At 62.6% G+C, this 57,303-nt stretch carries 50 protein-coding genes (2 of these 50 cut by a window edge); 16 read left to right on the top strand and 34 right to left on the bottom strand.

The window, feature by feature from the left end; genetic code table 11:
• Both A0O30_RS22725 and A0O30_RS22720 read right to left on the bottom strand, forming a co-directional pair.
• Positions 1-670, bottom strand: the start of a protein-coding gene (locus A0O30_RS22725) for an AAA family ATPase (RefSeq protein ID WP_105948118.1). The gene continues 1,241 nt to the left of window position 1, outside the view; 670 of the gene's 1,911 nt are visible here — the first part of the coding sequence; the start codon lies at positions 668-670; its stop codon lies beyond the left edge, outside the window.
• 59 nt (positions 671-729) lie between these two features.
• The gene (locus tag A0O30_RS22720) at positions 730-1,629 is read right to left on the bottom strand and encodes a helix-turn-helix domain-containing protein (RefSeq protein WP_105948117.1); all 900 of its coding nucleotides are present in this window, start codon (positions 1,627-1,629) and stop codon (positions 730-732) included.
• Positions 1,630-1,812: 183 nt separating this feature from the next.
• Here A0O30_RS22720 and A0O30_RS22715 point away from each other — a divergent pair, with 183 nt between their 5' ends.
• The 3 genes from A0O30_RS22715 (at position 1,813) to A0O30_RS22705 (ending at position 5,635) form a co-directional block, all read left to right on the top strand.
• The gene (locus A0O30_RS22715) at positions 1,813-3,171 is read left to right on the top strand and encodes a glutamine synthetase family protein (RefSeq protein WP_016715275.1); all 1,359 of its coding nucleotides are present in this window, start codon (positions 1,813-1,815) and stop codon (positions 3,169-3,171) included.
• Positions 3,172-3,237: 66 nt separating this feature from the next.
• Entirely contained in the window at positions 3,238-4,326 is a 1,089-nt protein-coding gene (locus tag A0O30_RS22710) for a polyamine ABC transporter substrate-binding protein (protein ID WP_105948116.1), read from the top strand.
• A 13-nt stretch (positions 4,327-4,339) separates the two neighbouring features.
• Entirely contained in the window at positions 4,340-5,635 is a 1,296-nt protein-coding gene (locus tag A0O30_RS22705) for an FAD-binding oxidoreductase (protein ID WP_105948115.1), read from the top strand.
• A gap of 141 nt (positions 5,636-5,776) precedes the next feature.
• Here the strand turns inward: A0O30_RS22705 and A0O30_RS22700 are convergent, their stop codons facing one another.
• Both A0O30_RS22700 and A0O30_RS22695 read right to left on the bottom strand, forming a co-directional pair.
• Positions 5,777-6,082: a DNA-binding transcriptional regulator gene (locus A0O30_RS22700; protein ID WP_105948114.1), complete on the bottom strand. Its 306-nt coding sequence runs from the start codon at positions 6,080-6,082 to the stop codon at positions 5,777-5,779.
• Positions 6,063-6,446, bottom strand: a complete 384-nt coding sequence (locus A0O30_RS22695; protein WP_105948113.1) for a type II toxin-antitoxin system RelE/ParE family toxin — start codon at positions 6,444-6,446, stop codon at positions 6,063-6,065. The genes A0O30_RS22700 and A0O30_RS22695 overlap by 20 nt, the downstream gene beginning before the upstream one ends.
• A gap of 213 nt (positions 6,447-6,659) precedes the next feature.
• On the opposite strand from A0O30_RS22695, the gene A0O30_RS22690 reads away from it, so the two are divergent.
• Positions 6,660-7,337, top strand: coding sequence for a DUF3313 domain-containing protein (locus A0O30_RS22690; RefSeq protein ID WP_105948112.1), 678 nt, complete (start codon positions 6,660-6,662; stop codon positions 7,335-7,337).
• 40 nt (positions 7,338-7,377) lie between these two features.
• Here the strand turns inward: A0O30_RS22690 and A0O30_RS22685 are convergent, their stop codons facing one another.
• Complete coding sequence (locus A0O30_RS22685; protein WP_105948111.1) at positions 7,378-8,754, bottom strand: L-serine ammonia-lyase; 1,377 nt, start codon at positions 8,752-8,754, stop codon at positions 7,378-7,380.
• A gap of 146 nt (positions 8,755-8,900) precedes the next feature.
• Here A0O30_RS22685 and A0O30_RS22680 point away from each other — a divergent pair, with 146 nt between their 5' ends.
• Positions 8,901-9,842 (top strand): LysR substrate-binding domain-containing protein, encoded by a 942-nt coding sequence (locus A0O30_RS22680; protein ID WP_105948110.1) that lies wholly within the window; start codon positions 8,901-8,903, stop codon positions 9,840-9,842.
• 142 nt (positions 9,843-9,984) lie between these two features.
• On the opposite strand, the gene A0O30_RS22675 is transcribed toward A0O30_RS22680, so the two are convergent.
• The 11 genes from A0O30_RS22675 to A0O30_RS22620 all read right to left on the bottom strand — a co-directional run bounded on the left by A0O30_RS22675 (position 9,985) and on the right by A0O30_RS22620 (position 22,038).
• Positions 9,985-11,406, bottom strand: coding sequence for an undecaprenyl-phosphate glucose phosphotransferase (locus A0O30_RS22675; RefSeq protein WP_105948109.1), 1,422 nt, complete (start codon positions 11,404-11,406; stop codon positions 9,985-9,987).
• 156 nt (positions 11,407-11,562) lie between these two features.
• Positions 11,563-12,321 (bottom strand): WecB/TagA/CpsF family glycosyltransferase, encoded by a 759-nt coding sequence (locus A0O30_RS22670; RefSeq protein ID WP_371920901.1) that lies wholly within the window; start codon positions 12,319-12,321, stop codon positions 11,563-11,565.
• Entirely contained in the window at positions 12,321-13,508 is a 1,188-nt protein-coding gene (locus A0O30_RS22665; RefSeq protein ID WP_105948108.1) for a glycosyltransferase family 2 protein, read from the bottom strand. Before A0O30_RS22665 ends, A0O30_RS22670 begins: the two co-directional genes overlap by 1 nt.
• Entirely contained in the window at positions 13,505-14,707 is a 1,203-nt protein-coding gene (locus A0O30_RS22660) for a glycosyltransferase (RefSeq protein ID WP_105948107.1), read from the bottom strand. The genes A0O30_RS22665 and A0O30_RS22660 overlap by 4 nt, the downstream gene beginning before the upstream one ends.
• Positions 14,708-14,756: 49 nt before the next feature.
• Positions 14,757-15,761: a VirK/YbjX family protein gene (locus A0O30_RS22655; RefSeq protein ID WP_105948106.1), complete on the bottom strand. Its 1,005-nt coding sequence runs from the start codon at positions 15,759-15,761 to the stop codon at positions 14,757-14,759.
• A gap of 9 nt (positions 15,762-15,770) precedes the next feature.
• The gene (locus A0O30_RS22650) at positions 15,771-16,748 is read right to left on the bottom strand and encodes a glycosyltransferase family 2 protein (protein ID WP_105948105.1); all 978 of its coding nucleotides are present in this window, start codon (positions 16,746-16,748) and stop codon (positions 15,771-15,773) included.
• A 5-nt stretch (positions 16,749-16,753) separates the two neighbouring features.
• Complete coding sequence (locus A0O30_RS22645) at positions 16,754-17,278, bottom strand: serine O-acetyltransferase (protein ID WP_105948104.1); 525 nt, start codon at positions 17,276-17,278, stop codon at positions 16,754-16,756.
• A gap of 8 nt (positions 17,279-17,286) precedes the next feature.
• Complete coding sequence (locus A0O30_RS22640; RefSeq protein WP_105948103.1) at positions 17,287-18,243, bottom strand: glycosyltransferase family 2 protein; 957 nt, start codon at positions 18,241-18,243, stop codon at positions 17,287-17,289.
• Positions 18,236-18,853: an acyltransferase gene (locus A0O30_RS22635; RefSeq protein ID WP_016715289.1), complete on the bottom strand. Its 618-nt coding sequence runs from the start codon at positions 18,851-18,853 to the stop codon at positions 18,236-18,238. The genes A0O30_RS22640 and A0O30_RS22635 overlap by 8 nt, the downstream gene beginning before the upstream one ends.
• Before the next feature lie 105 nt (positions 18,854-18,958).
• Positions 18,959-20,425 carry an FAD-dependent oxidoreductase gene (locus tag A0O30_RS22630; protein ID WP_105948102.1) on the bottom strand — a complete coding sequence of 489 codons (1,467 nt, stop codon included), beginning with the start codon at positions 20,423-20,425 and terminating at the stop codon, positions 18,959-18,961.
• A gap of 236 nt (positions 20,426-20,661) precedes the next feature.
• Entirely contained in the window at positions 20,662-22,038 is a 1,377-nt protein-coding gene (locus tag A0O30_RS22620) for an oligosaccharide flippase family protein (RefSeq protein WP_105948100.1), read from the bottom strand.
• A gap of 95 nt (positions 22,039-22,133) precedes the next feature.
• Between A0O30_RS22620 and A0O30_RS22615 the strand changes: the two genes are divergently transcribed.
• The 3 genes from A0O30_RS22615 to galE all read left to right on the top strand — a co-directional run bounded on the left by A0O30_RS22615 (position 22,134) and on the right by galE (position 27,347).
• Positions 22,134-23,660, top strand: coding sequence for an O-antigen ligase (locus A0O30_RS22615; protein WP_105948099.1), 1,527 nt, complete (start codon positions 22,134-22,136; stop codon positions 23,658-23,660).
• Between the two features lie 5 nt (positions 23,661-23,665).
• Positions 23,666-26,266: a cellulase family glycosylhydrolase gene (locus A0O30_RS22610; protein ID WP_105948207.1), complete on the top strand. Its 2,601-nt coding sequence runs from the start codon at positions 23,666-23,668 to the stop codon at positions 26,264-26,266.
• Between the two features lie 106 nt (positions 26,267-26,372).
• Positions 26,373-27,347, top strand: coding sequence for a UDP-glucose 4-epimerase GalE (gene galE, locus A0O30_RS22605; RefSeq protein ID WP_105948098.1), 975 nt, complete (start codon positions 26,373-26,375; stop codon positions 27,345-27,347).
• A gap of 144 nt (positions 27,348-27,491) precedes the next feature.
• On the opposite strand, the gene A0O30_RS22600 is transcribed toward galE, so the two are convergent.
• The 9 genes from A0O30_RS22600 to A0O30_RS22565 all read right to left on the bottom strand — a co-directional run bounded on the left by A0O30_RS22600 (position 27,492) and on the right by A0O30_RS22565 (position 35,901).
• Positions 27,492-28,298 (bottom strand): CpsD/CapB family tyrosine-protein kinase, encoded by an 807-nt coding sequence (locus A0O30_RS22600; RefSeq protein WP_016715296.1) that lies wholly within the window; start codon positions 28,296-28,298, stop codon positions 27,492-27,494.
• An 11-nt stretch (positions 28,299-28,309) separates the two neighbouring features.
• The gene (locus A0O30_RS22595; RefSeq protein WP_105948097.1) at positions 28,310-29,872 is read right to left on the bottom strand and encodes a Wzz/FepE/Etk N-terminal domain-containing protein; all 1,563 of its coding nucleotides are present in this window, start codon (positions 29,870-29,872) and stop codon (positions 28,310-28,312) included.
• 19 nt (positions 29,873-29,891) lie between these two features.
• Positions 29,892-31,007: a hypothetical protein gene (locus A0O30_RS22590; RefSeq protein WP_105948096.1), complete on the bottom strand. Its 1,116-nt coding sequence runs from the start codon at positions 31,005-31,007 to the stop codon at positions 29,892-29,894.
• A 24-nt stretch (positions 31,008-31,031) separates the two neighbouring features.
• Positions 31,032-31,589 carry a polysaccharide biosynthesis/export family protein gene (locus A0O30_RS22585; RefSeq protein ID WP_105948095.1) on the bottom strand — a complete coding sequence of 186 codons (558 nt, stop codon included), beginning with the start codon at positions 31,587-31,589 and terminating at the stop codon, positions 31,032-31,034.
• Positions 31,590-31,853: 264 nt separating this feature from the next.
• A complete protein-coding gene (eppA, locus tag A0O30_RS27900) occupies positions 31,854-32,030 on the bottom strand; it encodes an EPS-associated small membrane protein EppA (protein WP_016487266.1) in 177 nt (58 codons plus the stop codon).
• A gap of 250 nt (positions 32,031-32,280) precedes the next feature.
• Complete coding sequence (locus A0O30_RS22580; protein WP_105948094.1) at positions 32,281-32,823, bottom strand: helix-turn-helix domain-containing protein; 543 nt, start codon at positions 32,821-32,823, stop codon at positions 32,281-32,283.
• 76 nt (positions 32,824-32,899) lie between these two features.
• Positions 32,900-34,318 carry a short-chain fatty acid transporter gene (locus A0O30_RS22575; protein ID WP_016715302.1) on the bottom strand — a complete coding sequence of 473 codons (1,419 nt, stop codon included), beginning with the start codon at positions 34,316-34,318 and terminating at the stop codon, positions 32,900-32,902.
• A 192-nt stretch (positions 34,319-34,510) separates the two neighbouring features.
• Positions 34,511-35,167 (bottom strand): CoA transferase subunit B, encoded by a 657-nt coding sequence (locus A0O30_RS22570; RefSeq protein ID WP_012272371.1) that lies wholly within the window; start codon positions 35,165-35,167, stop codon positions 34,511-34,513.
• Between the two features lie 35 nt (positions 35,168-35,202).
• A complete protein-coding gene (locus A0O30_RS22565) occupies positions 35,203-35,901 on the bottom strand; it encodes a CoA transferase subunit A (protein ID WP_105948093.1) in 699 nt (232 codons plus the stop codon).
• A 139-nt stretch (positions 35,902-36,040) separates the two neighbouring features.
• On the opposite strand from A0O30_RS22565, the gene A0O30_RS22560 reads away from it, so the two are divergent.
• Both A0O30_RS22560 and A0O30_RS22555 read left to right on the top strand, forming a co-directional pair.
• On the top strand, positions 36,041-36,946 hold the full coding sequence (locus tag A0O30_RS22560) for a LysR family transcriptional regulator (RefSeq protein ID WP_019099075.1): 906 nt from the start codon (positions 36,041-36,043) through the stop codon (positions 36,944-36,946).
• Positions 36,934-37,755: an aldo/keto reductase gene (locus tag A0O30_RS22555; RefSeq protein ID WP_105948092.1), complete on the top strand. Its 822-nt coding sequence runs from the start codon at positions 36,934-36,936 to the stop codon at positions 37,753-37,755. The genes A0O30_RS22560 and A0O30_RS22555 overlap by 13 nt, the downstream gene beginning before the upstream one ends.
• Positions 37,756-37,800: 45 nt before the next feature.
• Here A0O30_RS22555 and A0O30_RS22550 read toward each other — a convergent pair whose 3' ends face one another.
• The 4 genes from A0O30_RS22550 to lexA are packed head-to-tail and all read right to left on the bottom strand — an operon-like array spanning position 37,801 to position 43,540.
• Entirely contained in the window at positions 37,801-40,881 is a 3,081-nt protein-coding gene (locus tag A0O30_RS22550; RefSeq protein ID WP_105948091.1) for an error-prone DNA polymerase, read from the bottom strand.
• A complete protein-coding gene (locus A0O30_RS22545; RefSeq protein ID WP_105948090.1) occupies positions 40,878-42,296 on the bottom strand; it encodes a DNA polymerase Y family protein in 1,419 nt (472 codons plus the stop codon). Before A0O30_RS22545 ends, A0O30_RS22550 begins: the two co-directional genes overlap by 4 nt.
• Positions 42,297-42,302: 6 nt before the next feature.
• The gene (gene imuA / locus A0O30_RS22540) at positions 42,303-42,923 is read right to left on the bottom strand and encodes a translesion DNA synthesis-associated protein ImuA (RefSeq protein WP_105948089.1); all 621 of its coding nucleotides are present in this window, start codon (positions 42,921-42,923) and stop codon (positions 42,303-42,305) included.
• Complete coding sequence (gene lexA, locus A0O30_RS22535; protein ID WP_105948088.1) at positions 42,923-43,540, bottom strand: transcriptional repressor LexA; 618 nt, start codon at positions 43,538-43,540, stop codon at positions 42,923-42,925. Before lexA ends, imuA begins: the two co-directional genes overlap by 1 nt.
• A gap of 91 nt (positions 43,541-43,631) precedes the next feature.
• Between lexA and A0O30_RS22530 the strand changes: the two genes are divergently transcribed.
• Together A0O30_RS22530 and A0O30_RS22525 are read left to right on the top strand one after the other, a co-directional pair.
• Positions 43,632-44,288 carry an HAD family phosphatase gene (locus A0O30_RS22530; protein ID WP_105948087.1) on the top strand — a complete coding sequence of 219 codons (657 nt, stop codon included), beginning with the start codon at positions 43,632-43,634 and terminating at the stop codon, positions 44,286-44,288.
• A gap of 16 nt (positions 44,289-44,304) precedes the next feature.
• Positions 44,305-45,216, top strand: coding sequence for a LysR substrate-binding domain-containing protein (locus tag A0O30_RS22525; RefSeq protein WP_105948086.1), 912 nt, complete (start codon positions 44,305-44,307; stop codon positions 45,214-45,216).
• Between the two features lie 50 nt (positions 45,217-45,266).
• Here the strand turns inward: A0O30_RS22525 and A0O30_RS22520 are convergent, their stop codons facing one another.
• The 5 genes from A0O30_RS22520 to A0O30_RS22500 form a co-directional block, all read right to left on the bottom strand.
• Positions 45,267-46,040, bottom strand: a complete 774-nt coding sequence (locus A0O30_RS22520) for an IclR family transcriptional regulator (RefSeq protein WP_105948085.1) — start codon at positions 46,038-46,040, stop codon at positions 45,267-45,269.
• Positions 46,041-46,105: 65 nt separating this feature from the next.
• Complete coding sequence (locus A0O30_RS22515) at positions 46,106-47,563, bottom strand: amidase (RefSeq protein WP_105948084.1); 1,458 nt, start codon at positions 47,561-47,563, stop codon at positions 46,106-46,108.
• Positions 47,560-48,870 carry a citrate-proton symporter gene (locus A0O30_RS22510; protein WP_060499324.1) on the bottom strand — a complete coding sequence of 437 codons (1,311 nt, stop codon included), beginning with the start codon at positions 48,868-48,870 and terminating at the stop codon, positions 47,560-47,562. The genes A0O30_RS22515 and A0O30_RS22510 overlap by 4 nt, the downstream gene beginning before the upstream one ends.
• 82 nt (positions 48,871-48,952) lie before the next feature.
• Positions 48,953-50,128: a M20 aminoacylase family protein gene (locus tag A0O30_RS22505; RefSeq protein ID WP_105948083.1), complete on the bottom strand. Its 1,176-nt coding sequence runs from the start codon at positions 50,126-50,128 to the stop codon at positions 48,953-48,955.
• Positions 50,129-50,253: 125 nt separating this feature from the next.
• Complete coding sequence (locus A0O30_RS22500; protein WP_105948082.1) at positions 50,254-51,120, bottom strand: RHS repeat-associated core domain-containing protein; 867 nt, start codon at positions 51,118-51,120, stop codon at positions 50,254-50,256.
• A 146-nt stretch (positions 51,121-51,266) separates the two neighbouring features.
• Between A0O30_RS22500 and A0O30_RS22495 the strand changes: the two genes are divergently transcribed.
• The 4 genes from A0O30_RS22495 to A0O30_RS22480 form a co-directional block, all read left to right on the top strand.
• Positions 51,267-53,783 (top strand): excinuclease ABC subunit UvrA, encoded by a 2,517-nt coding sequence (locus tag A0O30_RS22495; protein WP_105948081.1) that lies wholly within the window; start codon positions 51,267-51,269, stop codon positions 53,781-53,783.
• 85 nt (positions 53,784-53,868) lie between these two features.
• The gene (locus A0O30_RS22490) at positions 53,869-54,375 is read left to right on the top strand and encodes a sigma-70 family RNA polymerase sigma factor (RefSeq protein WP_105948080.1); all 507 of its coding nucleotides are present in this window, start codon (positions 53,869-53,871) and stop codon (positions 54,373-54,375) included.
• Positions 54,375-55,340: a FecR domain-containing protein gene (locus A0O30_RS22485; protein WP_105948079.1), complete on the top strand. Its 966-nt coding sequence runs from the start codon at positions 54,375-54,377 to the stop codon at positions 55,338-55,340. Before A0O30_RS22490 ends, A0O30_RS22485 begins: the two co-directional genes overlap by 1 nt.
• 101 nt (positions 55,341-55,441) lie before the next feature.
• Positions 55,442-57,303 carry the 5' portion of a TonB-dependent receptor gene (locus tag A0O30_RS22480; protein WP_105948078.1) on the top strand. Its footprint extends 556 nt past the window's final position, so only the first 1,862 of its 2,418 coding nucleotides appear in the window; it begins with the start codon at positions 55,442-55,444; the stop codon falls past the right edge of the window.

Genomic DNA, 57,303 nt, shown 5'->3' with positions numbered 1-57,303 from the left:
GGCCGAAGGTCATCGCGGTGTAGGCGGCAGCGTCCTTCACCCGCGCCTGCAGGGCGCGCAACTGGCCCTCGGTCAGTGCCAGCAGCAACGTGCGCTGTGGCTCCAGCAGCCGGGCGAACTGGTGAATCAGGAAGGTCTTGCCGGTGCCGGCGAAGCCCTGCACGGCCACCGACTCGTCTATGCCACTGAGAAACTCGCGCAGCAGGCGGTTTTGCTGATCGCTGAGCATCAGGTCACTGGCCAGGGACGGCAAGTACACCGGGTGCAGCGGTGTGGCCCGCTGGCGGTAGGTGTCGGCGAACTGGAAGCTCCACTGGCCTTCGGCATCCAGCAGCTCGTCTACGGTGTACTCCACCTCGGCCGACAACAGGGCAATGCCGTTTTCACCCAGCATGCCAAGGCCCATGGCAAAGGCTTCGCGATCGAAGTGCTGCGCCACCTGGCCCTGGAAACGCCCGGGCGCAGCGCTTTCGACTTCGTTGGCGATGCGCACGATTTCGGCGAAACGGCGCTCTTGTGCGTCGGCCGATGCGGTGCCGGGCTGGCGTGGGAGGTTTTGCACGAACAGCACTGCGGCGGCGTCGAGCACGCTGGCAGTGGTGAAAAATTCGGTGTTGAGTTCGCTGGCGAGGCGGTCGGCCTGGTCGCTGGGCAAAGGCAGGTAAAACATCGGTACCTCGGGTGGAAACAGGGCGGCACGATAGCAACTTTCAGTAGGGAATGCTGGGTTTAACCCCTGCCCCGCTTCAACGTCTCGCTGGGAAACTCCTTGAACAACTGTTTGTAACTCTCTGAAAACCTTCCCAAATGCCAGAATGACCAGCGCATCGCTACTTCGGCGACCGTCACGCCACCACCGCGCAACAAGTCGCGCCGCGCACCGTTCAGCCTGCGCAACCGCAGCCACTGCGCCGGTGGCATGCCGGTAAATGCCTTGAACGCCTGCTGCAACTGGCGCAGGGAAACCCCGGCAACCCCTGCCAACTCCACCAGGTTCAGCGTCTCTTCCGGGCAGTCGGCTGCCCATTCGCTGACCCGGCGCATGATCGCCCGCTCTTCGTCACGGCGCCCCAGCGCCACACCCTGCAAGCGTTGGCAGGCATTGTCGAGTATGAACAGGCAGTCCTCCAGCAATTGCTCCGCGAGGGCCTGCCCTTGCAGCGGGCAATCCGCCTCGCCAAGGCGCGTCAGCGTGGCGCTCAGCCAGCTACCGAACAAGGCATTCTGCCCGCTGCCCAACGGCACCATGAACAAACCTTCGAGGCGCTGTGGGTCCAGCCCGTGCCGGGCCAGAAAGGCCTGGTCGAACACCACCGCCACTTCCTGGTAGTTCTCCGGCGTGATCCAGATATTGCGGCTTTGCTCGTTCAGCAGGTACAGGCTGTTCTCGCTGCGGTCGAAGCAGAACGCCAACGAACCGCTCGGCGCGCGGAAAAACTGTTCCACCCGGGTATTCAGCCGCTCTTCGTACACCTCCACACCATCGAGCCCCAGGCAACGCAGCTCACCACTGAAATGCCCGGGTGACATCTGCCGATACTGTTGCTGCCAGCCAGGGGTGGCGCGCACTTGCTCGGTAACGTCGGTGGTATGAAAAGCCTGGACCTGCAACGCATTGGCGGTTGTCACGCATTGTCCTGTATGCACTCTTTTGGTGCATTCGTTACTGAAGAAAGTGGATAGATTGCCCCGGGGGGCTGCGACCAAGATAGTCTCCAGCGCGTCACCTGGGAAGCGTGATGCCCCGGAAACCCTGCGACGGCTTTCTCGGGCTTACACGTTCCCACACTAAAACCCAACCAAGAGGTCTGTATGAACGCCCCCTTCGATCAGCTGTACACCTGGCTGAAAGAACACCGCATCACCGAAGTCGAATGCGTGATCAGCGACTTGACCGGCATTGCCCGTGGCAAGATCGCGCCCACCGCCAAGTTCCTCCACGAACGTGGCATGCGCCTGCCAGAAAGCGTGCTGCTGCAGACGGTCACCGGCGACTACGTTGACGATGACATCTACTACAACCTGCTCGACGCCGCCGACATCGACATGGTCTGCCGCCCCGACCCGAGCGCTGTGTACCAGATCCCGTGGGCGATCGAGCCGACTGCGATCGTGATCCACGACACCTTCGACAAACAAGGCAACCCCATTGAGCTGTCGCCGCGCAACGTGCTGAAGAAGGTGCTCAAGCTGTACGCCGACAAAGGCTGGCAGCCGATCGTCGCACCGGAAATGGAGTTTTACCTGACCAAGCGCTGCGAAGACCCGGACTTGCCGCTGCAGGTACCGCTGGGGCGCTCTGGCCGTGCCGAAAGCGGCCGTCAGTCGTTCTCGATCGATGCCGCCAACGAATTCGACCCGCTGTTCGAAGACGTCTACGACTGGTGCGAGATCCAGGGCCTGGACCTGGATACGCTGATTCACGAAGACGGCCCGGCGCAGATGGAGATCAACTTCCGCCACGGAGACGCGCTGGACCTGGCCGACCAGATCACCGTGTTCAAGCGCACCATGCGTGAGGCAGCCCTCAAGCACAACGTCGCCGCTACCTTCATGGCCAAGCCGATCACCGACGAGCCGGGCAGCGCCATGCACCTGCACCAAAGCGTGGTGGACATCGCCACCGGCAAGCCGATTTTCGCCAATGAAGACGGCAGCATGAGCCCGCTGTTCCTGCACCACATCGGCGGCTTGCAGAAGTACATCCCCAAGCTGCTGCCGATGTTCGCGCCCAACGTCAACTCGTTCCGCCGCTTCCTGCCGGACACCTCGGCACCGGTCAACGTCGAGTGGGGCGAAGAAAACCGCACCGCGGGCTTGCGTGTACCCACGTCCAGCCCCGAGGCGATGCGCGTGGAAAACCGCCTGCCGGGTGCGGATGCCAACCCGTACCTGGCGATTGCCGCCAGCCTGCTGTGCGGCTACCTGGGCATGGTCGAGCAAATCGACCCCAGCGCGCCGGTACAAGGCCGTGCCTACGAACGGCGCAACCTGCGCTTGCCGATCACCATCGAGGATGCGCTGCAGCACATGGAAGACTGCGAAACCGTGCAGCAGTACCTGGGCAAGCAGTTCGTCCAGGGCTACGTGGCGGTCAAGCGGGCCGAGCACGAGAACTACAAGCGCGTGATCAGCTCGTGGGAGCGCGAGTTCCTGATGCTCAGCGTCTGACCCACCTTGGGGGGCTTGAAGCCCCCCTGCACCGAATTCGAAGAACAAGACCTACGAGGTGTCCCCATGCGTCATCTGCAAGCCCTGATACCCGCTGCATTCACCCTGCTGTTCGCCACCACCACCCACGCCACCCCTTCGGTCAGCGTGTACAACTGGACCGACTACATTGGTGACACCACCCTGGCCGATTTTCAGGCCAGCAGCGGGATCAAGGTGGTGTATGACGTGTTCGACTCCAACGAAACCCTCGAAGGCAAACTGCTGGCCGGGCGCACCGGTTATGACGTGGTGGTGCCGTCGAACCACTTCCTCGCCCGCCAGGCCCAGGCCGGTGCTTTCCTGCCGCTGGACCGCAGCAAGCTGCCGAACTGGCAGCACCTGGACCCAAAGCTGCTCAAGCAGCTTGAACAGAACGACCCCGGTAACCAGTACGCCGTGCCGTACCTGTGGGGTACCAATGGCATCGGCTACAACGTCGACAAGGTCAAGGCGGCACTGGGCGTGGACCATATCGACTCGTGGGCGGTGCTGTTCGAGCCGGAAAACCTGAAAAAGCTCAAACAGTGCGGCGTGGCCTTCATGGACTCGCCCGATGAACTGTTCCCGGCTGTCCTCAATTACCTGGGCATGGACCCGCGCAGCGAAAAGCCGGCCGACTACGCCAAGGCCGAAGCCCGCCTGCTGGAGCTGCGCCCCTACATCACCTACTTCCATTCATCCAAATACGTCTCCGACCTGGCCAATGGCGATGTCTGCGTGGCCTTCGGCTACTCCGGCGACGTGTTCCAGGCCGCCAACCGTGCCGTGGAAGCGAAGAACGGCGTGAAAGTGGCCTACAGCATTCCCAAGGAAGGCAGCAACCTGTGGTTCGACCTGCTGGCCATCCCCAAGGACGCCAGCAACCCCGAGCAGGCCCTGGCATTCATCAACTACCTGCTCGACCCCAAAGTGATCGCCAAGGTCAGCGCAACCGTCGGCTATGCCAATGCCAACCCGGACGCCAAGGCCTACATGGATGCATCGCTGGTCAACAACCCAGAGATCTACCCACCCCAGGACGTGCTGGACAAACTGTACATCTCCAGCACCCCGAGCCCGAAGATCATGCGCGTCATGACCCGCTCCTGGAGCAAGATCAAGTCCAACCGCTGAGTCGAGAACGCCCATGTCTTTCAATACTCAACACGCCGCTTCGTACTACGCCGCCACGGCGCGCGATGCGGCACCCTACCCCAGCCTGGACGGCGAACTGACGGCTGACGTGTGCGTGGTCGGCGGCGGGCTGACCGGGGTCAATACCGCCCTGGAGCTGGCCGAGCGTGGCCTTTCGGTGGTGCTGCTGGAAGGCCGGCGCATCGGCTGGGGCGCCAGTGGGCGCAATGGCGGCCAGCTGATTCGCGGTATTGGCCACGATGTCAGCGGTTTCGCCCGGCATGTGGGCCAGGACGGCGTGCGTTACCTGAAGCAGGCCGGCATCGATTCGGTGGCGCTGGTGGCCGAGCGTATCGCCCGCTACGGTATTGCCTGCGACCTGCGTTGGGGTTTCTGCGAACTGGCCAATACACCGGCCCAGTTCGCTGCCTTCAAGGATGAACAGGACGACCTCGCTGCGCTGGGTTATCGCCATGCAACACGCCTGGTCGGTGCCGGGCAGTTGAACGAGATTGTCGCCAGCGACCAGTACGCCGGCGGTTTGGTCGACATGGGCTCGGGCCACTTGCACCCGCTCGACCTGGTGCAGGGCGAGGCCCGTGCCGCGCACGGCCTGGGTGTGCGCATTTTCGAGCAGAGCCCGGTATTGCGCATCGAACACGGGCCTTGCGTGACCCTGCACACGGCTCGCGGCAAGGTGCGGGCCAGTAGCCTGGTACTCGGCTGCAACGCCCACCTCGACGAGCTGGAGCCACGCCTGGGCGGCAAGGTGCTGCCAGCCGGCAGTTACGTGGTGGCCACCGAACCATTGCCCGAAGCACTGGCCAGCAGCCTGATTCCGCAGAACATGGCGCTGTGCGACCAGAAGGTCGGCCTGGACTACTACCGCCTCACCGCCGACCGCCGCCTGCTGTTTGGCGGCGCCTGCCACTATTCCGGGCGCGACCCCAAGGACATCGCGGCCTATATGCGGCCCAAGGTGCTGAAGGTGTTCCCCCAGCTGGCCAATGTGCGCATCGATTTTCAGTGGGGCGGCATGATCGGCATCACCGCCAACCGCTTCCCCCAGGTTGGGCGCCTGAGCCAGCACTCGAACGTGTACTACGCCCAAGGTTACTCCGGGCATGGGCTGAACGTGACGCACTGGACGGCGAAGCTGCTGGCCGAAAGTATCGCCCTCGGCCATAGCCATGGCCTGGATGTGTTCAGCGCCGTGCCACACCTGACCTTCCCAGGGGGCAAGGCCTTGCGCTCGCCGCTGCTGGCACTGGGCATGCTGTGGTACCGGTTGCGCGAAGCGTTGGGTTAATCAACAGACGAGATGCTGCTTGGGCAGGCGCCTCCTGGATCAGCAGGCGCCGGCACTGGTCAGTGAAATATAAAGTGAAGCCTAAATTATTAGACTTAAGCGACTGTATTTATTGATTTTTATTAAAATCGCATAGTCAGCTTAAAGAATAACCTGTAGCCCTTTGTTCTTTATGATATTAAGCAGCTTCAAAGCTGGTCCCGATGGACGCGTTTCCCCTTGCTCCCATTTACGTACCGTTGATGCACTCGTATGAAGGTGCATAGCGAAGACCGGTTGGCTGAAGTTGAGTGCCTCGCGCAACCGGCGTATATCCACCGCACTGAAATCCAGCACTGGCGCGGGACACAGCGCTTCGTAATCCCGAAGGGTAACCTTGCCAATCGCTCCCGCCTCATGAAGGGCAATGAGGTCCTCACGTAATGACTCAACCAGTTCGCTGCTCACAGCAGACCTCCACTAATACGCCCGCCTGCAACGCCCGACAGAGCGCCAGCGGTGATAAATCAAGAAAAACCTTGCCCGCGAATCTCAACGCTTTCTGCTCTTCCAGCGTGATGTTTGCCTGGTCGCTTTTGGCGAAGCCATGCAGAAAAACACATCGATTGCCAATTCTGGCCGATAGCAAGGTTCGATAGCCGCCACGCTTGCCCGCCCCTTGCGCTGCCACACGCTTTTTGAACAATTCGCCACCCAGCCTTGCATCGACCAGGCCTTTTCGCATCTCTTCTACTGCCTGGCACAGCGTTTCATCCGTGAGCCTGTGGGCCGCCTGCCAGCGCGCGAAGTCCTTGCGCTTGAAAATCTCCATGAGTTACCTCTTACCATACCCGTAGCGGGCATAGTTTCCAAGAGTGATAACAAGTTTAAAGCCAGCCACTTCCGATGGCTTTGTAGGAATTTGCAACGTCGTCAGACCCAACTGCCGTACTGCTTATCGCAACTGATTGAACTCCCTGGCTGGCCAACTGTCTCGCACCTGCTAGCGTTGTTCTGGCCGACCTCTCATGGATGCACCTCCATCATGAAATCACTGCCTCGCATTACCCTGTTGTGCGCCGCGCTGCTTGCCGTGGCCGCCTGCTCCAGCAAAAGCGTGGACCCCAAGGATTATTCCGGCTTCCTCAAGGATTACAGCCGCCTGCAGGAAGCCAAGAGCCCTTCGGGTGACCCGGTGATGCGCTGGATCGACCCCAACGTTAACGTCAACCAGTACAGTCAGGTGTTCATCGAGCCCAGCCAGTTCTACCCCAAGCCACAGCCAACGGCGGTGATTTCGCAGCAGACGCTGCAAGAAATCACGCGTTACTTCAATGAAGCCTTGCGCCGTGAAATGGGCAGCGTGATGCCGCTGGCCAAGGGGCCAGGCCCGGGAGTGATCGTGGTGCGCCCTGCCATTACAGCGGTGTCGACCAGCAACGAAGGCCTGAAGCCTTACGAAGTCATCCCTATCGCACTGATTTCGGCGGGAGTGAACACTGCCATGGGTGGCCGTGATCAGGAAGTGGATGTCGGCGTGGAGGCAGCGTTCCTTGATGGTGCCAGCCAGAAGGTGCTGGCCCAGGTGGTGCGCAAAGGCACGGGGCAGGAACTGGAGAACGATACCCAGAAGCTGACCTTGAATGACGTAAAGCCAGTGCTGGATGGTTGGGCGAAGGACATGCGTGCCAGCTTCCTGGCAGCGAAGCAGAAGGCTCGTTAAGTTTAGGGCCGCTTTGCGGCCCTAAACCTGATCTAGCCTGTTAGCACTCTACGAATGCAACCGCCAAACCGCCGCGCGAGGTTTCCTTGTAGTTGGCGTGCATGTCCGCCCCGGTATCACGCATGGTGCGGATTACCCGGTCAAGTGAGATGAAATGCTCGCCATCTCCACGCAACGCCATCTGTACGGCATTGATCGCCTTTACCGCAGCAATCGCATTGCGCTCGATGCACGGTACCTGCACCAGGCCACCGACCGGGTCGCAGGTCAGCCCGAGGTTGTGCTCCAGCGCAATCTCGGCGGCGTTCTCAAGTTGTGGCGGTGTTGCACCCAGCACTTGCGCCAGGCCGGCAGCGGCCATCGAACACGCTGAGCCCACCTCGCCCTGGCAACCGACTTCGGCCCCTGAAATCGACGCGTTTTTCTTGCACAAAATACCGACCGCTGCGGCGCCGAGCAGGAAGTCCACCACATCCGCGTCGTTGGCACTGGGGTTGAACTTCATATAGTAGTGCAGCACCGCCGGGATAATACCGGCCGCACCGTTGGTTGGTGCAGTGACCATACGCCCACCGGCAGCATTCTCTTCATTGACCGCCAGGGCGAACAGGTTCACCCACTCCATGGCGCTGAGGGTCGAGCCAATCACGTTGGGCTTGCCCAGTTCCTGCAAGCTGCGGTGCAGCCGCGCGGCGCGGCGTTTGACGTGCAGCCCACCCGGCAGGATGCCTTCGTTGCGCAGGCCGTTCTGAACGCACTCCTGCATGGCCACCCAGATACGCAGCAAACCTTCACGCACTTCGGCTTCCGGGCGCCAGGCGCGTTCGTTGGCCATCATCAGTTGCGCAACGCTCAAACCGTGGGTTTTGCACAAGGCCAGCAGCTGGGCCGCACTGTCGAACTCGTACGGCAGGATCACTGCGTTGCTTTCGGCGGCAGGGGCATCGATTTCGGCCTGCTCGACGATAAACCCACCGCCCACTGAATAGTAGGTCTGGCACAGCAGGCTGCCCTGCCCGTCCAGCGCCTCCAGGCTCATGGCATTGGGGTGATAAGGCAGGTTTTCGTCGAGCAGCAACATGTCACGGCCATACTCGAAGGCCAGCGGGTGGCTGCCATCCAATATCAGGCAATGCTCCTGCAGCACCTGGCTGATACGCGAATCGATGGTGGCCGGGTCGATCCGGTCTGGCCATTGGCCCATCAGGCCCAGCAGGCAGGCGCGATCGGTGGCATGGCCAACCCCGGTAGCCGACAGCGAGCCATACAACCGCACTTCAACGCGCGTTACCCGCGTCAGCACCCCCTGCTCACGCAGGGCCTGGGCGAACGTCGCGGCTGCCCGCATCGGGCCGACGGTGTGAGAGCTGGACGGCCCGATGCCGATTTTGAAAAGGTCGAAAACACTGATAGCCATGCTAATGCCTGACCGTACCCTGAGATGAATCCACGGCACGGTTATCTGAAGAAATTGAGCGGTATTGCGATTTTGCGCGATACTGACGCGCTCATTCACGAATGACCAACGAATCTTTCTAAGCAAGGCTTTAGTGGTACTAAACGATGCGGCGACAACTCAATGGTCAGGTGTTTGTCTGGCTGCATGTATTCGCCTGCGCAGCCCGGCACCTGTCCTTCACCCGCTGCGCCGAAGAGCTGCACATTACCCCAGGCGCTGTCAGCCAGCAGATGCGCCAGCTGGAAGAACGCCTGGGTTACCGGCTGTTCCTGCGTCGGGCACGCGGTGTGGAGCTGAGTGCCGAAGGGCAACGCCTGGCCCAGACGGTGGCAGAAGCCTACGGCAGCATCGAGGCCGAATTGTTGCGCCTGGATGCCGGTGAAATCCGCGGCACCTTGCGCGTGCGCTCGATCCCGTCTTTTTTGGCCAAATGGCTCACCCCGCGCCTGCCGCGTTTTCAGCAGCGTTACCCGGACATCGAGCTGCGCCTGGTGGCCGAGGACAGTGCCCAGGCATTGACCCCAGGCGATTTCGACCTGGCTATCGACCTGAACGATGGCAGCTACCCTGGCATGCTCTCGACACCGCTGCTGGACGAGCAGATCTTTCCGGTGTGCTCACCTACCCTGCTACGCGGGCGCCCGCCGCTGCATGGGCCGGCGGACCTCGCGCACTACCCGCTGCTGCACGACATCACGGCATGGCGTGGCAGTTCGGAGTATGCGGAGTGGGAGTTCTACCTGGAGGGTATTGGCGCCGCCGGCCTGGATGTGCGGCGTGGGCACACCTTCAACCGCAACCACCTGACCATCGAAGCGGCCATCGCCGGCATCGGCGTAGCGATCGCCCGCCGCACACTGTTGAATGACGAACTGGAGCGCGGCGCGTTGATCGTGCCGTTTGGCGTGCCGATCGCCAACCACAAACGCTACGTGGTGCATTACCCGCCAGGCGGGTTGAACCAGCCTGGGGCCCGGGCGGTGCATGACTGGCTGGTGGCGGAAGCGCGGGGGTTCCGGGAATTGCACCCGCTGAACAAGGAATAGCACACCTTTCGTGCTGACACTGTACGTGTAGGAGCGGCTTCAGCCGCGAACACCGGCGGAGCCGGTGCCATACACCGTGTCGAATTCTTCGCGGGTAAACCCGCTCCCACAGGATACGCGGCGTGCTTACGAGATTTGCTATTTAGTAAGCCTGCTTGCCGGTAAAGGCATTAAGGGTGCGCACCAGAATCACGAAGTCCAGCCACAGCGACCAGTTGTTGATGTACTCGATGTCCGAGTCCACCCGCTGGATCATCTGCTCGATATCCTTGGTCTCTCCCCTGAAACCACGTACCTGGGCCAGGCCGGTCATGCCGGGCTTGATGTTGTGGCGGGCAAAGTAATCAACGATGTCCTGGGAATACAAAGTGTCATGCTGCAGCGCATGCGGTCGCGGCCCGACCAGCGACATTTCCCCGGTCAGCACATTGAACAGCTGTGGCAATTCATCCAGGCTGGTGCGACGAATGAAGGCGCCAATCCGGGTAAGCCGCGGGTCATTCTTCTGTGCCTGCTTGACCACACCACCTTCGGGCTGGTGGACATGCATGCTCCTGAATTTCCAGATCCGGAACGATTCCCCGGTCCAGCCCGTGCGTTCCTGGCGGAAGAACACCGGCCCGGGGCTGGTGAGTTTGATGGCCAGCGCAACCGTCAGCAATACAGGCGAAGCGCACAGTAGAATGACTGCAGCCAGCACCCTGTCCTCAAGGTTTTTCAGGAAAAGGCTCATGCCCGTCAGTGGCGTTTCCGACAAGGTCAGCACAGGAATCCCGGCAATTTCACGCACACTGTGGTTGATAAGGCGCAACGAAAAGATATCCGGCACCCAGTTCACCGCGATGCACTTGTCGAGCAGCTTGAAGTACACATCGTTGATGACCTCGGAGCCACCGAGCGGCGTAACCAGGTAAACGGTGCGTATACCATGCTGGGCGACGATTTCATCCAGGTCTGCAATGTGCCCCAGCACAGGCAGGCGCTGCTTGCCCTCGCCGTTGTCACGCCCCTGCCCGTCGCCCTTGCCGAGCAGTACGCACCCCAATACCCGTTCACCAAACCAGGGGTTGTTGCTGATTTTCTGATAAAGAAAATTCGCCAGGTCGCCGTCGCCGATAATCAGTGCGTTATCCAGGCGCGCATGGGCGGTAAACCGCTTTTGCAGTTCACGTACGGCAAAGTGCAGGAACAACTGCGCGATGTAGCCAATGATGAACAACTGCACCACCAACAACCGCGAGTACGTTTCACTCTGCTTGGTCAGGAAGGCCATGACCACGAGAAAACAGAACGTTGCCGACCAGGCCTTGAACAGGCGGAAGGCTTTGATCGAAAGCCCGACATTGGTGCGGTAGATCGCATAATGGTCGTAAATGACGGCCAGTGCGCCAATCAGCAACAGCAGCATGATTACATAATCGGAGGTAATGTAACCAAACTGGTCGTAGATGAGATACCAGGCAATACCGGTGACTGCAATGCCATCGAGCCCTGCCTGAATGGCGTTACTTACGCTGCTTCTTCTTTGGAGTAAGGAACGACTGCTTCTGGGTTCGAAAACCATTTCAGACCTCATCTGTGTGAGCGTAGCCAGTGCCTTCCATCAAGCATCAAGTCTTGAAAACAGCGTGTACAACGCCAGATAAGCAAGATCGTGCAGCCCCCAAGCCACTGCTCTCACTGTAGCAGCCACCCGCCATCAGCGCGGATTTTGGCCGAATCACACAGTGCCCCTGGCCGAATCGGCGGCCTTGCGGTAAAGCAGCGTGCGCAGCAGGAACAGCGGGTTGCCCACCACATAGCGCATGAACAGGCGTTTTGGCTCGCGCAACAGCCGGTACGCCCACTCTCCCCCCAGCCGCCTTAGCCAAGGCGGTGCCCGGCTGACCTTGCCGCCGAGAAAGTCCAGGATTGCCCCACCACACACGATCAGGCACGGCCCGCCAACGGCTGCCAGCCTGGCCGCCACTGCCTCCTGCTTGGGCATGCCCATGCCCAGCACGATCAACTCGGGCTGCTGCTCACGGGCCAGCCGCAGGTAGGTTTCGAGGCTGGCGAAGCCGTCATGAACCGACACGGGTACTACACCAAACTCGGCTTCACACCGCTGCACGGCCTGGTTCAGGTAGGGTTGTCGGGTGCCCCAGAATGCGACCTTGCGCCCACGGTATGCGGCCATGAGCCTGGGAATGAAGTCAGTCCCGTTCATGTTAAGCCCGGGTGCCAGGCCCAGGCGCCGATACAGGATGGCCATGCCAGAGCCGTCGCGCAGCAACACGTCGGCTGCCGACAGTGCCTGGCAGTAGGCGCCGTCACGGACCACCAGGTTCATCGCATGGGCATTGACGAAGCCCAGCACGGTTGCGGCTTGCGGGGCAGCCAGCCTGTCGAGCAGGCGCTGTGCCGCGCCGCTGTCGGGCACCACCTCTAGCGCGTCGATTATGCGTTGCCAGCGATTCTGCCATTGCCACAGTGCCATCAGTCATCATCCCGTTTTGAGCGCACCCACTCGACCTGGCGCTTGATCAGGAACCCCAGGTACAAAGGGATTTTCTTTGCCGCGTAGAACGGTGCGTAAAGCAAGACAGAAAACGGGATCAGCTCACGGCAGAAGCGCGCCCAAGCCAGCAAAACCGCAAGGCTGAGCATGCCCAACGCTATCAGGGCGATCCACGCTGGCGCGGCAACATCGAACAGCAAGTACGCAAGCCAAGCCACCAGATTGAGCCCCAGCAAGGTCAGCACCAACAACGCCAAAGGCGGTACCAGCAAGTCGAGGGTCATCGCCAGCAAGCTGCCATTGCCTTGGGTCACGGCGGCCAACGCACGCTTGGGTGCATCGGCCAGCATCAAGCCCAGGTGGCCATGCTCCCAGCGGGTGCGCTGGCTGTTCAGGCCTTGCTGGCTGGCAGGAAACTGGCTGGTGACCAATGCCTCAGGGCAGAACACGGGAGGCTTGCCCTGCTGACACAGGTCCAGGCCCAGTTTCACGTCCTCTACCAGGTGCCCATTGGCAAGGTTGATCAAGGTCAGGTCGTGCCAACCGAATGCCATGCCCGCACCCATCAGTTGGCAGGGCAAGCCCAGCCTCGCCCACCCGCGCGGGCGCACCAGGTTTTTTACCCGCCAGGCAAACTCGGCGACCTGCACTTTCAGCCCGGCACCCACGGGCGCACGCATCAGGTACAGCGCCTGTACCGGGCGCTGGGTCTGGTGATAGCGACGCGCCAGGCAGTCAATCGCCCCCTCACCCACCTGGCAATCGGCATCCACCACAATCACCACCTCGGGAGGCTGCTCAGCCAGGTGACGCACGCCGAAGTCCAGCGCATAGCCTTTGCCACGCAACACCGAGTCGAAGCGTTCCACAACCTCGGCGCCGGCGTCGCGGGCCAGCTGCGCGGTGTCATCGGTGCAGTTGTCTGCCACCACCAGCAAGCGGTCACCCTCAAGCAATTGCGGGGCTATGCTCGCCAGCGTTGCGCGAATGATCGCAGCCTCATCGTGGGCAGGTACCAGCACCGCCACCCGGGGGCGCAGACTATGGCCCAGGTACTGCGAGCGTGGTGGCAGACATGCCAGCAGCATCTGTACAAAAAAAATCGACACAGGCGCAAGGACGATGACCGTCAGCAGGCCCAGTAACCAACTCAATACACTTATCATGCGGATGCCTTGAAGTAAGCGGCCAGCCGGGCCGCTTCGGTGTCGATATCATGCCGCTGCAGCACACGCTGGTAGGCGGCCTCGCCCATGCGCTGCAGCACGTCGGCCGGTTGGCACAGGCAATCCGCCATGGCTTCAGCCAGCTCGTCGACGGCGCCAGCGGGGAACAGCCAGCCGTTCTCACCCGGGCGCACCAGCTCGGGGATGCCCGCCACATAGGTGGTCAGCACGGGCCGGCGCAAGGCCATGGCCTCCATGATCACCACCGGCAGGCCTTCGGCGAAGCTGGGCAATACCAGCGCGCGGGCGGCAAGGATTTCTTCGCGCACCTGCGCACTGCTGATCCAGCCAGTGATGCGTACGCGCTGCTGCAAGCCATGCCGGGCAATCAGGGCCTCGATCTGCTGGCGCATTTCACCGTCACCCGCCAACACCAGTTCGAAGTCAATCGACTGCGCAGCAAGCTGACGCGCCGCCTCAAGCAACAGCAGCTGGCCTTTCTGCTCGCACAGGCGCCCCACGCAAACAAGCCGTGGTACCGACGGTACATCGACCGGCGCCACCTCATGGAAACCCCGCTCCAAGCCGCAATGCACCACCTTTACCTTGGGCCAATGCTCGTGCGCCACCCAGCGGAACAGCTGGCTGCGCCCGTAAGAACTGACCGCTGCGACAAAGGCGGCTCGCCGCACCTTTTCACCCATGTGCAGGAACTGCGGTTTGTCGAACTCTTCCGGCCCATGCACGGTAAAACTGTAAGTCGGCCCGCCCAGCTGGTTGGTCAGCATGACCACCTCGGTGGAGTTGGTGCCGAAATGGGCATGCACGTGTTTCGCCTCACTGGCCTGCAGCCACTGCAGCACCTGGCAAGCTTCGGCCAGGTAGACCAGGTGGTAGGGCCAGGCGCGGTCGGCGCGCAGGCCAAGGCGCATGGCCAGCCACAGGGCCTGGAAAAACCGCCCGGGCTGTGCTCGCAGCACCTGTAACGTGGGCCTGAGCAAGCCCTTTACACCAGCCCGCAGCACATAACGGGTCTTGTCGCGCTCGGCCGTATCCTCGGCATCCTGCAACTCGGCGTCCCATCCCCGCAGGGCGATGCGTTGCACCTCTACACCCTGACGCTCCAGCGCCAGGATCTCGCGGCGGATGAAACTGTGGCTGACCTTCGGGTACTGATTGATGAAGTAAGCAATGCGCATACGAATCCAGATCCCAACCCGCTTGATGACCGGCCTCCCCTGGCAACCTTCACTTCAGGCTGTCGACTACGGGTGGTCTGTCTACTGCCGATGCACTCACAGCAAATGCATCCCCCTGTTTTCCTTGTAGTCCAAGGTTGTGACCGCTGCCCGGCAATGCGGCCTGCAGGCGAATAAAAACATCGTCGAGCAGCGCCTGGCGGCGGCGGTACATCGCACGCTTTTTGGCCGGGATGTCCTGCTCGGCCCGTTGTGCCGGTGCCAGGGGGACAGTGAAGAAGTCGTCGCGGTTCGACGCCGTAGCGCCATTTTCCTGCCAGATGACGTCGTAATTGGCCGCCAGATCCTGGGCCTTGTCGCTGCCAAAGTACGGGTGGCGATGGTGCCGGCAGGCATCGCTGACGGCATACAGGTGCGCAACGCCCAGCATGCGGGCCAGGCACTTCAACGCTTCGAGCAGCAGGCTGCGCGGGCGCAGCCCCTCGAAGTCCTTGGTCAGGTCACGGTAGATGGCCAGCGAGGTTTCACTGTCGATGCCCTTGTGAATGCCCTGGACGGCACCGATGAACATCGACAGCCCCCCCTGATCGCGGCACAGGGTAAACGCCAACGACGCCACGCGCAGGTCGCCCTGGAACAGGTTCAGTACCAGTTCACCTTCGCGCTTGAACCAGATCGGCCGGTCCAGCACCAGGCGGCAGCCCGGCGAATAACTGGCCAGTTCGCACAGCGTCAGGCTTTCGTCCCGCCCCAGTAGCAACAGCGCCGGAAACTGCCCGGCCAGCACTTCAAAGTGCGAAGCCACCACCTCCAGGCGCTGCGGGGCCTCCCAGCATTTGCTGAGGTAAGGCCACTGCACCACGCCGATGCAATCCACACCCAGCCGCTGCAGCCCCTGCTGGCCCAGCGCCGCCGTCATGCGCTGCATGAAGGCATTCAGCTCAGGCCATTGCCTGACAATCTCTCGGGTCAACTTGTACTTGTTGTTCAATGCCCGCAACGAGTAGCCCGGTTGCAGGGTAAACACGCTTTTCACGAGGGCGCCGAGCATCATGGGTCTCTCTCACTTGTACTCGATCAAAGCCGATTTGCCGGCCGCGAAGCGGTGGCGCATGAATTTCAGCTGGCCGAGCATTTCCGGGAACTTGCCCAGCACCAGGAACACCGCCTGCAGCCAGTTCTCGCGCGCCGATTTGCCACCACGACGGGCCAGGCGCACAGCCTGCAGCGGATAAATCAATAGCAAAAGCAGGCTCCAGCCACCCAACAGCAGGCAAGCCAGCACTATCACCACAGGAATGCCCAAGCCCCACAACCAGGCCCGGCGTGACTCGCGTAACCAGTGCTGCTCTGGCGGCTGCCCATGCAGGTAGGCCCCTTCGGCATAGGCATGGCCGGCACGCAGGCTGCGCCGCCACCATTGGCTGAAACGGGTCATGGCCGCGTCGTGCAAGGTCATCTCGGCGTCCAGGCGCCAGACTTTCCAGCCATGGCCTCGCAAGCGCACGCACAGCTCGGGCTCCTCGCCAGCGATCAGGTCAGCGCGGAAGCCGCCAGCGGCAGCGAAGGCATCTGCGCGCATCAACGCATCGCCGCCACAGGCCTTGGCTTCACCGATGGGGGTGTCCCATTCCAGATCGCACAACAGGTTGTACACCGATCGTTCCGGGAAGCGCTCACGGCGGCGGCCGCACACCACTGCCACCTCGGGGTGCTGATCGAGAAATGCCTGCGCCGTGGCCAGCCAGCGGGCATCCACCTCGCAGTCACCATCGACGAACTGCACCAGTTGCATCGACGGCAACAGCCGCTGCAAGGCGCTAAAGCCTTCGTTGCGGGCGCGCGCGGCAGTGAACGGAACACGCATATCCAACGCCAGTACCTCCACCCCCAGGCTGCGGGCCAACTGCGGCGAACCGTCGGTGGAGCCCGAGTCGACGTACACGACCTTGCCCACGCCTTGCATCAGCGAACGCAGGCATCGCTCCAGGCGTGTGCCTTCGTTGCGGCCGATGACCACCACACCGATTACCGTTGCCATAAGCCTCACTCAACGGGCGCCGTGCCAGCCGGCTGCCTGGTCTTGATGGTGGCCGGCACCCCTACCGCCAACGAGTTGTCCGGCACATCCACCAGAACCACGGCATTGGCGCCGATGATCACGTTGTTGCCTACGCGAATACTGCCCAGCACCTTGGCGCCGGTGCCGATATCGACGTTGTTGCCGAACACCGGCGCAATCGGCTCGTCGACATTCTTCAAGCCCACCACCACGCCGTTGCGGATGCGGCAGTCATCGCCAAAGCGGGCATAGCCGCTGACAACGATGCCACCAAAATGGTCGATGACGAAGTTGCGGCCAATCACCACTTCGCACGGCAGTTCGATGCCGGTGATGATTTGCACGAATTTGAACAGCACCTTGTAGATCAACGAGCACAGCTTGCGCAGCAGCGCCGGGCGCACGGTATAGCGCCAGCGGCCAAAGCGATACACCAGCAGTACCCAGAACCCCTGGGCGCCCCAGTCACCGCCGTGGGCCCGCAGGTCAGCACGAATATTCTCGAACATGGCTCCACCTACCTTGTCGCCTGGCTGGCGTACCGGGTCTTGAACAACAATGACCAGGTTGCCTGGCAATGACGCCAGCAGGCCTGTATCGCGCCCCAGCCGCGTCGTTTCAACAGCGCCTTGAGTGCCAGCACCAGGTCACCCAGGGTGACCAGCAGCATGTGCAGGGCCAGCCCCGCCACCCCGTGGTGCTTGCGGAAGTACAGCAACTCGCTTTCGATCTGGTACGCCGAGATCTGTCGGCTTGCCGCCTCCAGTTCGGCCACCGATTTGGAGCTTTCACCGCCGATGTGCACCACGGTTGTATGCGGATAGAACACCACTTTCCAGCCCGCCTCCTTCACCCGCTTGCAGTGGTCCACCTCTTCGTAATAAAGGAAGTAGCGAGGGTCGAACAGGCCTACCTTGTCCAGCACTTCGCGGCGTACCAGGTAGAAGCAGCCGGGCAACCAGTCACACTCGCGAACCGATGCGTGGTCCCAGTTCATTTCGTCGACCATTTTCAGCCCCGGGAAAAACCGCCCCAACCCGGTACGCCCGACAAAAACATTGAGCGGCGTTGGGAAGTAGCGGCAACTGGGCTGCAGGTCACCGTCTCGGCCCTCAAGGCGCACCCCCAGCACGCCGCACTCCGGGTGGGCCTCCATGTAGTCGAGGGTTTTCTGCAAGGAGTCGGCGGCGACAAAGGCATCGGTATTGAGCAGCAACGCGTACTTGCCCTTCAGGTGGGCCAGCAGCTGGTTGTTGGCCCGGCCGAACCCCACATTCTGCTTGTTGCTCAGCAGCAGTGCTTCGGGACACACCTGGGCCATGCGCTGCACCGAGTCATCGCGTGATGCATTGTCCACCACCAGGTAGCTGGCCAGCCGCTCGCTGTCAGCCCGGCGCAGGGCGTCAAACATCGGCTGCAGCAGCCCGGCGGTATTGAAGTTGACCACCATGACATCCACAGGTTTGCTAGCCATTTTTGCTGTCCCCGAAGAAATACTGACGCCTTTGCGCCATCAATAGCGGCTCCACTTCCGGGTCGTAGGCGCCATTGCGCTGCTTGACCAGGTCGATCCACGGGTAGGCTTCGCAACGCGCTTCGACCCGTTTGATCAGCTGTTCGGTGGTACAGATGAATTCAGCCGGGTTGCCACCGTAGACAGTGCCTGGCGGTACATCCTTGGTCACTACCGCGCCGGCAGCCACGATCGATTCCGGCCCGATGGTCACACGGGGCATGATGATCGCACCGTGGCCGATGAAGCAGTTGTCCTTGATATCGATGAACCCGACTGAATCCAGGTGCTTGCCGAAGCGATGCTCGATCAGCAATACCACTCCGTCATGACCGATCAGCGTGCAGTCGGAAAGGCCCACACTGTTGCCAATGCGTACCAGCGATGGGTCGAGGAACTTGCAGCCTGTATTGACAAAGAAGTTGGTGCCGACCGAGTGAAAGTTGCCCCAGCGGGTGAGGTAGGCGCCCCATTCAAGCCCTGAAGGCCTGCAGAACCGCCTGTAGAACGTGCCGCCCCGCCCGGTTGCATGGGCATAATGCGCCACTGCCTTGCGTATCCATCCCTTCATACTGCCTGGCCTCGCAATCAAATCCGTCTGGAATGTCCCTGAGGCGTTCCGGTCTCGTTCTTCTGGTTGCTGACCGCAGCGCTCTCAACCCATGTACAACTAGTGTCACGCCACGGCGCCTCTGGCCGCCGTCATCTTGGCATTGAGGTGGTCGGCCAGCCGCACGGCAAACTGCAGCAGCGGCATGGTCGGGTTGGAGGCGCCGCCCTTGGCGAAAATACTGCTGCCGGCGATGTACAGGTTTTCGGTACCAAACACCTTGCAGTGGGTATCGACCACGCCGTACTGCGGCGAGGCGGCCATGCGCGTGGTGCCCATGTGATGGGCATGCGGGGCCATTTTCAGCGGGATCGACGTGTCGTAGACAAAGTCGTTGAGCTTGACGAAGCCCAGGTCCATGTCGGCGAACTGCTTGGCCAGTTCGGTGCCGATGCACTTGATGGTATGCCGGTCATCGGCGGTCAGCGCCCAGTTGACATTGACCTTGGCCACGCCCAGCGCATCCTTCTCGTTCAGCAGCGAAATGCGGCTGTGCAGGTTGGGGAACTGCTCGATCATGGTGCTGATGACACCGTCACCCGGGCAGCTGAACTTGGCGACGAAGGACACCTTGCTAGCGAAGCCCCAGTCACACGCAAGGTTTTCGAGAAAATGCTTGACCTCGGCAGTGCGCCCATAGGTTTGCACATCGGCCAGCAAGGCGGCGGTGACGTTGCCTTTGCCGGCCTTGTACTCATCGACGAAGGCATCGGTGGTGTAGTACTGGCGTGGCTCCGGGTCCTGCCCGGACTTGAGGATGAAGGTCCCCAGGTCGATGTTCAGGTGCTCCATGAAGCACCCGCCAACCAGCCCGTCCTTGTTCACCACGCCCGCGCCCACCAAGGTTTCACTGTTGAGCAACTGCCGGGCATTCTCGATGGCACCGGTGGCCAGAATGAAGTTGCTTGCCACCAGGCGCTGCCGATTGCGTTCGTAGTCGGACAGGATCACGGCGGCCAGGTGCCCGGATGCCTTGTCGAACTCCAGGTCCACGCAGTTGCAATTGATGAACACGTCCAGGCCTTTGGTCTGTTCGAGGGCCGTGGCGTATTTCTGCGCAAAGCGCGTGGGTGTGCTCAGCAGGAAACGATCGGGTTCGAAATCGCCACCGTTGAGGCCGGTATTCATCGCACGGAAATCCGACCCGGCCGGCAGGTCGACGATATCCATGGCCGCAGGCAGGTAGCCCTCGATCTCCGAATAGGCAATGGGCCAGCCAGGCAGGTCGCCTGGCGGGGGGATAGAAAAGTCGGAGGGCGTGAAAGGACGACAGCGGCCAGCCCAATGGTTGGAAGTGCCGCCCAGGTAACGCAGGCGGGTTTCCTCGGCGTACAGTTCAAGGCCCGTGGACGCGCAGGCATACAAGCCTTGCGAGTGCGGCGCATACTCACGCCCGCCGCCCTCGGCGAGCAACACGCTCCAGCCCGCGGCGGCCAGGCGCAGGCCCAGGGTAATACCTGCCGGGCCGGCGCCGATGATGCAAAAATCGTAATGATCGCGCAGCGCCTTCTGCTGCTGATAGTCCTTGATCATGCTGGCTCGTTCCGGAAGTAACGGGACGGCAATACCCAGCCGTTGATCACCACGAACCCCGGCTTTTCGACAGGTTTGCCAGCAACGGCTGCAGAAGCGCCGAATACGGCGCCACCGACGCCCAGCAAGACACAACTCTGGAGAAAGCCCCTACGCCCCAGCTGCGCACTACAAAAAGTAAGCTTCCCCATGATCCCGTGACCTGTACCCATTGAATTCAAACCCAGCACGCTGCATCACAGCCAGTTGAAAAAGGCCGTCAACAGCGCCCCGCACAGCGCCCCGACCAGTAGCATCGGCAGCACCACCAGCTCACGTTTGAGGCTGAAGATACCTAGCTTGCAATTCACGTACACAACCAGCACCAGCGTGGGCACGGTATGCAGGGCAACACCCCAGATGGCCCATTCCACACCGCCAATCGCCAACAGCAGCGGTAGCAGCCCCCACAGCGAGACCAGGCGGATGATGTTGTCCATGGCCTGATACTTGGTCAGGCCCAAGGCGATCCACACCTGATGAGCCAAGGTATAGCGCAATACGATGAACGACAGCGAAAGAATCGCCAGCATCGAGCCTGCCTCACTGTATCGCTCGTCGTACATCCAGCCGATCAGCAGGGGGCTGGCGGTCAGGAAGCCACCGCAGATGAACAGCACCAGCAGGTCGACCAGCAGGCGGAAGCGGTGATACAGCGCTTTCAGCCGCTCCTTGTCGTCGGCCCGGGCCGCTTCGCTGAAAGCAGGAAGCGCCACGGCGCCGACAATCTTCATCAGTGCGGTCTGCACCGCGCCCAGGATCAGCACGGCAATCGAATACACCCCCAGCTGCGCCGCCGACATGCTGGCACCAAACAGGATGCGGTCGCCGTACATGGCCAGCACGCCCACCATCGACGACAGCAGGATCCAGCGGCCAAACACGATCAGTTCGGTAAGCGCCGTACGGTCCCAGCGCAAGTGGTTGTTCGGCCCCTCCAACGCCGTATGCCCCAGCACAGTCCAGGCCACGGCAGACACCAGGCCGGCAATGACCAAGGCCCAGATGGAATGGGTCAGCAAGCCCAGCACCAGCATCACCACCAGGCCGGCCGCTTGGGACGCCAGGTCTACCAGTACCACACGCTTCTGTTGGAAAGTGCGTACCGCCACGTCTATCTTGGTGGACTGGAACCCCCAGATGACCGCCGACAGCCCGGTAACCGCCAGCACCATCGGCAACACGGGCGCGGCATAGGTGGAGTCTGCCGGCCACAGTTCTTCGAACTGCGCCACCCAGGCACACAAAGCCAGCAACAGGGTCAGGCCAAACAGTACGAAGCCGCGGATGATCTGCACGGTCCATGCGGTATTGAGAAAGTCCGGGTCGTCACCCCGTTGGCTCTGGATGATGTTCTGGCGCAGGCCGACATCGGACAGCAGGTGCAGCAGTACCGAAACGGTGGTGGCAATGACCATCACCCCGAACATTTCCGGCAGCAGCAAGCGGGCCATGATCAGGTTGCCGCCAAGGCGCATGACCTGTGACGCCACCTGCGACACCAGGTTCCAGGACCCGGCCCTCATGGCCCGCTGACGCAGGCTTGCGGTGGCTGACACATCAATCGACGGCATGACTTCAATCTCTGACTGATTGGCTAAAAGTCACTATAGTTTCAATTAGCCACGATGCTAGCCGTTGCCCACCGAGGGAAAGGTGTACATAGCCGATGCCTGAACATTTTCGTGCGTTGATCGTCATCCTGTTTTTGGCGAGCGTGGTCTTCCTGCTTGCGCGGCGCCCTGCCACCGACCTGATTCCGCTCGCGGACTTCAAGCGCCGGCGCAACTTGTGGTTCCTGCTGACGGTGCTGGCCTTCGTCTCGCACAGCTTCTGGCTGTATCTGGGCGCGGGCGCGGTCATCCTGCTGATTGCCGGGCGCCGCGAACACAACCCCATGGCACTGTTCTACATGCTGTTGTTCCTCATCCCGCCTGCGTCGGTGCAGGTGCCCGGATTCGGCGTGGTCAATTACCTGGTCGACCTGAACCACATCCGCCTGCTCACCCTGTGCGTGCTGCTGCCCGCCGCGCTGCAGCTAAGCCGCCAGGCAGGCACCCTGCGCTTTGGCCGCACCTGGGCCGACAAGCTGCTGGCGGCTGGCCTGGTGCTGATGAGCGTGCTGTACTTGCGCGAAACCACCCCCACCGACACCCTGCGCCAGGCGCTGTACTTGTATGTCGACGTCTTCCTGCCGTATTACGTGGCCAGCCGCGGCCTGCGCCAGATAAGCGACTTCAAGGACGCCATGCTGGCCTTCGTGCTCACGTCCTTCGTCATGGCACTGATCGCCGTGGCCGAATATGTACGCCACTGGCTGCTGTACAGCGCCCTGGTCGATGCCATGGGCGTGCCTTGGAGCATGTCGGGTTACCTCAGCCGCGGCGGCGCGCTGCGGGCCAGCGTCACCACCGGCCAGGCGATTGCCCTGGGCTATGTGATGAGCGTGGCCATCGGCCTGTTCCTGTTCGTCCAGGGCTATGTGCAACGCCCGCTGCACAAAGCCATGGGCGCCCTGCTACTGGCCGCCGGGCTGTTCGCACCGTTGTCACGCGGCCCGTGGATCGGCGTCGTGGTCATCGTGGTGGTGTTCATTGCCCTGGGCAAGGGTGCCGTCAAGCGCCTGGCGCTACTGGGCGCAGCCGGCATGCTGGCCCTGCCCTTGCTCACCATCGTGCCCGGCGGCGAAAAGGTGCTGGACCTGCTGCCCTTCATTGGCAACCTGGAAAAAGAGAACATCACCTACCGCGAGCGGCTGATGGACAACTCCTGGATCGTCATCCAGCGCAACCCGCTGTTCGGCTCGTTCGACTTCCGCAACACCCCGGAAATGCAGTCGATGATCCAGGGCGAAGGCATCATCGACATCGTCAACACCTACATCAACCTGGCGCTGCGGGTCGGGCTGGTGGGGCTTGGGCTGTTCGTGGCGTTCTTTGCCGTGGTGCTGCGCGGGATCCGCAGGGCCATGCTCAGCTTCGCTGACAAGGATGATGAACGACGACAGCTCGGCCGGGTGTTGCTGGCGACACTGATCGGCATTCTGGTGATCATCTTCACCGTCAGCAGCATCACCTTCATCCCGGTGGTGTACTGGTCCATCGCCGGGCTGGGTGTGGCCTACATCCAGATGGTTCGCCGGCTGCACGACAGCCAGGCCATGGAACTGGCCGAACCCGGCCTACAACCCAGGTAATGTTCATGAACGTGCCTTCCCTGCGTCCTTTCGTACGCCTGTCGGCCATTGCCGGCCTGACCTTGCTGCCATTGGCCGGCTGGGGCTCCGGTTGGCAGGTCAGTGTCGATGAGCAGAATGGGCTGCCCACCGTGACACACGGCGGTGGCCCGGTGATGCAGGCCAAGTTCGACTTCTGGGCCGCCAACTGGAGCTGGACCGGCTTCTATACCGACTTCAAGGTCAATGGCCCCTATCAGTACACACTGCGGGGCAAGAACAAAGAGCTGGACTTCGACCTGGCGGCGGATATCCGCAAGGAGCAGGCACAAACCCTGAGCTGGGCCTTCGACCTGGACGCCCATAGCCGCCAGACCGGGGTGATGGGTGGCGGCATGGTGTTCCAGTTCGACCCGGCGCAAATCGCCGGCGATATGGGTGCGCCCCAACTGCTGGCCGACAACCGCGGCTGGTCCTGGGGCAAGGCTGAGCAAGGCCGGCGCATCGAAATGCGCTTCGACCCGCCACTGGCCAAGGTGTATTTCGAGCGTGGCAACCCGTCCGAATTGCGTGCGTTCCTGTACAAAGACCCGATCAGCGCCGGCAAGCAACAACTCAAGGCTGTACTCAACGTGACCGGCGACATCGAGCTGGGGCCCACGCCCACTGAGCGCTTCGGCCTGGCCGACCCTGCCAGTTGGCCGGATGACCAGCTGGACTGGCGCACCTCGCCGGTGGACCTGTCGTTCCTCAACGCGGCGGAAAAGCCCGCCGGCAAACGTGGGTTCGTCAAGGCGGTCGGTGAACAACTGATGTTCGAAGACAACACCCCCGTGCGTTTCTGGGGCACCAACCTGTCTGCCTATTCGCTGTTCAAAAGCCCCGACGACGAAATTCGCCAACAGGCCAAGCGCCTGTCCGCCCTGGGGTTCAACCTGGTGCGCCTGCACCACCACGACTCGCCCTGGGTCAGCCCGAACGTGTTTGGCGACGGTACCCTGGTGCGCGACACCCAGCAGCTCAGCGCCGAGTCACTGCGCAAGCTCGACCTGTGGCTCAAGGCGCTCAAGGACGAAGGCATCTATATTTGGCTGGACATGCACGTACAGCGCGCACTTACCGCCAACGACAACATTGACGATTTCGATGAGCTGCCCAAGAAGGATGACCGCGTCGACCTGAAGGGCTATGCCTATGTGAACAACAGTATTCAGGCGGCGATGAAGCACTTTGCCGAGCAGTACCTGACCCATGTGAACGCGTACACGGGCCTTGCCTACAAGGACGACCCGGCCATCGCCGCCGTGCTGATCACCAACGAGAACGACCTTACCCAGCACTACGGCAACGCCCTGATGCCGAACAAGGATGTACCGCGCCACAGCGAGCGCTACATGGCAGCGGCCAAAGCCTTCGCCAGGCAGTACAACCTGCCCGTCGACCAAACCTGGCGCGCGTGGGAGCACGGCCCGTCGAAGCTGCTCCTCAACGACCTGGAACAGCGCTTCAACGCCGACATGATCGCTCACCTGCGCAGCGTGGGGGTAAAGGTGCCGATCGCCACCACCAGCACCTGGGGCGGCAATGGCCTGAGCGCATTGCCGGCCCTGACCGCAGGCGACGTCGTCGATGCCCACAGCTACGGCGCCATCGGCCAACTGGAGAAGAACCCGTTGACCAGCGACGGCATGATCGACTGGATCGCCGCCGCCCAGGTCGTGGGCAAACCACTGACCGTCACCGAATGGAACGCCGAGCCTTTCCCGCTGCCCGACCGCCACTCGCTGCCGCTGTACGTGGCCGGCACTGCCAGCCACCAGGGCTGGGACGCGCTGATGCAATATGCCTACAGCCAACAGGCCTTCAACCCGGGCTGGCGCACGGCGGACAACTGGCACGCCTACAACGACCCCGCGATGATCGCCACGCTGCCCGCTGCCGCCCTGCTCTATCGCCGTGCCGATGTGAAGCCTGCCACCACCCATTACGTATTCGCACCGACGCCCGCCACCCTTTACAACCAAGAGATCACCCCACGAAATTCGCCTTTGTTGCGCACAGCCATGGAGAAGGGCCAACTGCAGATTGCCCTGCCGCAAACACCGGAGTTGCCGTGGTTGAAACCGGCCGCCATTCCCGCAGGTGCGCAAGTGCTGCAAGACCCGGGGCAATCGCTGCTGGCCACCGATGCTACCGAATCGGTAACCGACACCGGCGAGCTCAAGCGCAACTGGCAACAAGGCATCTACACCATCGATACACCGCTGAGCCAGGCCGCCACCGGTTGGCTAGGAGGCCGCTCGATCAGCCTGGGGGCCATTCAGGTGCAAACGAAAACGCCTTACGCCAGCGTTGCGGTACAGAGCCTGGACGGCAAACCGCTGGGCCAGTCACGGGAGCTGTTGCTGTCACTGGGTACCCGCGCCATGCCCAAGGCCGATGACAAGACGCCATTCAATGTCGAACCCTTCGAGGGCAGCCTGACCATCAAGGCGCCCGCCGGGCTGAAGCTCTTCGCGCGCGATGCGCAGGCGCAGCTCAAGCCGCTACCGGCAACTTACAAGGACGGGCATTACGTCATTACGTTCGACGGCAACTACATGTCCAACTGGCTGTTCTTGAAATAGGGCATCTGGCCATCTACGCTCAAGTCACCTGTAGCTGGCCAATTCACCTGTACTTTTCAGGGACGGTTCACTGCGTCTGTAAATCAGCAGGTCACAGGAGGTGCGGATGAAGTTCCTGGTTGTCGGTGGCGCCGGCTACATTGGCTCGCACATGGTCAAGCACTTGATCGCTGCAGGCCACGAGGTGGTGGTGGCTGACCTGGTTGCACCTGCACTTGGCGTCCAATGGGCCAAGCTGGATATCGCCGACGAGGCCGCACTGGATGTGTTGTTTGGCGTGTGCCGTTTTGATGCCGTCTTTCACTTTGCTTCGTTCATCCAGGTAGGTGAGTCGGTCAGCGCGCCTGGCAAGTACTACCAGAATAATGTCGCGGCCACCCTTAGCCTGCTGCAGGCCATGGTGAATGCCGGCATCAAGCATCTGGTGTTTTCTTCCAGCGCGGCCGTTTACGGTAACCCGCTCTATATGCCAATCGATGAAGCGCATACCAAGGGACCGATCAACCCGTATGGGCTGAGCAAGTGGATGGTCGAGCAGATTCTTGAGGACTTCGACCGGGCCTATGGCTTGAAATCGGTTTGCCTGCGCTATTTCAATGCGGCAGGCGCTGACCCGGAAGGCCAGCTGGGAGAGCGCCACGAACCGGAAACCCACCTGATCCCGCTGATCCTGCAGGCTGCCTCGGGCCGACGTGAGGCGGTGACGGTGTTTGGCCGGGATTACGACACGCCGGATGGCACCTGTATACGCGACTACATCCATGTGGCCGACCTGGCGACGGCGCATGCACTGGCGGTGGACTATCTATTGGCGGGTGGCGAGCGTACGGCGTTCAACCTCGGCAATGGCCATGGTTTTTCAGTGCAGGAAGTGATCGATACTGCCCGTGCGGTGACTGGGCGTGAAATCCACGTAATCGACGCCCCGCGTCGCGCCGGCGACCCTCCCCGGCTGGTGGCGGATGCCAGCAAGGCAATGAACGTATTGGGTTGGCGGCCGGAGTTTGTATCGCTGGAGCAGATTGTGCGGCATGCGTGGCAGTGGGAGTTGCAGTATCCCTGGACTACGCACCAAGGCTGAGATCTTTAGGGCTGCTGTGCAGCCCATCGCCGGCAAGCCAGCTCCCACAGGGGCCGCACAATACTGAACGCCTGCGCAGTACATGTGGGAGCTGGCTTGCCGGCGATGGGCCGCAGAGCGGCCCCAATGCTTTGATTGCCCGCCTCAGTAATAGGTCCGCGGCTGCTCGTCAGCCTTGTTCAACACAGTCCCGATCAGGTTCACTTGCCCCAGGTGATGCAGGCAATCCTCGATTTCCTTCTTGTTGTTCATCCCGTTGGCCACCACCAGCAATACACAGTCGAACTTGGGTATCACGGTGATCGCATCATCAGAGCTAAGCAACGGTGGCAAGTCGAAAATACAGATGCGCGACTCGTAGCGGTTGCGCAAATCGCTGATCAGGTTGTTCACCTTGGGCGACGACAGCATCTCGGTCGACAACGGCACAGGTACCCGCGTAGGCAACACGACAAAGCGCGGCAGGGTCGGGTTGACCAGGCACTCCTGCAGTTCGGCCTTGTCCGTCAAAAACTCGTTCAGCGCCTGTTCCATGGGCAGGCCCAGGCTGCTGCCAACCTTGGGCCGACGCAAGTCGAAGTCCACCAGCAGCGCCGTCTTGGTGGTGTGGTGGGCGATGCTCATGGCCAGGTTGATCGCCAGCACCGTCTTGCCCGCCTCAGGTGTGGGTGAGGTGATGGCCAGGGTGCGCCAGCCGTTTTCGTCCATAAGCCTGAGTACCTGCGTGCGCAGCAGGTCGATCGGCCCGTTCATGCTGGAGTTCTTGTTGTAGGCCACGATGCGGTGACGCTCAAGGTGCTCCGCGCGAAGCGGCACTACCTTGGTGTTCACGTAATCGAACTGGCCAGGCACTTCCGCCAGTGCCGTCCCCGGGGCAGGTGACAAGGCCTGGGGAGTTCCCGGCGTCACCGGGTGAACGTTATTGCCAATAGCCGGCTTGATCCTGTCCATCACTGCTTTCCCTATGCAAACCGAGACATGACTTTGAACAACAGCACATCCAGTGGCATGTAGAACACGTGCACCAGCACTACCATGATAGCCGCCAGTACCAGCGCCGCCAGGATCAACCCGTTCCGCCAGCGTTTACGCCTGGCCACATCCGCTTTGGTATCGATGTACGGCACCGCCACCAACACGCGTTTGCCCAGCAGGTTTTCCAGGGCGCCGACGCCGCGCACACGCTGGTTGAGCATTTCCAGCAGCATCACCAGCGCACCACCGCCTGCTGGCGCCAGCACCAGGCCCAGGGCCGCGATTTTCTTGCGGTTGGGCTTGATCGGCTTCTCTGGCATCAACGGTGGCTCCAGCAGCACGAAGCGCTCGGCCTTGTTTTCCTGTTCCAGGCTTTCGGTAATCTTCGCGCCCATTTCCTTGGCGCGGATTTCTTCGTACTTCTTGCGCGCATTGTCGTGGTCGCGCATCAAGGTCACCAGGCCACGTTCGACCTGCGGTGCTTCGAGGATCTCGGCCTCGTAGCCTTCCATCTTTTTGGTCAGTTCGCGCTTCTGCTCGGCCAGCGAACTGATACGTTCCTGGGCTGCACTCATCTTGGCGCGCACGCGGGCAACGTCGAGGCTCACAGTGGAAGCCGCTGCCGTGCGACCACCCGTGGCTTCGAGCGCCTGAATCTTGCGTTTGATCGCCACGACATCCGGGTGGGCGTCCTTGTAGCGGGTCAGCAAGCGGGCGTATTCAGCCTTCAGGCTCGGCAGGTCCTCGGGCTGGTCGGCGCTCGCTGATTTGCTGCCTTCGGTTGCCTTGGTGGCCAGGCCCGCATTGGCGGCAGACAATTCCAGCTCAAGGTAGCGCAGCTCTTCCTGGGCAGCCTTGTAGTCACGGTCGACTTCACGGAATTCCAGCTCCGAGCGCGACAGCATGTTCATGCGCAGGGTCTGGTGCTCGGGCAAGGCGTTGGCATGGGCTTGCTTGAAGTCGGCCAGCTGGTTTTCCAGGCTGGCCAGCTCGGCGCCTAGCTTGTTGGCCTCCTGGGTGAGGAATTCGGTGGTTTCGTTGGCCCGTTCGGTGCGCTGCTTGAGGTTCTCGTTGAGGAACAGCGTCACCAGTTCGTCAGCCACCTCCTTGGCCACTTGCGCCTGCTTGTGTTCGAAGGACACATTGAACGCCACGGTGGCTTCACCCCGCCCGCGCACAAACGTGGTGAGGGTTTCGACCACGATGGCACTGCGCATCTGGTCGATCTTGTCGCTTTCGCTGAGGCGCTTGTCGGCGAACAGGTCGTACTTGCCGATGATGCGCAGCAGGTTCTCACGGGTCATCACCCGCTGGCGGATCACCTCGATGCGCTCATCGGCAAAGCTGGTGTTGTTGGTAGACACCAGCTCGGGCGAAATCTGCTGCGACTCCACCAGGATAGTGCCGGTCGACTGGTAGATCGGCGGCACCATCAACGCGACAGCCACGGTCGCGGCAAGAATGACTGCGGCACTCACCCCTAACACCAGGGCCCTGTCCTTGATAATGGCGATGTAATCCCTGAGGGAGAGTTCGTAGTCAGACTTCATGGGGCCACCTGCCTGAAGTTCAGATGTCGGGGTACCTGTACGTCAACGTCAAACCAACGATCGTCGCGGTTGCATCCGCTACATGGTCCTGCTGCCGTTCCTTGTACATCAGCGACAGGCGCAGGTCCCAGTACGGCGAAAACTGGCGGCTGGCCCATACGCTGTAAGTCTGTAACGTGTTGGGGCTCTGCCCCTTGCTGTCTTGCCAGGCCGCATCCGCGCCCACCCGGTTCAGTTCGCTGACCGCGTAACTCCATACACCGCGAACCTGGTCCAGCTCGGCGAAGCCACCTTCAGCGCTGGCCACCGTGCTGCGTTCGGCAGTAAAACTGGCATCTGCGCGCACACCGGTGTACAGCAGCGATACGCCGCCCTCCCCGCGCCGGCCGCCTTCGTCACCGGATACTTCGTTGACGCCGACGTGCGCGTCGGCGCTCAGGCGTTCCGAAAGCTGGTACTTGATCCCCACCGCCGGGGTGTAGCTGTTGGAGGCTGTCGCGGTAAGGTCTTGCTCGGGCTCATACCGCCGCGCGCCGAAACGGGTGTACAGGTCGGCCCGCTCGTTCCAGGCGTAGGTCCAGGTAAAGACGTTCGCCAATTCGTCGTAACCCGTCAGCGTACTGATGTCATAACGGGCGCGGCTGTATGTGGTTTCGTTACTCAGGGTGCTGCGTTCGGTAACCGCCTGGCTCCAGTTGCCGGTCAGCGTATACAGCTTTTGCGTACCGTCGGTGGTGATCACACCAGTGTCCAGCACGGTTCCCGACAAAGTCGAGCTTTCGTTATAGCGTGCCACCAAGCCAAAACGCCCACGCTCGGTCGTGCGCTGCCAGCCCAGGCTCAGGTCAGGGTCTTCCCGGTCATCGACTATGTCCGTGTCGGATGAGCGCAACACATGCATGCCCAACCCCAACCTCAGTTCGTCACGGTCGAAGGTGCCGATCAGGGTGTAGTCCGGCGCAATGATCGTGCGCGTTATGCCCTTTTCCCCCGACGTCAGCAACAAAGGGTTGCTGTCGTATTCGACGGATGTCGGTACCACCACCGTGGACTGCCAATTTGCCGCCAGGACCGCGTCCGTGAACGGCAACACCAGAATTGCCGTTGCAATGCGTGTTGTTTTAAGAAGAGGCATTAAATGTTCTTATTAAAGGCAAGATCAAGGAACGACCAGCGTGTCGCCAGCCTGAAGTTGGATGTTGGTGGACATGTCCCGCCCAGACACCAGGTCCTTATATCGCACGGGCAGGATCTTTTGGGAAGCGCCAGTGCCACGGACCACCTTGATTTCGCTTTCGTCAGCAAACTTGTCCAGGCCGCCCGACATGCTCAGGGCCTGAAGCACCGCCGTAGGGCCTGCCATTTGCACTGCACCCGGCTTGATGACTTTGCCCTGGACATAGACCAGGTTGCCAGCGATGCTCTTGACGACAACGCTGACGTTCGGGTCGGGGAGGAATTTTTCGAGTTTGGCAGCCACCTGCTTTTCAACTGCCGTTACATCCAGCCCGGCAACAGTGATGCGCCCGGCCAGGGGGAAGGTAATACTGCCATCGGGAAGTACGGTGGCTTCTTGACGCAGACTCTCTTCCTGCCACACCGAAACCATGACGACATCGCCGGGGCTGAGCAGGTAAGTCGCACTGCCCTGGTCGGCGTTGCCCACGCCAGACCACACCGTCAGCATGCAGAATGCGGCAATCAATGAACGCTTCATGAGGGTCCCTCCGGCCAAATGGCCCGACAAAGAGCACTGAATGAGAACAGCACACCAACTCTCGCTCCGCTTCGCGACCGACATCCGCCGCGATGGCCCCTACCTTCCTGGAGGCCTTTACCTTGACGCTGTATACGCAGGCTGCAACGTGCTGCAACCGTGGGCCTCATGGGCTAATGGGAATATAGCAACGGTTGGGGAATTCACAAGCCAGGCCCAAGGCTTGGGGCAACGCGTTGTACTTTATAAACGCGCCGATCAGGTTCAGATCTTTCTTCTGTTAGCCACCAGCACAAAGCCGACAACAGCAAAAGCCAACAACCAGCCTGCAGTTGAAACAGGAATGATACTGTTTTGATTTACATACGAATCTGCTGCGCGAGCGGCACCACTCAGCAACACCAGCAAAAACATCGATTTGATAATCAGAGTCGTGCGCATACGCCCCTCCAAAAAACAGGAAAATCAATTAGTTATTGGCGTGGTGTGGCGGGAGTTGTTTCGCTGTTGAGTTGAGCTTATGGGCACAATGACACTACGTCAATGATCCGACACCATAATAAAATTCAATGGGAGATGGGCGAGCTCGTCAAAATATCGACATGCAGAATGTGCAACGGAACGTTGTCGTAATGGAGGCTGTGCATTACGGTCGAGAAGGCATGGGGCCATGCCGCACGCCCCCTGCTGTTCATTCGTCCGCGTGGTGAACCACGACCAGCAGCTGCGCCGGCTGCGCACCCACCGAGCGCAGCCGGTGGGGTGTCTGGGCGTTGAAATGCAGGGCATCGCCCTGTTCCAGCAGCACCCGCTCGTTCATGAAATCCACCTCGACCTGGCCGGCATGCACGAACAGGAACTCCTCGCCCTGGTGCTCCTTGAACGTGGGGTCACTGAATTCGGAAGGCGGCTGGATCAGAAACGGCAACAGGCTGCGCTGCCCCACCTGGCTGGTGAGGGCCGCATACCCCGGCCCTTGCCCATCGCCGACCAAAGCCTGGCGTTCGCCATGACGCACCAGGCTGTAGCGGCTCGCCCCTGTCTGTTCTTCGGCGAACAGCTCTTCAACATTGACGTTCAGCGCCCGCGCCAGCTTCAGCGCGGCTGCGATCGAGGGTGTGTTGAGGCCACGCTCGACCTTGGACAGGTAGCTTTTGGTCATGCCGGTCTTTTCGGCCAGCATTTCCAGAGTCATCCCCAGTTTCTTACGCAGCAGTTTCAATCGGATAGACATGTGACGCGGGTTTCCCAGGCTGAGGCAGCCATGATACGCGTCTGAAAGCTGACGCCAAGCCTGAGAGCCCCTTTAGCTACGGCATTACCGGCGGCACATACTGCAGCGTCGTACCCAGTGCCCACAGCAACACCAGCACCAACGGCACATGCACCAGCAACTGGACGAAGGAAAAACCGATCAGGTCGCGCGCCTTGAGCCCTAGCACGCCCAGCAGCGGCAGCATGTAGAACGGGTTGATCAGGTTCGGCAGGGCTTCGGCAGCGTTGTAGATCTGCACCGCCCAGCCCAGATGGTACTGCAGGTCGTTGGCCACCAGCATCACGTAAGGCGCTTCGATGATCCACTTGCCACCGCCCGAAGGGATGAAGAAGCCCAGCACCGCCGAATACACGCCCATCAGCACGGCATAGGTGTCATGGGTGGCGATCTGGGTGAAGAACAGCGAGATGTGATGCGCAAGGGTCTGCTCATCCACACCCTTGACCTGGGTAAGGATGGCGGCAATCGAGCCATACAGCGGGAACTGGATCAACACCCCGGTGGTGGTCGGCACCGCTCTCGCGACGGCGTCAAGAAAGCTGCGTGGGCGCCAGTGCAACAATGCACCCAGCATGATGAACAACAGGTTGTAGGTGTTCAGCCCGGAAATCGCCGTGATCGCAGGTTTAGTGGCGAACTCCTGGTACAGCCAGCCAGCGGCCAGGGCCACCAGCAGCAGAATCAGGATCGGGCTGTGCTCCAGCCACTCACCCGGGCGGGTACGTTGCGGTGCCGGTGGCGCGGTGAAACTGGGGTCGACACCGCAGTCTTCGGCGCTGCGTGCACTGTTTGGGCCGGGGGCCGTAGCGTAGGCAATCACCAGCGACACCACCACCAGCGCCGCCAGCATTACGCCGGATTGCCAGAGGAAAATGGTTTCGGTGAACGGGATGACCCCGGTAATCGACAGGATCGAAGGGGGCAGGCTGGCCGGGTTGGCTTGCAGTTGAGCAGCCGATGACGACAGGCCCAGTGCCCATACCGCGCCCAGGCCCAGGTAGGCAGCAGCACCTGCGGCACGGTAGTCCATTTTCAGCTCGGTGCGCCGTGCCAGGGCGCGTACCAGGAGGCCACCGAATACCAGCGACAGGCCCCAGTTGAGCAAGGAGGCCAACATCGAGATCAGCGCGACCCAGCACACTGCCGAGCGACCATTGCCTGGGATGCGCGCCAGACGGTCGATCAGCCGTGCGGCAGGCGGCGAGCTGGCCACCACATAACCGCCGATCACCACGAAGGCCATCTGCATGGTGAACGGAATCAGGCTCCAGAAGCCATCGCCAAAGGCTTTGGCGGTGTCGGTCGGCTTGGCCCCCATGGCCAGCGCGCCGATGCACACCAGCAGCACCGCCAGCGCGGCGAACACCCAGGAATCGGGGAACCAGCGTTCCGCCCAGTTGGAACAACGCAAGGCAAAGCGGGCGGAGCGGCTGTCTTGGATTTCAGCGGCCACAGTTGAATTCCTTTTATTGGTTTTATCGGATAAATCAGCAAAAACACAAAACCCCTGTAGGAGCGGCCTTGTGTCGCGAAAGGGCTGCAAAGCGGCCCCCGATCTCAGCGTCGATGCCGAAATCGCGGGGCTGCTTTGCAGCCCTTTCGCGACACAAGGCCGCTCCTACAGGGGGCGGTGTATAGCGCGTGATTAGAAGGTCATTTCCTTCACATCATCCGGCACGATCAGCTTGCCGGCGGTTTTCTCGATGATTTCCTCAACGCTCACCCCTGGTGCGGTCTCGCGCAGGATGAAGGCGCCGTCTTCGATTTCCAGGTAGGCCAGGTCGGTCAGCACCTTGCGGATGCAGCCAGCGCCGGTGAGTGGCAGGCTGCACTGCGGCAGCAGCTTGGACTCGCCGTCCTTGGAGGCGTGGGTCATGGTGACGATGATGTTATCGGCGCCAGCCACCAGGTCCATGGCACCGCCCATGCCCTTGACCAGTTTGCCCGGGATCATCCACGAGGCGATGTTGCCCTGCACGTCCACCTCGAAGGCGCCCAGTACGGTCAGGTCGACGTGGCCGCCTCGGATCATGGCGAACGACTGCGCCGAATCGAAGATCGAGGCACCGCGGCGGGCGGTGACGGTTTGTTTGCCGGCGTTGATCATGTCGGCATCAATCGTACTTTCGGTCGGGAATTCGCCCATGCCGAGCAGGCCGTTTTCCGATTGCAGCATCACATCCATGTCGGCGGGTACGTAGTTGGCCACCAGGGTCGGAATGCCGATACCCAGGTTCACGTAGTAGCCGTCCTTCAGTTCACGGGCGACGCGTTGCGCCATCTGTTCGCGGGTCAGTGCCATGGTCAGGATCTCTTTGTTGTTCTGGTGGATGGCGCTCAGGCCTTGACGGTGCGCTTTTCGATACGCTTTTCGAAGGTGCCGACGATCACGCGGTCCACATAGATGCCCGGGGTGTGGATCTCGCTGGGCAACAGCACGCCTGGCTCGACGATTTCTTCCACTTCGACCACGGTGATCTTGCCGGCGGTGGCCGCCAGCGGGTTGAAGTTTTGCGCCGTGTTGCGGTACACCACGTTGCCGTAGTGGTCAGCCTTCCAGCCCTTGACGATGGCGAAGTCGCCTGTGATGGACTCTTCAAGGATGTACTTGCGGCCCTTGAACTCGCGCACTTCCTTGCCGTCGGCAACCGGGGTGCCGTAGCCGGTGGCGGTGTAGAACGCCGGAATACCGGCACCTCCTGCGCGCATTTTCTCGGCGAGGGTGCCCTGCGGAGTCAGCTCCACCTCCAGCTCGCCGCTGAGCAGCTGGCGTTCGAACTCGGCGTTTTCGCCCACGTAGGAAGCGATCATCTTGCGGATCTGCCGGTCTTCCAGCAGCACGCCCAGGCCAAAGCCGTCGACGCCGCAGTTGTTGGACACCACGGTCAGGCCCTTGACGCCGCGCCGCTTGATTTCGCCAATGAGGTTTTCCGGGATGCCGCACAGGCCGAAACCACCGGCCAGTACCGTCATGTTGTCGGTCAGGCCTTCAAGGGCCTGTTCATAGGTTGCAACGCGCTTGTCCAGTCCGGCCATGCTGATCCGCCTTTTGTAGTTGTTGAACCGACGAAGCTGTCGGTGAGCGTGTGCAGACATCTTCACCGCAAGCGACTGATTTGTTAATTTTGTTTTCGTCATCGATTGATAACTTTTACAAAACAAAAATAGGCCCGTCATGAACGTCAAGCAACTGCGTGCTTTTGTCGCCGTGGCCAAGTACCAGAGCTTTGCCCAGGCCGGAGAGCACCTGCATGTCTCACAGCCCGCCCTCAGCCTGACCATCAAGGCCCTGGAAGAAAACCTCGGCGGCGCCCTGCTCAGCCGCACCACGCGCAGCGTCAGCCTGACCGCCGAAGGCGAAGTGCTGCTGCCACTGGCACGGCGGCTTCTGGCCGACTGGGACGACACCGAGGAGATGCTGCGCCAGCGCTTCACCTTGCAACTGGGCCGCGTGGCGGTGGCAGCCATGCCGGCCTTCGCCGGCAACCTGCTGCCCCACTCGCTCAAGGTGTTTCGTCAACGCTACCCCAAGGTCAACGTCACCGTGCATGACGTGATCAACGAACAGGTGCAGGAACTGGTGCGCCATCGCCGCGTCGAACTGGGCATCGGCTTCGAGCCGGACAACATCGACGGGCTGGACTTCCACCCGTTGTACATGGACCGTTTCGTCGCGGTGGTGCCTGCCGACTCGCCCCTGGCACTGCTGCCCGAGGTGAGCTGGGCACAGCTGATGGCCGAAGACTTCGTCGCCCTGCAGCGTCCTTCGGCAGTGCGCCTGCTGATGGAGCAGAATGTGGCACCCCAGCACGGCAAACTGGCCGTGGCCTTCGAAAGCCACCAGTTGGCGACCATCGGCCGCATGGTCGCCAGCGGCCTGGGGGTCAGTGCCGTACCGGCGTTGTGCATCAACCAGATGCAGGAGCTGGGCGCCCGTTGCGTGACCTTGGTGGAGCCCACGGTCGAGCGGCGCATCGGCGTGATTGCTCTTAGCGAACACAAGCTTTCCACCGCAGCGCAGGCGCTGCTTGAGGTTCTGCATTCCAATACCCGGATCCCGGAGGTGACATGCGTTACGTGAAACTGGCAGGCTCGAGCGTTCCGGCCATTGGCCAAGGTACCTGGTACATGGGGGAAGACCCTGGCCGCAAGGCTGCCGAGGTCGCGGCCCTGCAACAGGGCATTGAACTGGGACTGACCCTGATCGACACCGCCGAGATGTATGCTGAAGGCGGGGCAGAAACCGTGGTTGGCCAGGCGATTGCCGGGCGACGCGACCAGGTGTTTCTGGCCAGCAAGGTGTACCCGCACAATGCGAGTGCACGCGGCATGGCAGCTGCCTGTGAGCGCAGCCTCACACGTTTGGGGACTGACTGCATTGACCTGTACCTGCTGCACTGGCGTGGCCAGCACCCGCTGGAAGAAACGGTCGACGCATTCGAGCGCTTGCGCGAGCAAGGCAAGATCAAGCGCTGGGGCGTGTCCAATTTCGACGTAGACGACCTGCGCGAACTGCACAACCCTGACTGTGCCACCAACCAGGTGCTGTACAACCCGGCTCAGCGTGGCATCGAGTTCGACCTGCTGCCGTGGTGCGAAAAACGTGCGCTGCCGACCATGGCCTACTGCCCGCTGGCTCAGGCCGGGCGCTTGTTGCAGCACCCCGTGCTGGCAGAAATCGCCGAGCGTCATGGTGCTACACCGGCCCAGGTCAGCCTGGCCTGGGTGACCCGCAACGACGGGGTGATCGCCATCCCCAAAGCCGTGACACCTGAGCATGTGCGGCTGAATGCTGCTGCGGGGTTATTGACCTTGAACAGCGAAGACCTGCGAGCGATAGACCGGGCGTTCCCGGCACCGACGCGCAAGCAGCGGTTGGCGATGGTGTAAGCACCCAGCCTTGAGCATCTGGGGCTGCTTTGCAGCCCCAATCATTTAATGGAAGTCGCGGCTGCGCACATCCAGCCCTTGCAACAATGGGCTAACATCCTCCAGCCGCCGCGCAATCAGGTGCCTCACGCCCTCCTCCTGCTCGAGCCGCCCACTGACCTTCAGTAGCTGCGACCCCACCAGCGCCCGCCGTTGCCGCTCGGCAAGCTCCCGCCACACGACCACGTTGACCATCCCGTGCTCATCCTCCAGTGTGACGAAGGTGACCCCACTGGCAGTCTGCGGCCGCTGGCGGCCGACTACCAGCCCGGCTACGGCAATCGTGTCGCCATGTGCAACACCTTGCAGCTCACTCGAACTGCGACACCCCAACGCCCTCAGGCGTGAACGTAACAACGCCAGCGGATGCGGCCCGAGCGTGGTGCCCAAGGTTTGGTAATCGGCCATCAGGTCCTCACCCACGCTTGGCACAGGCAAATCAACTGCGGCTTCAGGCACCGCTTCCACCTCTGCGAACAAGGGCAGCTGCGGCTGCACCGCCGCCACCTGCCAGCGTGCCTGATGGCGGTCGCTGGCCAAGGTACGCAATGCCCCGCCATCAGCCAGACGGGCACGGGCGCGTTGGTCGAGGCCAGCACGCAGGCAAAGGTCTTCGACGTCGCGCCACGGCCGTTGCGCCCTCGCCTGCTGCACGCGCCTGGCATCGGTTTCGGCCAGGCCACGCACCAGCCGCAAACCCATGCGAATGGCCAACGCACCTTGAGCATCAGGTTCGAGGGTGCAGTCCCAGTCGCTGTGGCAAACGTCGACGGGCCGCACCTCGATACCTTGGCGGCGCGCCTCCTGCAGCAACTGGTCCGGGCTGTAGAAGCCCATGGGCCAGCTGTTGACCAGCGCGCAGGTGAAGATTGCCGGCTCATGGCACTTCAGCCAGCTGCTGGCATAACACAGCAAGGCAAAACTGGCCGCGTGCGACTCCGGGAAACCATAGCTGCCAAAGCCCTTGATCTGCTCGAAGATACGCTCGGCGAATGCCAGTTCGTAACCATTGCGCAGCATGCCTTGCACCAGCCGCTCGCGGTGCGGCTCCAGGCCGCCGTGGCGTTTCCAGGCCGCCATACTGCGGCGTAGCTGGTCGGCCTCGCCCGGCGTGTAGTCGGCTGCGACCATGGCCAGTTCCATCACCTGCTCCTGAAACAACGGCACGCCCAAGGTCCGTGCGAAGACTGCCTTGAGCTGCGGCGACGGGTAGGTCACGGGCTCCTGCTTCAAGCGCCGGCGCAAGTAGGGGTGCACCATGTCACCCTGGATCGGCCCGGGGCGGACAATGGCCACTTCGATGACCAGATCATAGAACGTTCGGGGGCGCAGCCGAGGCAGCATGGCCATCTGCGCACGCGACTCGATCTGGAACACGCCCATGGTCTCAGCGCGGCTGATCATCGCGTAGGTGGCCGGGCATTCGCTGGGGATGGTCGCCAGGGTCAGCTGCCGGCCACGGTGGTGTTGCAGCAGGTCGAAGCAACGGCGCAAGGCACTGAGCATACCCAGCGCCAGCACGTCGACCTTGAGCAAACCGACCATGTCCAGGTCGTCCTTGTCCCACTGGATCACCGTGCGCTCCGCCATTGCCGCATTCTCCACCGGCACCAGCTGGTCGAGCGGCTGCTGGGAAATGACGAAACCACCCGGGTGCTGCGACAGGTGCCGAGGGAAGCCGATCAGCTCACCCGCCAGCACCAGCACCCGGCGCAACGAAGGGCTGCCGGCCTCGAAGCCGGCTTCTGCCAGTCGCTGGTCGTCGGGTATGCGGTCGCTCCAGCGGCCACAGCATTTGGCCAGGGCATCCACCTGATCCATTGGCAAACCCAGCACCCGCGCCACATCCCGCACCGCACCTGCTGCATGGTAAGTGTTGACCACCGCAGTCAGCGCGGCACGGTGCCGGCCATAGCGGCGAAACACATACTGAATCACTTCTTCGCGCCGGTCGTGCTCGAAGTCCACGTCGATATCGGGTGGCTCGTTGCGCTCGCGCGACAGGAAACGCTCGAACAACAGGTGGTGCTCCATGGGGTCGAGCTCGGTAATGCCCAGCACGAAACACACCACCGAGTTGGCAGCAGAGCCACGCCCTTGGCACAAGATGCGCTGGCTGCGGGCGAAGGCGACGATGTCGTGTACGGTCAGGAAGTAGCTCTCGTAACCCAGTGCTCCGATCAGCGCCAGTTCCTTGGCCAGCACATCACGCACCTTGTCACTGGGCCCCTGCGGCCAGCGCAACGGCAGGCCCTGCTCGCACAGCGCGTGCAACCAGCTTGCCGGGGTGTGGCCCTGGGGCACCAGTTCGCGCGGGTACTGGTACTTCAACTCGCTGAGGTCGAATTGGCAGCGTTGGGCAATGGCCAGGGTTTCGGCCAACAGGTCGAACGGGTACAGCTCGCCCAGTTGCGCCAGGCTACGCAAGTGCCGCTCGCCATTGGCAAACAGAAAGCGCCCGGCTTCGGCCACCTGGCAATGCTGGCGGATGGCAGCCATGCAGTCCTGCAAGGCACGGCGGCCGCGCACATGCATGTGCACGTCGCCACAGGCTACGGCGCGGATCCCCACATCGGCCGCCAGTGCCCGCAGGCGTTGCAGGCGCATGGCATCGTCGTGGCCCCGGTGCAGGTGCACCGCCAGCCACAGGCGCTCATCGAACACACTGCGCAGCCACTCGCCGGTGGCCGTATTGTCACTGTCATCGACCACCCACAAGGCCAGCAGGCCCTGACCGTGCAGCTGCAGGTCGTCACGAAAAAGCTGGTATTCACCCTTTTCTGCCCGCCGACGGGCACGGGTGATCAGTGCGCACAGGTTCTGGTAGCCGGCCAGGTTTTCGACCAGCAGCACCAGCTTGGGGCCGTCGTGCAACTGCACCTCGCTGCCGACGATCAGCCGCAACCCATGCGCCTTGGCGGCCTGCCAGGCGCGCACGATACCGGCCAGGGTACATTCGTCCGTGATCGCCAACGCCTGATAACCCTGTTCAGCTGCGCGGCGGAACAGTTCCTCGGCACTCGATGCACCGCGCTGGAAGCTGAAGTTGGACAAGCAATGCAGCTCGGCATAACCCGACGTGCTCATGCAAACCAGCCCTGCAACCACAGCGGGCCGGCCTGGCCCAGGTCGCGGTAGGCCCAGCCACGCAGGCCCTCACGGGTTTCGATGCGGTAGTAGTCGCGGCGCACATCGCCGCCATCCCACCAGCCCGATTCGATGCGTTCGGCATGGCCCTGCAACCGATAGCCGGCATCATCCAGCGCCATCGGTGCAGGCAGTAGCCAACCTGGGCGGCTGCCCGGGGCAACCGGCATGTTGCCTTGTGCGCCCTGCTCTGCCAGTTGCCAGGCGCATTCAGGGCGGTGATCTGCAGCCGCGCTCAGCCCCTTGACGGCCTCATCACCCAGGCGGGCGCGCAGCCGCTCACGCAATTGCGCCCAGGGCTGCGCCTGTTGAGCACGCGGGTCGAACAACGGCTGATGCTGCGGCACGAAGGGCGGCAGGTCTTCGGCGACCAACCGCAGGTTGCGCACCGGTGCCGGTATACGCAGTGGCTCCAGGCGCCCACGGGCCAGTTCGAACAGCATCGCAGCATCGCGCTCAGCCGCCAGCAGGCCCACCTTGAGCAGGGTATCCGGCCCTTCGGCATGCTCCAGATGCAGGCAAAAGCGCTGTACGCCACAGTCGCGCCCGGCGAGAAATGCAGCCAGGTCGTTGAGCATGCGCCGCAGCGGGAACAGCAGCGCCTGGTGTGATTCAACGTCGAAATTCAGCTCCAGCCGGGTTTCGAAACGGTCCGGTGGCTGGTAGAAGTCCAGCCCCAGGTTGCGCAGGCCGAGCAACTGGTCGAGGTGCAGCTGTACCTGGGCCGGAAAGCGCCTGGCCAAGGTATCGCGCGGCAAGGCCAGTACCTGGCCCAGTTGACGCAAGCCCATGCGGGCAAAGGCTTCGGCAGCCTCTGCCGGCAAGCCGATTCGCGTGATGGGCATGGCCAGCAACGCTGCGCGAGTTGCATCGGCATCGCTCACCGCCAAACCGTCGTGGCCATTGGCGAGCATGCGTGCCGCCACCGGGTTGCTGGCCAGGACGATGCGTTGGCGCAAGCCCAGGTCTGCCAGTTCCTGGCGCAGACGCGCCTCGAACAAGGGCCACGGGCCGAACAGTTGCAGGCTGGAGCCTACTTCCAACAACAGCGCCCGAGGGTAATGCACGCTGACTTGGGCACTGAAACGGTAGGCCCAGGCCGCCAGCAACTGCTGCACCTGCTCGATGCGCCTGGGGTCGCTTTCGACACAGGTGAAACCATCCGCCAGGGCACGCGCTGCGGTCAGGGTTTGCCCGGCCCGCAAGCCAAGTGCAGCGGCCGCCGGGTTGACCGCCTGCACCACACGCCGCTGGGTAGGCCCGCCAACAAGCACCAGAGGCGTATCAGGGTCGTCACGCTCACGCAGGACGGTGTCCAGCGCCAGCTGCGGCAGCAGGATGCAGGCCCAGAGCATGGTGCATCAGCCCCGGCCCGGGCAGGCGATGGGCAGCGCTGGCGGCATGCCGCCACGGCTCTTCAGCACACGCCATTGCGCCGGGCGCGTGTCAACGGCAATGCGCAGTGCTGCAGGTGAAGGGTTGTGCGCCGCCTGCTGCGGCCTGCAGGCGAATGCCAGTGCCTGACCGGTTTCGGCGGCCACCTGCAAGCGCCTCAGGGCGCGGTCATCGGCACGTTCCGGCCAGCATAGCACTGCCGCACAACTGCCCGAGCGCAGGCACTGTTCGGCGGCCCACAGGGCATCGGCGGGGTCGGCATCCACCTGTACCAGCCAGCGCAGGTCCACCCCTGCCGCCTGCCAGGCCGGTGCATACGGAATGAACGGCGGTGCCACCAGCACCACGCGGCTGGCGTCAGCGCTTAGCCGGGCGAGGGTTGGCCACAGCAACTGCAATTCGCCACAACCGGGGCTGGCCAGCAACAGCTCGCTCAGTGCGGCCGCTGGCCAGCCACCTTCCGGCAAGCGCTCGTCAAGGGCCGTATGGCCGGTGGGCTGCAACCCGAGTGGCCGCGCCTGGGCCTGCCGCCCGCGCCATACCCGGCGCTGGTCGAGCAGCCTGTCGAGGTCGACCACCGCGCCCATCAGTCACGCCTCAGCAGGCCGCAGAACACGCCTTCGATGAAGAACTCCTGCTCAGGCTTCACATCGATGGGCGCGTAGGCCGGGTTGCGCGGCAACAGCCGATAGTGGCTGCCTTTGCGTTGCAGGCGCTTGATGGTGACTTCACCGTCCAGGCGCGCAACCACGATCTGGCCATCGCGGGCGTCCGCCTGCTGAAGAATGCCGACCAGATCACCGTCGAAAATACCGTCGTCGATCATCGAGTCGCCACGCACCTTCAGCAGGTAATCCGGTGTACGGCGGAACAGGCTGGGGTCGAGCAGCAATTGTTCGTGGATGCCCAGGTCCGGGCCGATGGGGGCACCTGCTGCCACCTGGCCCAGCACCGGTACTTCGAGGATTTCGGGCCGGCGCAACGGTTCAGCCAGGCGGATGCCCCGCGCCTGGTTCGGCGTGACATCGATGTAGCCGGCCTGGCACAGGGCAGTGATGTGCTTGCGCGCGACGCTGCGCGAGGCAAAACCGAAGCGCGTGGCGATATCGGCCAGGCTTGGCGGCTGGCCATGGTCGGCAATGCGCTCACGAATGAATTCGAAAATGGCGCGGCGTTTGGGGGTTAGATTGTTCATGGAGCACATTTGTACTCTTTTCGGGGCACGCTGAACAGCCCCCTTTGTCGCCAGCTTTGGTTATGATCCCCTGGCTTGTGTTTTTTGATCTGGATATCTCATGCTGACCGCCCTGCTGTTCGACCTCGACGGAACCCTCACCGACACCGATACCCTGCACCTGCAAGCCTTTCGCCAGCTGCTGCGTGAGCACGATGGCCGCGAGCTTAGCCAGGCGCAGTTCGATGCCCAGGTCAGCGGCCGCGCCAACGGCGAGCTGTTCGCCGAGCTGTTCCGCGACGCCAGCGCCGAACAGTGCAAGGCGCTGGCCGACCGCAAGGAAGCATTGTTCCGCGACATGTCGCCGTCCATTGAACCAATGCCGGGCCTGCTGCGCTTGCTGGCACATGCCCAGGCGCGCAGCATCGGCATGTGCGTGGTCACCAACGCACCACGGCTGAATGCCGAGCACATGTTGAATGCCATGGGCCTTGGCCAGCGCTTCGCGCATGTGTTGGTGGCCGAGGAACTGGCGCGGCCCAAGCCAGACCCGCTGCCCTACCTCACCGGGTTGCAGCGGCTGGGCGCCGAAGCCGCGCAAGCGCTGGCCTTCGAGGACTCATTACCAGGCGTGGCCGCGGCCAGTGGTGCAGGCATCTTCACCGTAGGCGTGGCCACGACGCAAACGCCAGAGCGGTTGCTGGCGGCGGGGGCCAGGCTGGTTGTGAATGACTTCGATGACCCGGCGTTGTGGGCATTGATCGAATCCATGCAATGACCGCCCAAGGCCGCCCATGCTGATCGACGAAGAACTCACCCTCAAAAAGCTGGAAACCTTCCTCGCCTTCATGCGCACCGGCAACCTCGGCCGCGCCGCGGGCGAGCTGTCCACCAGTGCGGTCAGTGTGCATCGCGCCATCCACTCACTGGAAAGCGCCCTGCGCTGCCCGTTGTTCAAGCATGAAGGCCGCCAGCTGATCCCGCTGGAAAGTGCTTACGTGCTGGAAAAGAAGGCCCGACAGCTGATCCAGGACGCTGAGCAGATGGTGCGCCAGACCCGTGAGGCCGCCGGCTTCTATGCTGAGCGCTTCCGCCTGGGCGCGCTCTATTCGCTAACCGTGAAGACCGTGCCCAAGCTGGTCATGGGCCTGAAACTGCGCCGCAGCGAACTGAACATCGACCTCACCCTGGGCTCCAACATCGACTTGCTGCAGCGCCTGAAGAACCACGAACTGGAGGCCATTCTGGTCTCCCTTGATGAAAGCGTCAGCGACCCGGCCTGCGAGCAGTTGCCGCTGTTCTCCGACGATATCTTCCTCGCGGTCCCCACCGACTCGCCTTTCGCCGAGCAAGCCGAAGTGGACCTGGCAGACCTGGCCGACTCCACGTTCATTACCCTGACCCAGGGCTTCGCCACCCACCGCGATGGCGCACGGGTGTTCCAGCAGGCCGGCTTTGAACCGAAGGTGGCCATGCAGGTGAACGATATCTTCACATTGCTGAGCATGGTCAGCTCGGGGGTGGGCTTTGCCCTGCTGCCCGGGCGCATCGCTGCGGTATACGAGAACCGCGTCCGGTTGATTGCCTTGAAGCCGCAATATCGCTTGCAGCAGCATATCGGTGTGGTGTTTCTGAAAGCCCGGGAGCGGGAGCCGAACCTGCTGGCGTTGCTGGCGGAGTGCCGGATGTACAGCCTGGAGCGGTAAGCCAGTGTGCGGCATGCCGACCTTGCTGCCACGGCACCAACGCCGAAACCTCAAACCGACAATGCCCGCTGCACCTCGCCCACGGTAGTCGCCAGGCTGTTCAGGTGCAGGTTCAACACCCGCTCGACCGGCGCCTGGTCCAGTGGCCAGTGCAAGGCAATGCTCCCGGCAAGGCGCCCGTCGGCATGCACCGGCAAGGCGATGGCGCGAATCAGGAACGGCAACCGCACCGGATACTCCCAGTGCCCTTCAGTCCGCTGGCCAAAGCCCTTGTGTGCGTCTTCCTCGATATTGCGCAGCACCGTGTCATCACCCAGCCGCTCGTGTGCCGCCAGGCGCTGCACTTCGTCCTCCGCCAGCTCACCCAGGCAGGCCCGCCCCATCGCCGAATGGAACAGGCTGGCATGATGCCCAACAATCTGGCAGGTGTGCGGATAGCGCTTGCGCAATACTTGGGGGATGGCACTTTCCATCACCTCCAGCCGTTCGCCGTCGAAGCACGACAGGTCTGCTACCAGCCCGGTGCGCTCGCTCAGTTCCAGCAGCATGGGCGCAGCACTTTCCACCAGACGTCGCTTGAAACGCAACTGGCGGTCGCCGAACAGGCGACGCGCGCACAGCCGGTAGCGCCGGTCGCTCAGGCCACGGTACACCCAGCCTTGCTCCTGCAAGGTGGCGAGCATGCGCGATACGGTGGCCTTGGGCAGCGCCGTCAGGTAATGCAGTTCTTCCAGGCCCAGTGCCTGGTGTTCGCCCAACAGGTCGACAATGGCCAACGCCCGTTCCACGGAACGCACGCCGCCACTGTCTGCCGTGATGCCCATGGGTTTGACCTCCTTGTTGCGGGATGGTCAGCATAGCCAGCAAGATCCGCGCCTGCCCGCTGCTTTCATGACGCCTGCAGGCAATGGGGTGGGCAACGCTCCACCCACCGGGTGAGCTGTTCATGGGCATACGCCAACTGCAACACGGCATGGTCAGCCTGGGCCGGGCCTATGATTTGCAGGCCCATGGGCAACCCGGCAGCACTGAACCCGACCGGTATGCTGATGCTCGGCAAGCCGGCCAGGGTCGGTCCGATCACCACCTCCATCCAGCGGTGGTAGGTGTCCATCACCCGCCCCCCAACCACCGTCGGCCATGGCTGGCGTGCATCGAAAGGGAACACCTGGGCCGATGGCAGCAGCAGGAAATCGTAACGTTCGAACAGATGGGCCAATGCACGGTACCAGTCGCTGCGGTCCAGCGAAGCCTGGTACAGCGCTGCCGCACTCAGTTGCAAGCCCCCTTCCACTTCCCATTGTGCTTCAGGCTTGAGCAGTGCGCGCTTGTTCGGGTCGGCGTAGGCCGCGGCGAGATTGCCGTGCACCAGGAAGTGGCGATGGGTCAGCCAGCATTGCCACAAACGCGCGAGGTCGAACCCCGGCTGGCAAGCCTCCACCCGGCAACCCAGTTCGGCAAAGTCGGCCAGCGCCGACTCGCACAGGCTCATCACCCCGTCATCCATGGGCAGGTAGCCGTTGTAATCCCCCAGCCAGCCGACCCGCACGCCCCGGAAATCATGCTGCAAACCGGCGGCAAAATCCCGCCGACCTTCGCTCAGCGACAGGGGTGCCCGTGCGTCGACACCAGCCTGTACCGACAGCAACCGCGCCACGTCAACCACGCTGCGGCCCATGGGCCCCTCGGTGGCCAGCTGCTGCACGAACAGTTCGGGCGCAGGTCCATGGGGCACTCGGCCCTGTGAGGGGCGCAGGCCGAACACATTGTTGAACGCCGCCGGGTTGCGCAGCGAGCCCATCATGTCGCTCCCGTCGGCGACCGGCAGCAGGCGCATGGCCAGCGCCGCTGCCGCCCCGCCACTGCTGCCACCGGCCACACGCTGCGGGTCGTAGGCATTGGTGGTGGTACCGAACAGGGTGTTGTAGGTTTGCGAGCCGAGGCCGAACTCGGGCACGTTGCTCTTGCCCACGATCAGCGCCCCGCTCGCCCGCACCCGCGCAACACTGATCGCGTCCTGCTCGGGTACCTGTTCGGCAAACAAGGGGGAGCCAAGGGTGGTGCGCAGCCCGGCAGTGGCTGCCAGGTCCTTGATCGCCTGCGGCATGCCATGCATCCAGCCTCGTGAATGGCCGCGGGCCAGTTCACGGTCACGCTCATCAGCCTCGGCCAGCAGCGCTTCGGCCGGGCGCAGCGACACCAGCGCATTGACTACAGGGTTGCAGCGTTCGATGTGCAGCAGATAGGCCTGCATCACGTCCCGACACGACACCTGACGGGCATGGATGGCTTGGGACAATGCCTCGGCATCGAGGGCTACGATGGGGTCGATGGCTAGCGGCTTCACGGTTTTACTCCAAGGTTGAAGGCGGCAGGCTTGGCCAACCGAGGTGCTTCTTTCAGGCAGTAGGTACCCAGCAGCGTCAGCAGGCAGGCGAACAGCACATAGAACGAAGGCGCCACCGGGGTGCCGAGCACCTTGCTCAGCCAGGTCACGATCAACGGGGCAAAGCCGCCGAACACCATCACTGCCACGTTATAGGCCACCGACACCCCGGTGGAGCGCACCTCGACCGGGAACTGCTCGGCCAAGGCAGTGGGTGCCGGGCCGAAGAAGCCGCCGATGGCGGTGCACAGCAGCAGTTGCATGATCAGCAGGCGTTCCACGGACGGCGCGGCGGCCACCCAGACATAAAGCGGGTAGACCATCACGAAGAACGCCAAGGTGAAGGCCATCAACACCGGGCGCCTCCCCAGCCGGTCAGACAGCGCGCCAGACAACGGAATCACCACGGTCATCAGCCCCACGGCCAGCATCTGCACCAGCAGCACCTGGTCCAGCGGCAGCCCGAGGTTCTTGTGGGCGAAGGTCGGCATGTTCACCAGCACCACGTAGAACGACACCGTCGCGCCACAGGCCAGGCCCATCGACACCAGCAGGCTGCGCCGGTGCTCACGCAACACCTGCCACAGGCTGGGCGATTGGCCCTTGGCCTGGCGGCGCGCTTCGACGAACTCTTCGGGCTCTTCCATGTGCTTGCGAATCCACAGCCCCACCGGGCCGATCAGCAGGCCGAGCACGAACGGAATGCGCCACCCCCAGCTGTCCAGTGCCTCAGGCGAACACAGGTGCGTCACCAGGGCGACCATCGCCGCCCCGGAAAACACCGCCAGGCATTGCCCCACCAGTTGCCACGAGCCATACAGCCCCTTGCGGTGGGCAGGCGCGCTTTCTACCAGAAACGCTGTCGCGCTGGCGTATTCGCCACCGGTAGCAAAGCCCTGCAGCATGCGCGCCACCACGATCAGCATCGGCGCGGCCATGCCTATGGCCAGGTAATCGGGGGCAAAAGCGATCATGGCGATCGACACGGTCATCAGCCGGATGATCATCTGCATGGCCGCCTTGCGGCCCTTGCGATCGGAATACATGCCCAGCAGCACACCCCCCACCGGGCGCATGAAAAAGCCGACGCCGAAGGTGGCCAGGGCCATCAGCAGCGAGGCGTACTCATCGTCGGACGGGAAAAACTGCCGGGCAATGATGCTGGCCAGAAAGCCATACACGATAAAGTCATACCACTCCAGGGCATTGCCGATAACGGCAGCGACCACCTGCCGGGTACGCGACACGCCAGTGCTCGAAGTCTGCATAGGGGAACACTCCACACAATGATTGGGTGATCACCCGGGCGCGGTCGCACCCGGGTTCCAGCGGCAGTCGTAAATGGGAAGGTCAGGCGGGCGCGAGCCAGCGCTCTGCCAGCGCGCCCCAGTAGGCGGCGCCGGTCAGCAGGATGTCGTCGTTGAAGTCGTAGGCCGGGTTGTGCACCATCGGCCGCGATACCCCATTGCCGATGAACAGGTAGGCGCCCGGGCAGCGTTGCAGCATCCAGGCGAAGTCTTCGCTGCCCATCAGCTTGCGGGTGTTGGCATCCACCGCCTCGGCACCCAGCAGTTCCACCCCGACCTGCGTGGCGAAGGCGTTCTCTGCGCCATGGTTGACCAGCACCGGGTAAGCCGGACGGTGTTCGATGCTGGCACTGCAGCCAAAGCTTTCGGCCTGGCTGACGATGATCGCCCGCACCCGTTCCAGGGTCTGTGCCCGCACCTCGGCGTTCAGCGCACGCAGGCTAAGGCGCAGCAGCGCCTGCTGCGGGATCACGTTGGCCGCTTCGCCGGCCTGCAGCGCACCCACCGTGACAACTGCCGCCTCCTGCGCATCGATATTGCGCGCCACCACGGTTTGCAGCGCCATTACCACACTGGCTGCCGCCACCAGCGGGTCGACGGTCAGGTGCGGCATCGAACCATGGCCGCCAACCCCGTCGAGGGTCACCGTCAGCAAGTCTTGCGAGGCCATCATCGGGCCCTCGCGAAAGCCCAGGTGCCCGGCTGGCAGGCCCGGCATGTTGTGCATGCCGAACAGTGCATCGCAAGGGAAGCGCTCCAGCAAGCCGTCGGCCAGCATCGCCTCGGCGCCGCCCTGGCCCTCCTCGGCCGGCTGGAAGATCAGCGTCAGCGTGCCGTCGAACTGCCGGGTCGCCGCCAGGTAACGCGCGGCGCCGAGCAGCATGGTGGTGTGACCGTCATGGCCGCAGGCGTGCATGCAACCCTGGTGCTGGCTGCTGTACGTCGCGCCCGTGGCCTCGTGGATGGGCAGCGCGTCCATGTCGGCGCGCAGGCCCAGACGACGTGGGCTGCTGCCATTGCGTAGCACGCCGACCACGCCAGTCTTGCCGATGCCGGTGTGCACCTCATAGCCCCACGCCTCAAGCAACCGGGCGACCAGTGCCGACGTGCGGTTTTCTTCAAAACCCAGTTCCGGGTGAGCGTGGATATCGTGACGGATCGCGTGCAGCTCGCTGGCCACATCGTCAAGCCAGGCCAGGATGTGCTGATGTCGGGACATGTAGAGTCTCCTCGCGCGGGTGGTTTCCCGTTCTTGTTGTTCGCCTTGAGGTCACGACGGGGGAGGCAGGTCGTGTCTGACCACAGCTAAACGCGAGGAGACTGGAAGCACAATCCAAATTGGTTTCACACGGTGGAACCGAAATTCAGTTTGCCTTTCCTGATGTAATTTCCCGTTGGAACCCTATATTCATCAATTTGCAACACTATCGTTCTGTCCCGTGGTTCGAGGATAGCCGACTCGTTACCACGCAGCAGGTTCCATCCGTACGCCTCTTTTACAGCTTCCCACAAAAGCTTCGGCCGCGAAAAATTGTGTTTTTTGGCCAACGCATTAGTTTGCTTGACCTTACGAAATGCCCTTGTTGCCTTGCCCACGGTAGCCGCCACAGCGCCGAATCCCGTAAACCCGTTAATTAGGTTCTCCTTGAACGGGCCCAACGTCGTCAACGATTCCATGACCAAATCCGGTAAATTATACCCGCCCATAGCAACCGTCGTTCCGACGTTAATCAATGCCTCGTTCCCTCGGCATCTATTTCCATTCATCGGGGGCACACGCCGCCCTTTCATTTTCTGGATCGACCGGTGGAGAATTCTTTTTGCTGCCGCATCCACCGATGTCACCGTATCCGCGCCCCACGCGGCAGCCCAGAGAGCTTTGCCTACTACAGAAACCGCCGAATGGCCATCCGGGTCTATCTGGTTCACGGGGTCGCCCTCGCAATAGGCATAAGCATTGATCCCTCCACGGCCAAATGGGCTGAAACTATCCGGGCTATGAAACCGCATCAACTGGGTGTTGTACATGCGCACGCCATTGCCCAAAAAATAGCCATCGCCATTCAACGCGCTGAGGTATCCGGCAAAACCCAACACACTGTCGGCCTGTGGCCTGCCAAAGCCGTAAGGTGAATAAACGCGCTCAGCGCTCTTTATTCTCGTGTGGGTCAAGTTCTGGCGACCCGCAGTTTCTGTTAGCGAGCGGTGCATTTTTACCTCCGAGTTTTCATTAATTCGCGAGGCCACTGTATTCGCATACCCAAAGCGCAAAAACTCTCAGGTCTCATTAAAGGAACCATTACCCCACGGCTCTTGGTACCCTAACGTCAATGCCACGAACGATGAAGGATCACCACATGCATCAACGCCCTACCTCGCTAATGGGTTTTGTTCGAGTCCGTGGTGCCCGCGAGCACAACCTGAAGAACATCGATGTCGATATACCCCGTGATGCCTTGGTGGTGTTCACTGGTGTGTCCGGTTCGGGCAAGTCCTCACTGGCTTTTTCCACGCTCTATGCCGAAGCCCAGCGCCGCTATTTCGAATCCGTGGCGCCCTATGCCCGGCGCCTGATCGACCAGGTTGGCGTGCCAGACGTAGATGCGATCGAAGGCCTGCCTCCAGCCGTGGCCCTGCAGCAGCAACGTGGCACACCCAGTGCGCGCTCCTCGGTGGGCAGCGTGACCACCTTGTCCAGCTCGATCCGCATGCTCTACTCACGCGCCGGCCACTACCCGGCCGGGCAAGCGATGCTGTATGCCGAAGACTTTTCGCCAAACACGCCCCAGGGCGCGTGCCCGGAGTGCCATGGCATGGGCCGGGTCTTCGAGGTGACCGAAGCGACCATGGTCCCCGACCCGTCACTGACCATTCGCGAACGCGCGGTGGCCGCGTGGCCGATGGCCTGGCAGGGGCAGAACCAGCGCGACATTCTGGTAACGCTGGGCTATGACGTCGATATCCCTTGGCGCGACTTGCCCCAGGCGCAACGCGACTGGATCCTGTTCACCGAAGAAACGCCCACCGCACCGGTGTATGCCGGCCTGACGCCCGCGCAGACCCGCGCCGCACTCAAGCGCAAGCTGGAGCCTAGCTACCAAGGCACGTTCATGGGTGCCCGGCGTTACGTGCTGCATACCTTCATGCACTCGCAGAGCGCACAGATGCGTAAACGCGTGGCCCAGTACATGCGCCCCAGCCCTTGCCCGCTGTGCCAGGGTAAGCGATTGAAGCGCGAGGCGCTGGGCGTGACCTTCGCCGGCCTGGATATCGCCGAACTGTCGCACTTGTCGCTGCAGGCGCTGGCTGAGGTGTTCGGCAAAGTGGCGGCAGCTGACTATCTGGCGCACCCGCAAGACGACCTGACCCTGGAAAAGCGCCTGGCGGCACAACGCATCGCCAAGGAATTGCTGGAGCGCATCGACACGCTGCTCGACCTTGGCCTCGGTTACCTGGCCCTGGAGCGCAGCACCCCCACCTTGTCTTCGGGTGAGCTGCAACGCTTGCGCCTGGCCACCCAGCTCAACTCACAGCTGTTCGGTGTGATCTACGTGCTCGACGAGCCCTCGGCCGGCTTGCACCCGGCCGACAGCGAAGCGTTGTTCGACGCCCTGCAACGCCTGAAGCACGCGGGCAACTCGGTGTATGTGGTGGAGCACGACCTGGACACCATGCGCCGCGCCGACTGGCTGGTGGATGTAGGGCCGGCTGCCGGCGAGCATGGTGGCACCATCCTCTACAGCGGGCCGCCCGCAGGCCTGGCCGAGATCGAGCCATCATGCACCCGCGCCTACCTGTTCAACGCCCAGTCCCGGGCCACACATACGCCACGCCAGGCCCGAGACTGGCTCACGCTTGAAGGCATTACCCGCAACAACCTCAACAACCTCAGCGCCGCCTTCCCGCTGGGCTGCTTTACCGCCGTTACGGGTATTTCCGGCTCGGGCAAGTCCAGCCTGGTCAGCCAGGCCCTGCTGGAGCTGGTCGGTGCGCACCTGGGCCATGCCGAGCAACGCAGCGAGCCCGAAGAGCCAAGCCTGGAGGACGCACCTGAGCAGACCGGCAGTGGGCATGTCAGCGCTGGCCTGGACAGCATCAAGCGCCTGGTACAGGTCGACCAGAAGCCGATCGGCCGCACGCCTCGCTCCAACCTGGCCACCTACACCGGCCTGTTCGACCACGTGCGCAAGCTGTTCGCGGCCACTGAGCAGGCCAAGGCACAGGGCTTCGACGCAGGGCGCTTTTCCTTCAACGTTGCCAAGGGGCGCTGCGCCAATTGCGAAGGCGAAGGCTTCGTCAGCGTTGAGCTGCTGTTCATGCCCAGTGTCTACGCCCCCTGCCCCACCTGCCATGGCGACCGCTACAACCCTGAAACCCTGGCGGTAAGCTGGCAAGGCATGAACATTGCCCAAGTGCTGCAGCTGACTGTCGAGCAGGCCCTGCAGGTCTTTGCCGAACAGCCACCGGCGCGGCGTTGCCTGCAAGTGTTGCAGGACATCGGCCTAGGCTACCTTCGCCTGGGCCAACCGGCTACCGAACTGTCCGGTGGTGAAGCGCAACGGATCAAACTGGCGACCGAGCTGCAACGCACGGCCCGCGGGGCAACGCTGTATGTGCTGGACGAGCCCACCAACGGCTTGCACCCGCAAGACATCGACCGGTTGCTGGTGCAACTGAACCGCCTGGTCGACGGCGGGCACAGCGTGGTGGTAGTCGAACATGACATGCGTGTGGTAGCGCAAAGCGACTGGGTGATCGATATCGGGCCGGGTGCCGGCGATGCCGGGGGGAAGGTGGTGGTCAGTGGCACGCCGCAGGTGGTGGCTGGGTGTGCGGCAAGCCGCACAGCGGCGTTTTTGGCCAAGGCCTTGTAAAAGCGCGCATTGCCAGGTTCCAGGCAGAGGCTTAGAATGCGATCAATTCTTAATTACACCCCTCTCCCGGAACCTCGCGCCTGCCATGCCGCCCGCCGACCCTACCCTCAACCTGCAGGTCCAGACGCTGTACACCGAGCACCACGGCTGGCTGCAGGGTTGGCTAGGGCGCAAACTGGGAAATGCCTGCGATGCAGCCGACCTGGCGCATGACACCTTCGTGCGCCTGCTGAGCCGCCAGGGCAGCAGCTACTTCGGCAGTGAACCCCGGGCGTTGCTTACCCACATCGCCAAGGGCCTGGTGGTCGACCGCTGGCGCCGCCAGGATGTCGAGCGTGCTTATCTGGAGGCCATCGCCCACTTGCCGCAGCCCGAAGTGCCCTCACCGGAAACACGCTGGCTGATCCTCGAAACCCTGTACCGCGTCGATGCCATGCTGCGCGACATGCCAGCCCGGGTGCGCCAGGTGTTCCTGCTGTCGCAGCTGGACGGGCTGACCTACGCAGAAATCGCCGAACACCTGCAGGTATCGCTGATTACCATCAAGCGCGACATGCGCACCGCTTTTCTCGCCTGCCTGAGCATCGACTGATGGAGCAGCGCATCGACCCGCTGATTCTCGGCGAGGCGGCCGACTGGCTGGTGCAGTTGCAGTCGGGCACCGCCACCGAAGACGACCACCGTGCGGTGCAGGCCTGGTGCCAGCGCAGCGCCCAGCACGCCCAGGCCTGGCAGCGGGCCGAGGCCATTCTGGGCGACTTCCGCCGCCTGCCCACGCCAGTGACCGGCGAAACCTTGCGCCGGCTTAGCCGCAACGGTGCCGTCAGCCGCCGCCAGGCCTTGCAGCGCCTGGGGTTGTGGCTGCTGGCCGCACCAGCAGCCTGGCTGGCCTGGCGCGAAACGCCGTGGCAGCAATGGGCTGCCGATGCACGCACAGCGGTGGGTGAGCAACGCTCGTTGACACTTGCAGATGGCAGCCAGGTGCTGCTGAACACCGACACCGCCATTGACATTACCTTTAACGCCCAGCAGCGCCGCATCGACCTGCTGGCAGGCGAAATTCTGATTACCAGCGCCAAGGACCGTGCCACCCCAGCGCGGCCCCTGCTGGTGCGCACCCGGCAAGGTCTGGCAACTGCGCTGGGCACACGTTTCAGTGTGCGAATCGATGGCGCGCTGACACGGGTGGCCGTGCTTGAAGGCGCAGTCGAAACCCGCCCCCTGTACGCCACCGGCGGGCTGCTGCTCAAGGCTGGCGAGCGCAGCGCTTTCGATGCCGAACGCGCGCTCCCTGCCTCGCCGCTGGAGATCGGCGACCTGGCCTGGGAGCACGGCATGCTCCTGGCGCGCGACATGCGCCTGGCCGATTTGCTGCGGGAGCTGGGCCGCTACCGCCCCGGTGTGCTGCGCTGCCACCCGGCAGTGCGCGAGTTGAAGGTATCGGGCGCCTTCCCGCTGACAGACACCGATGCCAGCCTGCGGCTGCTGAGCGACACCCTGCCCGTCACCCTCCAGGGCCTGTCCCGCTTCTGGGTGACCGTGGAACCGTTGAGCTGACACGATCCCGGCAGGGTTGCGAACATTTCAGTGATACCTTTTCCTGCTTCGTCCGGTGATGAGTGCAGAACCTTCATCTTCTGCATCCACAGGACCTTCGCATGACGCCCCGCCAGCCGTACCGCTTGCCTTTCAAGGCCCTAGGCCTTGCCATCGCCATGGCCGCCACAGCCCCTGTGGCAATGGCAACCGACGCCACCCCGCGCACCTATCACCTGGCGGCCGGCCCGCTGGCCGATGTACTGGCGCGCTTCGCCGCCAGCGCCGGGGTGCCGTTGTCGTTCGACCCGGCTTTGCTCAAGGGCGTGCAAAGCCAAGGCCTCGAAGGCAGCTACAGCATCCCGGAAGGCTTCGCCCGTCTGCTGGCCGGCAGTGGCTACAGCCTGATAACCACCGACAGCGGCGGCTATACCTTGGCCCCCACGGTCGACCTGGGCAATGCCCTGGAACTGGGCGCGACCACCATCAACAGCGACCTGGCCGCCAGCAGCGACACCTGGCAAGGCGGCCAGGTGGCCCGCAGCGCGAAGCTGGGCGTGCTCGGCGACCAGGCAATCAGCGACGTGCCGTTCAGCGTCACCAGCTACACCGCCGAGACCATCGCCGACCAGCAAGCCCGCACCCTGGGTGATGTGTTGCTCAATGACGCGGCGGTGCGCCAGTCGGCGGGGTTCGGCAATTTCTCGCAAGTGTTCACCATACGCGGCTTGCCGCTGAACACCGACGACATCAGCTACAACGGCCTGTACGGCGTGCTGCCACGGCAGATCGTGACCACCGAGGCGCTCGAACGGGTCGAGGTGTTCAAAGGGTCCAGCGCCTTTCTCAATGGGGTCGCGCCACAAGGCAGCGGCATCGGGGGTGCAATCAACCTGGTGCCCAAGCGCGCCGAAGACACCCCGACGCGCCATGTCACCCTCGACTACGCCACAGGCGACAACATCGGTGGCCACCTGGACCTGGGCAAGCGCTTTGGTGAAGACAACCGCTTCGGCGCACGCGTCAACCTGGCCCAGCATGACGGTGGCACCGGCGTCGACGACGAGGTCCAGCATTCCACCCTGGTTGCCGTGGCGCTGGACTACCGAGGCGAACGCCTGCGCCTGTCCACCGACCTGGGTTACCAGAAAGAGCGCATCAATCAGGGCCGCGCGGTGATCTACCCCACCGGCAGCAAAGTGCCCCACGCCCCATCGGCGCGTGACAACTACTCGCAGGACTGGAGCTGGTCACAGCTCGAAGATACCTACGGCATGGTCAACGCCGAGTACGACCTGAACGACAACTGGATGCTGTACGCCGGTGCTGGCGCCAAGCACACCCGCGAAAATGGCGAGTACTCCTCGCTGTATGTCAGCGACGCCAATGGCACCGCGCGCGGCGGCTTCCTCTATTCCCCTCACGACGAGGACAACAAGAGCGCCGTCGCCGGGCTCAACGGCCGTTTTGCCACCGGCCCGGTCAGCCACCGGGTCAATTTTGGCCTGTCGGGTATGTGGGGCGAGCAACGTTCCGCCTATGAAGCGCTGGCGGCGGCCAAGCGCTACGACAGCAACCTGTACAACCCGGTGAAGGTACCGCGCCCGACCGATACCTACTTCGGCAGCGACCTGCATGACCCGCGTATTGTCGGTAAAAACCGCAACAAGAGTGTCGCGCTGTCCGACACGCTGGATTTTCTTGATGACCGTGTGCTGCTGACCGTTGGCGTGCGCCGGCAGTCGATCAGCGTTGATAGCTGGGCGACCGCCACCGGTGCGCGCAACACGCCTTACGACGAGTCCATCACTACCCCGGTGTATGGGCTGGTGATCAAGCCTTGGGAGCATGTGTCGTTCTATGCCAACCGCATCGAGGGCCTGGCCCAGGGCCCGACCGCCCCTTCCAGCGTCACCAATGCCAACGAAGTGTTCCCGCCCAAGCGCAGCAAGCAGGTCGAGGCCGGGGTGAAACTGGACTGGAA

The organism is Pseudomonas sp. LLC-1 (assembly GCF_002992185.1).
GTDB lineage: Bacteria > Pseudomonadota > Gammaproteobacteria > Pseudomonadales > Pseudomonadaceae > Aquipseudomonas > Aquipseudomonas monteilii.
Note: the sequence above shows the minus strand (reverse complement) of the source record. Positions and strands in the feature narration are given on the sequence as shown.

Excerpts from the sequence above, each read along its gene's own strand:
- A0O30_RS22495 (WP_105948081.1), top strand. The coding sequence starts at position 51,267 with ATGCATCAACGCCCTACCTCGCTAATGGGTTTTGTTCGAGTCCGTGGT.
- A0O30_RS22650 (WP_105948105.1), bottom strand. The coding sequence starts at position 16,748 with ATGGCAACGGTAATCGGTGTGGTGGTCATCGGCCGCAACGAAGGCACA.
- A0O30_RS22630 (WP_105948102.1), bottom strand. The coding sequence starts at position 20,425 with ATGATCAAGGACTATCAGCAGCAGAAGGCGCTGCGCGATCATTACGAT.
- A0O30_RS22670 (WP_371920901.1), bottom strand. The coding sequence starts at position 12,321 with ATGGCACTGTGGCAATGGCAGAATCGCTGGCAACGCATAATCGACGCG.
- A0O30_RS22640 (WP_105948103.1), bottom strand. The coding sequence starts at position 18,243 with ATGGCTAGCAAACCTGTGGATGTCATGGTGGTCAACTTCAATACCGCC.
- A0O30_RS22490 (WP_105948080.1), top strand. The coding sequence starts at position 53,869 with ATGCCGCCCGCCGACCCTACCCTCAACCTGCAGGTCCAGACGCTGTAC.
- A0O30_RS22635 (WP_016715289.1), bottom strand. The coding sequence starts at position 18,853 with ATGAAGGGATGGATACGCAAGGCAGTGGCGCATTATGCCCATGCAACC.
- galE (WP_105948098.1), top strand. The coding sequence starts at position 26,373 with ATGAAGTTCCTGGTTGTCGGTGGCGCCGGCTACATTGGCTCGCACATG.
- A0O30_RS22685 (WP_105948111.1), bottom strand. The coding sequence starts at position 8,754 with ATGGCTATCAGTGTTTTCGACCTTTTCAAAATCGGCATCGGGCCGTCC.
- A0O30_RS22710 (WP_105948116.1), top strand. The coding sequence starts at position 3,238 with ATGCGTCATCTGCAAGCCCTGATACCCGCTGCATTCACCCTGCTGTTC.
- A0O30_RS22505 (WP_105948083.1), bottom strand. The coding sequence starts at position 50,128 with ATGTCCCGACATCAGCACATCCTGGCCTGGCTTGACGATGTGGCCAGC.
- A0O30_RS22610 (WP_105948207.1), top strand. The coding sequence starts at position 23,666 with ATGAACGTGCCTTCCCTGCGTCCTTTCGTACGCCTGTCGGCCATTGCC.
- A0O30_RS22620 (WP_105948100.1), bottom strand. The coding sequence starts at position 22,038 with ATGCCGTCGATTGATGTGTCAGCCACCGCAAGCCTGCGTCAGCGGGCC.
- A0O30_RS22580 (WP_105948094.1), bottom strand. The coding sequence starts at position 32,823 with ATGTCTATCCGATTGAAACTGCTGCGTAAGAAACTGGGGATGACTCTG.
- A0O30_RS22595 (WP_105948097.1), bottom strand. The coding sequence starts at position 29,872 with ATGAAGTCTGACTACGAACTCTCCCTCAGGGATTACATCGCCATTATC.
- A0O30_RS22615 (WP_105948099.1), top strand. The coding sequence starts at position 22,134 with ATGCCTGAACATTTTCGTGCGTTGATCGTCATCCTGTTTTTGGCGAGC.
- A0O30_RS22645 (WP_105948104.1), bottom strand. The coding sequence starts at position 17,278 with ATGTTCGAGAATATTCGTGCTGACCTGCGGGCCCACGGCGGTGACTGG.
- A0O30_RS22485 (WP_105948079.1), top strand. The coding sequence starts at position 54,375 with ATGGAGCAGCGCATCGACCCGCTGATTCTCGGCGAGGCGGCCGACTGG.
- eppA (WP_016487266.1), bottom strand. The coding sequence starts at position 32,030 with ATGCGCACGACTCTGATTATCAAATCGATGTTTTTGCTGGTGTTGCTG.
- A0O30_RS22550 (WP_105948091.1), bottom strand. The coding sequence starts at position 40,881 with ATGAGCACGTCGGGTTATGCCGAGCTGCATTGCTTGTCCAACTTCAGC.
- A0O30_RS22690 (WP_105948112.1), top strand. The coding sequence starts at position 6,660 with ATGAAATCACTGCCTCGCATTACCCTGTTGTGCGCCGCGCTGCTTGCC.
- A0O30_RS22570 (WP_012272371.1), bottom strand. The coding sequence starts at position 35,167 with ATGGCACTGACCCGCGAACAGATGGCGCAACGCGTCGCCCGTGAACTG.
- A0O30_RS22565 (WP_105948093.1), bottom strand. The coding sequence starts at position 35,901 with ATGGCCGGACTGGACAAGCGCGTTGCAACCTATGAACAGGCCCTTGAA.
- A0O30_RS22500 (WP_105948082.1), bottom strand. The coding sequence starts at position 51,120 with ATGCACCGCTCGCTAACAGAAACTGCGGGTCGCCAGAACTTGACCCAC.
- A0O30_RS22715 (WP_016715275.1), top strand. The coding sequence starts at position 1,813 with ATGAACGCCCCCTTCGATCAGCTGTACACCTGGCTGAAAGAACACCGC.
- A0O30_RS22530 (WP_105948087.1), top strand. The coding sequence starts at position 43,632 with ATGCTGACCGCCCTGCTGTTCGACCTCGACGGAACCCTCACCGACACC.
- A0O30_RS22665 (WP_105948108.1), bottom strand. The coding sequence starts at position 13,508 with ATGATAAGTGTATTGAGTTGGTTACTGGGCCTGCTGACGGTCATCGTC.
- A0O30_RS22675 (WP_105948109.1), bottom strand. The coding sequence starts at position 11,406 with ATGGTTTTCGAACCCAGAAGCAGTCGTTCCTTACTCCAAAGAAGAAGC.
- A0O30_RS22590 (WP_105948096.1), bottom strand. The coding sequence starts at position 31,007 with ATGCCTCTTCTTAAAACAACACGCATTGCAACGGCAATTCTGGTGTTG.
- A0O30_RS22560 (WP_019099075.1), top strand. The coding sequence starts at position 36,041 with ATGAACGTCAAGCAACTGCGTGCTTTTGTCGCCGTGGCCAAGTACCAG.
- A0O30_RS22510 (WP_060499324.1), bottom strand. The coding sequence starts at position 48,870 with ATGCAGACTTCGAGCACTGGCGTGTCGCGTACCCGGCAGGTGGTCGCT.
- A0O30_RS22555 (WP_105948092.1), top strand. The coding sequence starts at position 36,934 with ATGCGTTACGTGAAACTGGCAGGCTCGAGCGTTCCGGCCATTGGCCAA.
- A0O30_RS22600 (WP_016715296.1), bottom strand. The coding sequence starts at position 28,298 with ATGGACAGGATCAAGCCGGCTATTGGCAATAACGTTCACCCGGTGACG.
- A0O30_RS22525 (WP_105948086.1), top strand. The coding sequence starts at position 44,305 with ATGCTGATCGACGAAGAACTCACCCTCAAAAAGCTGGAAACCTTCCTC.
- lexA (WP_105948088.1), bottom strand. The coding sequence starts at position 43,540 with ATGTGCTCCATGAACAATCTAACCCCCAAACGCCGCGCCATTTTCGAA.
- A0O30_RS22695 (WP_105948113.1), bottom strand. The coding sequence starts at position 6,446 with ATGGAGATTTTCAAGCGCAAGGACTTCGCGCGCTGGCAGGCGGCCCAC.
- A0O30_RS22680 (WP_105948110.1), top strand. The coding sequence starts at position 8,901 with ATGCGGCGACAACTCAATGGTCAGGTGTTTGTCTGGCTGCATGTATTC.
- A0O30_RS22585 (WP_105948095.1), bottom strand. The coding sequence starts at position 31,589 with ATGAAGCGTTCATTGATTGCCGCATTCTGCATGCTGACGGTGTGGTCT.
- A0O30_RS22660 (WP_105948107.1), bottom strand. The coding sequence starts at position 14,707 with ATGCGCATTGCTTACTTCATCAATCAGTACCCGAAGGTCAGCCACAGT.
- A0O30_RS22520 (WP_105948085.1), bottom strand. The coding sequence starts at position 46,040 with ATGGGCATCACGGCAGACAGTGGCGGCGTGCGTTCCGTGGAACGGGCG.
- imuA (WP_105948089.1), bottom strand. The coding sequence starts at position 42,923 with ATGGGCGCGGTGGTCGACCTCGACAGGCTGCTCGACCAGCGCCGGGTA.
- A0O30_RS22705 (WP_105948115.1), top strand. The coding sequence starts at position 4,340 with ATGTCTTTCAATACTCAACACGCCGCTTCGTACTACGCCGCCACGGCG.
- A0O30_RS22655 (WP_105948106.1), bottom strand. The coding sequence starts at position 15,761 with ATGATGCTCGGCGCCCTCGTGAAAAGCGTGTTTACCCTGCAACCGGGC.
- A0O30_RS22545 (WP_105948090.1), bottom strand. The coding sequence starts at position 42,296 with ATGCTCTGGGCCTGCATCCTGCTGCCGCAGCTGGCGCTGGACACCGTC.